Genomic DNA, 56,588 nt, shown 5'->3' with positions numbered 1-56,588 from the left:
GCGGACCGCGGCCCACCACGCCCCGGCGGCCTCGTGCCGCAGCATACCGCCTGCCTGGGACACCGAGCCGGCGAGGTTCATGCGGGAGGCCAGCCAGAAGAAGCCCTTCGAGCGGATCACGCCATCCCAGCGGCCGTTCAGCAGTGCGTAAAGGCGCATCGGATTGAACGGACGCCGTGCCTTGTAGACGAAGCTCCAGAACCCGTAGGTCTCGCTCTCGGGCGTGTGGATGCCCTGCAGTTCCTTCATCCAGCCGGGCGCCTGGCTTGCCTTCTCGTAACTGAACAGCCCCGTGTCGAGTATGGCCCCGGGGGCCACGCGTCCGTGCTCCGTGGTGACGATGCGGGCCGTGGCGTTCAGGCGGCGCAACATGTTCGTCAGGAAGCCCAGTTCGTCGGCCGTCACCAGATCCGCCTTGTTGACGACGATCACGTCGGCGAATTCGACCTGCTCGACCAGCAGATCGACGACGGTCCTCGTGTCCTCCGGCTGGGCGGTCTGGCCGCGCTGCTGCAGGAAATCGGCCGAACTGAAATCCTCGAGGAACGCCTTTGCATCGACCACGGTCGCCATCGTATCGAGTCGCGCGACGTTCGCGAGACTCTCGCCGGCTTCGTCCTCGAACTCGAAGGTGGCGGCCACCGGCATCGGCTCGGAAATTCCAGTCGATTCGATCAGCAGGTAGTCGAAGCGACCTTCAGCGGCCAGCCGCTTCACTTCGTGCAGGAGATCCTCGCGCAGGGTGCAGCAGATGCACCCATTCGACATCTCGACCAGCTTCTCCTCGCTGCGGCTCAGTTCGGCGCCGCCCTGTCGCACGAGGGCGGCGTCGATGTTGATCTCGCTCATGTCGTTCACGATCACCGCGACCTTGCGGCCCTCGCGATTGTTCAGGACATGGTTGAGCAGCGTCGTCTTGCCTGCCCCCAGATATCCCGAGAGCACGGTCACCGGCAGCCTAGTCATCGAGGGTCTCCGCATCGAGGCACAGGAAGAGGCGTGTTAGTCGATGCCGCGCGACGGGCGGCGAGCGATGGACGATCGCGTCGTTGCCCGCCTGGACCACGCCCTTGAACAGGCCCACGGAAAAGCGCGGCAGCTCGTTCAGCGGACCGCGATAGCGCCGCTGGGCGCGCAGCGCCGCCTCGGCGCGCTCGGGCGGCAACCACTGGGTTCCAGGGCCTCTGTAGGTCGTGTTGAGGCGGAGACCGACATAATCGCGATGGAAGCGCCAACAGGCATCGTGATCGATGGCTTCGAGGCGGACGTTGACCGCCGCGCAGCGCGCGATCCGGGCGAAGAGGTCGACCAGCATGGCGATGTCGTCGATCAGCCAGTCGCGCTCCGGGGAGGCGCTCAGGGCAACCGCATCGGCCAGCCGTTGCAGCGGCGCGGTCGCGTGCCCCGGAGCGGCGACGAACTGGCCCTCCGGCAGTTGGGCGGGGCGAAGGCCGTCGAGCCACTCCGCCAGGCCGGCGGGGGCGGAGCGGCGCCAGATCGCGAGCGTCGTCGTACCCGTGGCGATCCCGGCGAGGCAGTCCGCAGACGCGACCTCGAGGACGGGGGAGGGCGGCGGGACTGTCGGCCGCATCAGGACTGCGCTCGAACGGCTCATGCTGAACCATGTCTGGGTGTGATATATTATAACGTACTACTTCTAGCCTAGTCAGAGGGATCGGCAAAGCGCTGAATCAGTCTTCGGCGTGGTGCGGCGTGTCGTCGTGGCGGCTGATGTCGCTGCCGTCGTCGCGCTTCAGTTCCATGAAGACCACCGACGACAAGACGGTGATGATGCCCAGCACCAGGAAGGCCTGCTGCACGCCGTAGATCATGGTGGCTGCATGTGTATGGAGCCCCACCGGAACGAAAAGGGCGGCGATCAGGGAGGCGCCGGCCACGCCGAAGCTGATGGCGAGCTGCTGGCCGGTGGCGGCGATCGTGCTGGCGCCGCTGGTCTGCGAGCCCGAGACGTCGGCGTAAACCAGCGTGTTCATGCTGGTGTATTGCATCGAGGTGAAGAAACCGAGCACGAAGGCCTGCAGGACGATGCGCCAGATCGGCGTCTCCGCGCCCACCGTGGCGAACGACATGATGAGCAGGCCGACCACGATGGTGTTGAACACCAGCACGTTGCGGTAGCCGAGGCGCGCCAGGATCGCGGGCATGAAGGTCTTCAGGCCGATCGAGGCGATGGCCTGCGGCAGCACCAGCAGGCCCGACTGGATCGGCGAGAAGCCGAGCCCGACCTGGTAGAGCAGGGGAAACAGGAACGGAATGCCGCCCAGCCCGAGGCGTGTGAAGAACCCGCCGTTCACCGCCGCTCGGAAGGTCCTGATCCTGAACAGTGCGAGATCGAGCAACGGGAACGCCGTCAGCGAGGCCCGGATGCCATAGCCCGCGAGCAACAACGCGGACACCGCGAGCAGGCCGAGGATCTCGCCGCGCGACAGCGAATTGTCGCCGAAAACTTCCAGTACATAGGACAGGAGGGCGATCCCGCCGCCGAACAGGATGAGGCCGAGCACGTCGAGCGGATGGGTCTTGTCCTCGCGATAGTCGGGCAGGTATCGCCGGATGAAGTAGAGGCCCACGAGCCCGACCGGGATGTTTACGAAGAACACCACGCTCCAGTGCAGCCAGTGCACAATTGCGCCGCCTGCCACTGGCCCGATCATCGGCCCGATCAACGCCGGGATCGACACGAAGCTCATGGCGCGTACCAGGTCGGCCTTGCCGAAAGTGCGTGCGAGGGTCATGCGGCCGACCGGCATCATCATGGCCCCGCCGGCGCCCTGGATGACGCGGCACGCGACCAGCATCTCGAGACTGGTGGACAGGCCGCAGAGCAGCGAGCCTAAGCAGAACAGGCCGATGGCTGCGGCGAAGATGCGCCGCGTGCCGAACCGGTCGGCCATCCAGCCGCTCACCGGGATGAACACCGCAAGGCTCAGCGTGTAGCTCGCCAGCACCGACTTCACATTGAGCGGCGTCACGTCCATGGCCTCAGCGATGGCGGGCACCGCCGTGTTGAGGATGGTCGTGTCCAGCGACTGCATGAAGAACGCCACGGCGACGAGCCACGGCAACAGTCGCTTGATGTTGTCGGCGGGTGGGGCGTTCGAGGGCATACTCATCGTCCGGGATCAGTGTGAGCCCGGAGGGGCGGCGGACGCAACGCGGCATCCGCGCCAGAATCGCAACGGAGGCCGGCATGTCCCGCTTGTTCGCTTTGTTGTTCGTGTTCCTGTCGGCGGCCGGCGCAATGGCGCAGTCCTTGCCCGCGCCGCAACTCGCCAATCCCGCCTCGGTGAACTGCACGCAGCAGGGCGGTACGCTCGTCATCAAACTGCAGCCCGACGGCGGTCAGTTCGGCGTCTGCGTCTTCGTCGACAACTACCAATGCGAGGAATGGGCGCTGCTGCGCGGCGAATGCCCCAGGGGCGGCCTGCGCGTCACGGGCTACGTCACGAAGGCCGGTCGTTACTGCGCCATCACGGGCGGCCGCTACACGACCGTCTCCGCGCCGGGCGTTTCCCCGGAGCGCGGCACGTGCTCATTCCCCGGCGGCAATACATGCGATGCCGATGCCTGGTATTCGGGCGCCTGCGCCCGATAGGTCAGGCAAGGGCGCTGGACAGAGCCAATCTCAGTTCATCGAGGCTATAGGGCTTGTGGAGAACCTGCGATCCGGCGAGCTCCGGGGGCAGGATGGAGGTCCCATACCCGGTCGCGAAGAGGAAGGGCACGCCCCGGTCCTTCAGAGTCAGCGCGACCGGAAAGCTGGTCTGGCCCGACAGGTTGATATCCAAGACCGCCGCGTCGCAGGCGATCGTGCGGGCCGCTGCAACGGCCTCGTCGAGCCGTGCGCAGGACGCCGCGATCTCATGGCCCAGTTCCGCCAGCATGTCTTCGAGTTGCATGGCAACCAGAGCCTCGTCTTCGACCACTAGGATGCGTCGCCTGGCCGGGATGTCGCTCATGCGCAAATTGTAGTTCAACGGCGTCGGCACGGCGACACCGTGAAGGCTAGGCCGAACGTGTCCCGAACGCCGGAGGCGCGGCCCGCCACTGTGGGGGGCCGCGCCTCCGGCGCACGTGCTAGCGGGTCGGGGTGGTGTAGGTGGTGGTCGTGGTCGTGGCGGCGGGCGCGTACGGGTCGGTCGAGTAGGTGGTGGTGCGCTGCGTGGTGGTGGCGGCGGGAGCCTCGACGACGCGTTCGGTGCGGACCGAGCAGCCCGCGACGGCGATACCGGCGGCGGCAACCAGTACGATGGATTTGAACATGACTCTCTCCTGCTGCTGTGAATGATCGGCGGCAACGGGAGCCCCGAAGTGCGGTTGCGGGTATGCGCGAACAACCCGCTGTGCGACCGGGTCGCGTTGCAGATCGGCCACACCGCCGGATAGGCTCGCTCCATGACCACCGAAACCAGCCCCGCTTTCGACGCGATCATCATCGGCGCCGGCATGTCCGGCCTCTTCCAACTCCACCGCCTGCGCGAACTCGGCCTGAAGGTGAGGATTTTCGAGGCCGGCACGGGGGTCGGCGGGACCTGGTACTGGAACCGCTATCCCGGCGCGCGGTTCGATTCGGAGAGCTACTCGTACGGCTATTCCTTCTCGAAGGAGCTTCTGGCCGAATGGGACTGGACCGAGCATTTCTCGCCGCAGCCCGAGACGCTTCGCTATCTCAACCATGTCGCCGACAAATTCGATTTGCGCCGCGACATCCAGTTCCGCAGCAAGGTCGCGGCCGCGCACTGGCATGAGGAATCGCGGAACTGGGCGGTAACGCTCGAGGACGGGAGCACGCACACGGCGCGCTTCCTGATCACTGCCATTGGGCCGCTCTCCGCCTTTACCATGCCGCGAATCGAGGGTATCGACAGCTTCAAGGGGCAAAGCTGCCACACGGCACGATGGCCGCACGAACCGGTTAGCTTCGAAGGCAAGAGGGTCGCGGTCATCGGCACCGGCGCGACCGGCGTGCAGACCATCCAGGAAGTCGCCAAGACGGCGAAGAGCCTCACCGTGTTCCAGCGCACGCCCAACTGGTGCGCGCCACTGCACAACCGCAAGATCGAGCCCGACGAGATGGCGCGCATCCGCGCCGACTACCCCGAGATCTTCCGGCGCTGTCAGGAGACCTTCGCCTGCTTCCTGCATACCGCCGATCCGCGCGGCACGTTCGATGTGTCGCCGGAGGAGCGCGAGGCCTTCTTCGAGAAGCTATATGGCGAGCCCGGCTTCGGGATCTGGGTCGGCAACTTCAACGACATCCTGACCAACAGGGAAGCCAATGCGCTGATCTCGGACTTCGTCGCCCGCAAGATCAGGAGCCGGGTCAAGGATCCCAGGGTTGCCGAGAAGCTGATCCCGAAGAACCACGGCTTCGGCACCCGCCGCGTGCCGCTCGAGACCCGCTATTACGAGGTCTACAACCAGCCCAACGTCGAACTGGTCGATCTCACAGAGACGCCGATCGAGCGGATCACGCCGACCGGGATCCGGACCAGCGCCCGGGAATACGAATTCGACATGATCATCTACGCCACCGGCTTCGACGCGCTGACGGGCGCGTTCGACCGGATCGATATCCGCGGCGTCGATGGCCGCAGCCTCAAGGAGGAATGGGCAGGCGGCGCCGAGACCTTCGTCGGCATGTCGGTGCAGGGCTTTCCCAACATGCTCATGCTGCTCGGCCCGCATACCGCGCTGGGCAACATTCCGCGCAGCATCGAGTACAATGTCGAATGGGTGACGGACCTGTTGCGTTTCATGCGCGACCGCGGCCTGACGCGCCTCGATGCGCGGCCCGAAGGGGTCGCGGAGTGGATGAAGACGGTGCACGAGGCGTCGGTGGGCCTGCTGTCCAACGAGGTGAATTCATGGTTCACCGGCGTGAACACCAACGTCGAGGGCAAGCAGACCCGCCGTATCGCTCGCTACAGCGGCAGCGCACCGGCGTATCGCGCGCGCTGTGACGAGGTCGCCGCCCACCAGTACCGCGAAATGGACCTGCGCTGATCGACCCCCATGAAGCCCTGCGGGGTGTGTCTTCAATCGAACATTGATGTAGTATGGGGTAAGGCCCGATTCGACCGACGGCCGGCTCACGGAAGGATTGAGATCGTGAACGTTGTTCGCTCGTTGGTATTGGTGCTGTCCCTGGTCCTCGGTATCGCATTCCAGGCCGCGGCCCAGTCTTCGGTTCAGTCTCCGGCGGTGCCGCCCGCGGGTTTGAGCCAGCAGCAGTTCGACTCCCTGGTCGAGGCCATCAGCAATTCGGTTTCGGAGAAGCTCAAGGCCGAGGGAGCAGGGGCCCCCGCGAAGCCGGCGGCACCGGCACCAGCAGCGTCCGATTCCAAATCCAAGGCCAAGGCGCCGCCGCCGCCGAAGATCGTGCATGTCGAGCCGAAGTCGGGACCGGACCCCTTCGTCGCCTTCATCAACGGCACGGAGAAGGTCATCCACGCGCTCCCCGTCGTCGGAGCCCAGCTTGCCCTCATTCCCACGCTGCTCGACCAGCGGGCACAGGGCGGTCGCGGGCCTTCGACGTTCCTGCTGCTTCTCTGCGCGGTCGCCGTGGTTGCCGTTGCTGCCGAAGGGCTGCTGCGCCTGGTGCTGCATCGCCTGAGGTCCACCCTCGCGACCAATGCCGGACCGGAAGGAGGCGTGCGCTCGCTTGGCTATCTTGCCGGTCTCGCCGTTCTGGATGGTCTCGGCGTCCTGGCGGTCTGGCTGATCTGCAATGCCGCTACCGGGATCTGGTTCACCGGCTCGACGGGGCAGGACAAGCTGGCGGCGGCCGTGCTGGCCGGAATCTTCTCCTGGCGGCTCTACGTCCTGCTGTTCAGGGTCGTGCTGCAGCCTGAGTTGCCCGCGGCCCGCCTCTGCGCCGCCGGAAATCACGAGGCCAAGACGCTGTACCTGCGGATCGCTGCAGTGATGCTCGTGATCGTCCTGATGCGGATCCTGGGGCAGGTCCTCGCGGCGATTCGCACGCCGGACGATGCGATGGCGAGTTTCCAGGTGATCGGCGGCATCATCTATCTGGCGGCGTTCCGCTGGCTCGCCTTCCGGTCGCGCCTCGCTGCCGAACAGTGGTTCGGAGGACTGGGACAGCTGGCGCCGGTGATCGCCATCGTCGGCCGCAAGTGGATTCCCATCGCGCCGCTTTTCTTCATCGCGCTTGGCGCCACGCTGATCTACGGCGCCGTCTCTGGCTACAGGCATGTCGGCTCTGCGATGATCCTGACGCTCAATCTCGTCGTCGGTGTCCTGATCTTCGAGACGTTCATGCAGGCGTTCGTGCGGCGCCTCGACTCTCAGCTCGAAGGCAAGACGCCGGCAGGCAGTACGCCCAAGCTGCCCGACGTGGTGGCGCGATGCATTCGCGTCGCCGTGCTGATCGGTGTGGCGGTCGTCATCGCCGAAAGCTGGGTGGTGCAGGTGTTGGGGCTGGTGAACGAAAGCGAATGGGACCAGCTCACCAGTTCCTCGCGCACCGCCGGCGTGACGCTTTTCGTGGCCTTCGTCGCCTGGGAACTCTTCAAGTACATGACCGAGCCCTATATGGGCACGAAGACCAAGGATGCCGCGCAGGCGATCGCCGACGGCGACGCGAGCGCGGCGCCGGCGTCGCGGCTCAGCACCATGATGCCGCTGATGCGGCGCACGGCGGCGGTGCTGATCGTCCTCGTGGCCGTCATGGTCGCGCTGCAGGATTTCGGCATCAACATCACCCCGCTGATCGCCGGCGCTTCGGTCTTCGGCATCGCGATCTCCTTCGGCAGCCAGACTCTGGTGAAGGACATCGTGTCGGGCCTGTTCTACCTGTCGGACGACGCCTTCCGGGTCGGCGAGTACATCGACTGCGGCAAGGCCAAGGGTACCGTCGAGGGCTTCACGCTGCGCTCGATCAAGCTGCGCCACCAGAACGGGCAGGTGCACACCATTCCGTTCGGCCAGCTCGGGCAGATCACGAACTTCAGCCGTGACTGGATCACGGTGAAGTTCAACCTCCGCTTCGCGCGCGACACGGACATCGAGAAGCTGCGCAAGGCCTCGAAGAAGATCGGCGCGGAGATGATGGAAATGCCCGCGCTCGCCGACCAGATCCTGGCCCCGTTCAAGATGCAGGGCGTCGCCGACATCGCTGGCAACGCCCTGGTGGTGCGCTTCAAGTTCACGGCCCGGCCTGGCAATCCGGCGGCCATCCAGCGCGAGGCCATGAAGCGGATGTTCAGCACCTTCCCCGCAATGGGCTTCGAGTTCGCCACGGAGGGAGCGAGCGTGGTGGTTCATACCGGTCCGGCTGCCGCCGGCGACGTCGCCGCGGAGGCGCACCCGGCGCCGACCGCTCAGGCGCCTGCCGCTCCAGCTCCGGCGGCCCCCGCAGCGCCTGCCGCGCCGCCGCCGGCGACCGTCCCGGCGGCCGCCACCTAGTCTCGAAATCGTCATTTGCAGGCGGGTTGCAACCGGCAGCCCGATTGTGCAAAAGCGCCTCCCCATCCACTTGAGGAGCCGCCTGATGAAGACCGAGCCGCATCCCGAGAGCCATCGCGATCCGCGGACCCTGCGACCGCTCCCGCGGTTCATCTTCGCGTCGCGCTGGCTGCAGCTGCCCCTGTATCTCGGGCTGATCGTGGCGCAGGCCGTCTACGTCTTCCTCTTCCTCAAGGAACTCCTGCACCTCGTGGTGGAGAGCCCCAAGGTGACCGAATTGCAGGCCATGCTGATCGTGCTGGGCCTGATCGACGTGGTGATGATTTCCAACCTGCTGATCATGGTCATCGTGGGGGGCTACGAGACCTTCGTCTCGCGCATGGAGCTCAACCGCCATCCCGACCAGCCGGAATGGCTGAGTCACGTCAATGCAAGCGTGCTGAAGATCAAGCTCGCGATGGCGATCATCGGCATTTCCTCGATCCACCTGCTCCGGACCTTCATCGAGGCGGGGACGCTCGGCAAGCCCGACGCGACCTACACCGAGGCCGCCATCATGTGGCAGTCGATCATCCATGCCCTGTTCATCCTGTCGGCCATCGGCATTGCCGTCGTCGACCGGCTGTCGCAGCCACCGCCGGGCCATCACTGATTGGGCTGCCGTTCTTCCAGCCGTTTGCGGATGAAACTTGCAACGTAGAACCGCGTTTGTGCAGTCGAATGACGGGACAGCACGCGACAACCGCAATCCCTGCCGGAGGCCGCTGAGATGCGGGATCTCCTGTTGGGCGTGTCCACGCTCGTCGTCCTGATCGTCGGCATCTTCTTCCTGGCGGCGGTCCTGCAGCGCGGCCAGTACCAGCCCCCGTCCCAGGGATCGTATCTCCCCGATTGCGCCCGGGGAGATGTCAAGGCCGATCCCCGCGACTGCGATCCTCAGAGATAGGCCCCAGCGATAGCCCTGAGCGACGGGCGGGCAAGCCGATCACCGCGGTGGTGCGTCGTATCGCTCGGCAAGCTGCGGGATGCGCGTCGTGCCGTCGTAGCAGACGATCTGGACATCGTGCGCCATGTTGCCCTTGCCGTCCGACTTGTAGGTCGTGACGAGCCCCTTGTAGCTGTCGCGTGACAGGCCAGTCCGCACGGAGATGGGGGTGACCGCCTGACCGGCCTTGGCGAGGTCGGCGGCGATTCGGGTCACCATCTGCATCGCGTCGAAGTGGGCCATCGCAAAGGCATCCGGTTCCGCCTTGAAGGCCTTGCGATAGGCTTCCGCGAACTCCTTCATCGGTCCTTCCGTGGCGGACGCTGGAGACGCTGCCGTCTCGGCGCAGACGCCTTTGAGCTCGGCAGGCTCCAGCAGGGCGGCAGTCGACGGCTGGTGCATCGCGATGCTCGCCACGATCGGCACGCCAGGCAGGGCCTGACGGGCCTGGCGTACTGCCAGAACCGAGGAGGCGGCCGCGAGGTGCAGGACGATCGCGTCGGGATTGGCTGCCTTCAGGCGGACCATCAGCGCGGCAAGATCGGTGGCGTCGGACGCGATGGCCTCCTCCAGGACGGGTTTCGTCTTCAGCGCGGTGAAGGCTTTCGCCAACTCGTCCCGGGCGGCCTGACCGTCGGCCATGCCCTGATGGATCACGGCCGGGCGTCGGGCACCGAGCTTGTCCACGACATAGCGGGCCTGCGCGGCTTTCGCGACGGCGTCGCTCGGCAGGAAGCGGAAGAAGTAGGGATTCCCGGCTTCTGACAGCCTCGGATTGGTCGAAAGCGTAAGGATGGGGACCCCGAGGCTTTGCGCCAGCGGCATGACCGCAAGCATCTGGGGACCGAGCAGGGGACCCATGACGGCGGGCGGCAGCGGCCGCCGGACGGCGCGTTCCCAGACGGCAACGGCGTCTTCGTTCGAGGTCAGCGTGTCGAGCACGCGGGATTCCAGCCGCACCTCGCGGATCTGCCGCTCCGCGAGGCCGGCCCCGTTCTTCTGGCTCGCGGCCTCGATGGACACGAAGCCCGAGAGTGGGGCAAGCACCGGCAACGGCACAGAAGTCTTCTGTGCCGTTGCCGGCGTTGCGAGGAAGGCGAGGAGGACGGTCCCGATTACTGCGCTGCGCCGCCGGCCCATGGAGACATAACCTCGTTCATGCCGGTCAACTCGCCGGTCCTAGGATCGCGCACGATACAGGAGGGATTGGCGAATCCCAGCGGCGAGACGGGATTGTCGACCTCCACCATCGGCAGCTTCGCCGCGATCGCTTTCTTCACCTCGTCGGGCAGGTCGCGGTTCACCCGGATCGGGCCGACGCCCGAGATATCGACCCTCGGCTGATGGAAGGCGGCTTCCACATCCATTCCGCGGTCGATCATCATCAACGAAAGCTGCGAGACGGCCGGAACGATGCGCCGTCCGCCCGAGGCTCCGATACAGAACCACGGCTTACCGTCCTTCACGACCACGACCGGGCAGATGTTGCAAAGCGGCTTCTTGCCCGGGGCGATAGAGTTGGGACGGTTGGGCTCGGGATCGAACCACAGCATGCCGTTGTTCATGGTAATGCCGGTCTTGGGCAGCATCACGCAGGAGCCGAACAGGCTCATCAGGGTCTGGGTCAGCGCCACCATGTTGCCTTCGGAATCGGCGGCGCAGAAATGCGTGGTGCAGGTGTCGGTGGGCTTGTCGCCCAGCGTCTTCAGCCGCTCGTCGTAGGCCTTGTGCATGCCCTCGGCGATGGCAGCGAAGAAGTCGGCGCCGGGAGCGCCCTTGCCCCGGGTCGCGGCGCCCGCCAGTTCGATGGCGCGGCGCAGGGTCGGGCCGGCGGTGAGGCCGCCCGCAACGTTGATGGTGACGCCGTTGTGCTCGAAGGCGAGGGGATCGACGATCTTCGCCTCGTAGCCCGCGAGATCGTCATAGGTGATTGCCGAGCCGCCAGCCTGCAGATCGGCGGCGATATCGCGCGCCAGGCTGCCTTCGTAGTATTCACGCGGACCGCCCTCGGCCAGGCGCCGCATCGTCTCGCCGAGATTGCCGAGCTTGATGTAGCGGCGGGTGCCGGCCCAGTCGCTGGCGGGGACGCGGCCGTCGTCGCAGAGATAGCTGGCCTTCGAGGCGGGGAACTTCTCGAGGTGCTTGGCGCCATTGGCGATCATCACCTGCATGTACCAGTCGAGCTCCATGCCGCGCTGGGCCAACTCGACACCGGGCTGCAGTACGTCCTTCCACTTCAGCGAGCCGAAGCGGTCCAGCGCCTTGGCAAGGCCCGCGACCATGCCGGGCACGGCGATCGAGTGGTAGCCGACCTCGTTGCGCTGTTCCTTGATGTCGGGCCAGGCGAACGGGTTGGCAGGTCCGGGGCCGACGATCTCGTAGACCGAGGGGTCCAGCTTCTTCGCCGAGACCGGACCGTAGTCGACGGTCCAGGCGCGGCCTTCCTTGGCGCTCCAGATGGTCATGAAGCCGACACCGCCGATACCGCTCATCCACGGTTCGAGGGCGCCGATGGCCATGCCTGTCGCGACCGCCGCATCGATGGCATTGCCGCCCTTGCGCAGGATTTCGGCGCCGACTTCGGCGGCCTTCACGTTCTGCGCGACGACGACACCCTTGCCGCGGACCGCATGCTTGGTGAATTTCAGTTGCCGTGTCAGCGACTCGCTCATCTTTGCTCCTCAATTGGAGGCGAGACTGTAGCGGGGCCTCATTTGGCCACAAAGCCTGTTAGACTGCAGGGCGGATTGGCAGAGAGATCGCAGGCTTGGCTGAATTGAACCAGATCGACCTGCGGGCACTGGCCGGGGGCGATAAACGCACATGGGATGCGTTCGTGATCGCCGCCGCGCCGTTGATCAATGCCGTGGTGCGCCGCACCCTGGGCCCCTATCGACTGAGCGAAGAAGACGTCATGGACGCCGCGCAGGACGTCTTCGTCCGGCTTTGCGCCCAGGATTTCAGGCTGCTGAAAACCTACGACCCGGCGCGGGCCGGACTGCCCACCTGGCTGTCCGTCGTGTCCCGGTCCTGCGCCATCGATCATCTGCGCCGCCGCCGGCAGGCCACCGAGCCGATCGATGACGTGCCGGAGGCCGCTTTAGGGGTCGAGGACCGCCATGTGGAGAAACTGAAGATCCCCGCAGGCCTGCTCACGGCGCGGCAGACTCTGGTTCTCAGCTACCTTTACGATGAGGAGCGCGATGTCACCGAAGTGGCGAAACTGCTGTCCGTGGATGCCCAGACCATCCGCAGCACGCATCACAAGGCCCTGCTGCGGCTAAGGGCGTATTTCCGCGAGGACGAGCCGTCCGGCGGGGGATGAATCGCGATGTTTTGGCGTATCATTGGCAGGAGCGATCCATGACCATCGAGCGAACCCCGAGGAGCGACAAGGAGCTGTGGCGGAGCCTCGCCAGCCGGCCCGCCGTCGTGCCGGCAGCGGTGAGCGAGATGGATCTGGCCGCCTGGCTGGAAGGCCGCCTGTCCGAGGAGGCGGCTGCGCCGGTGGAGGCGGCCGTCGCGGCCGACCCCGGCCTGCGCCGCGCGGCGTTCGATCTGGCGGACATTCTCGGGAAACCTTTGCCGGCCGCACCCGAGCGGATGGTGGTTCGTGCCCGGGCGCTGGTCGGCTTCGAGGCTGCGCGCACGGCGCCGGCCGGCGGCCTGCTGGGACGCTGGTTGAAGGGCGGAAGGCTCTTTGCGGGCCAGGGCTACGCGCTGCAGCAGGGCTTGATGGCCGTCGCTGCCCTCGTCGTGGCGACCGGAGGATTTGTGGTGGGTGGCGGATTGAGCGAATCGCTTGCCCAGCAGCGGGAGGGTTATGCCCGGACGGAAACCGCCAGCACGATGACGGCCACGACCTCGAACGAGGTCAGCGAGTTCTTCGCCGGCGACGGTATCTGAGATGTCCTCGCGTGTGATCCAGGCGCTCCTCGGCCTCTCGCTTTTGATGAACGCCTTCATCCTGGCGGGCTTCGTCTATCGCAGCTGGATCGATCCGCCGTCCGAGTGGCAAGGTTTGCCGCCACCGCCGCCGCCCCGGGGCGCGCCGGGCCACCCGGGGCAGCCCGGCGGGCCGCGGCTCAATCCGGTCGAGATGGTGGCTCAGGATCTCGATCTCGACGGCGAGCAGCGAAAACTCATGCAGACGCTGTTCGACCAGTACGCCAAGGCGCGCCGCGACCGGCTCCAGGACATCCAGCGTTTCCGCGAGCAAATGAGCGCCGAGCTGCGCAAGACATCCCTCGACATGGCGAAGGTGGATGCGCTGATCGACCAGGTGAGCCGTCTGCGTGCCGAGCAGCAGAAGGAAACGCTGCGGACGCTGACGCAGCTCGATCCCGCCCTGCGGCCCGATCAGCGCGAACGGCTGCAGCGGCTGCTGGTGGAGCGCATCGTTCCCCCGCCGCCGCCACCGCCTCGCCCGCCGGCCGAGGGGCCGCCCCGCCCGCCACGTTAGGAGGCCTGTCATGAGCACACGCCTTGGTCGCCGCGGCTTCATGGAGGCGGCTGCCGCGTTCAGCGCGGGCATGTCAGCCAATCTGTGGATGGCGCCGCCGGCCCGCGCCGCATCGGCGATGGGCTTCGACGATGCGCGGCACCTGCTGGCGCGCACGTCCTTCGGCGTCACCCCGGCTGAGATCCGTGCCCTCGAATCGATCGACTACCCTGTCGCCGTGGATCGCCTGCTCGACTCTCCCCGTCGCGTGGCCATTTCGTCGGCACCGGCCTGGGTGGGGCAGGGACCGGCGGAACTGCGCCGGCGGGAGCGGGCGGCCGAGGCGCAGCGCAAGCAGGCTGCCGACGGCAAGCAGTCCGATGCGGTGCGCCCGGTGCAGGAGCAGGGGCGCGAACTGAAGAACTGGTGGGTCGCGGAGATGATCGCGACCGACCAGCCCCTGGTCGAGCGAATGACCCTGTTCTGGCACGGTCACTTCACCTCCTCGCTGATGAAGGTGCGCTATCCGGCGTCGCTGTTCCGGCAGAACGCGTTGTTCCGCCGGGAGGCGCTGGGCAACTATGCGACGCTGCTCAAGTCGGTCGCGCGCGACCCAGCGATGCTCATCTATCTTGACGGCATGCGGTCGGTCGCGCGCCAGCCCAACGAGAACTTCGCCCGCGAGCTGCTTGAGCTCTTCACCCTGGGCGAAGGCCATTACAGCGAGGCGGACGTGAGGGCGGCCGCGCGATCCTTCACCGGCTGGAGCGTCGATCGGGAATCCGGACAGTTCATGGAACGGGCCGGTCAGCACGATGACGGCGAGAAGACCTTCCTGGGAAAGACCGGGCGCTTCAACGGCGACGACATCCTCGAGATCCTGCTCTCCCATCCCCGGACGGCCGAGACGATCGTCGAGAAACTGTGGCGGGAGTTCGTGTCGCTCAAGGCCGACCCTGCCGAGGTCGCTCGGCTTGCCGCCCTGTTCCGCGAAAGCGGCTACGAGATGAAGCCGCTTATGCGCGCGCTGTTGCTCTCGCCGGCCTTCCGCGATCCCGCCAATCGCGGCACCCTCATCAAGTCGCCGGTCGACCTGATCGTGGGCACCGTGCATGTGCTGGGATTGCCCGTTCCCGAGAAGACCGGCCTGGTCCGCATGCTGCAGGGGCTGGGGCAGACTCCCTTCGATCCGCCGAACGTCAAGGGCTGGGCGGGCGGCGTGAACTGGATTTCGACCTACACTCTGCTGCTACGCCAGCAGTTCCTGCGCCGCATGATCGAGGCGACGACCGTGGCGCCGATGGAGGGGGGGATGCAGATGGCCAGCCGCCCGAACCGGCGCGCCGACCGTCGAGAGCAGCTTCCGCCGGTCGATGGCGGCGGCATGCAGATGATGGAACCGCCCCGGCCTGTAGAAGGGCGCAGCCTGCGAAACGCCGGGGAGGAGGTACGCCTCGGCTCGACGCTGGCCGGTGCCGACGGGAACTTGCTGTTGCGGACGCTGCTGCCGCGTCAACCGATCGACGGCGTCAATGCGAACGGGACGGCGGGCGCCATCGTCGCATCCGCCCTGCTCGACACGACCTATCAATTGAAGTGAGGAGAAGGCGATGGGCCGGACTCTCCTGCTGGTCGAACTCAAGGGCGGCAACGACGGGCTGAACACGCTCGTGCCTTATGCCGATCCGAAGTATCGCGAACTGCGGCCCGCCATTGGTGTGCCGCGCGAACGGGTGGTCCAGCTCGATGAGAGAGTCGGCCTGCACGAAAAACTCCTGCCGTTGATGGAGTCGTGGAAGGCGGGCGATCTGGCGATCCTGCAGGGCGTTGGATATCCCTATCCCAACCGCTCGCATTTCCGGTCGATCGAGATCTGGGACACGGCGTCGGCGGCGTCGCAGACGCTGAGCGAGGGATGGGTCGCCCAGGCCTTCAACGGAACCCCGCGCGCCAAGGGCATCGGGGTCGACTGCGTCGTGGCCGACACCAATGCGCTGCCCTCGACCGGCCCGTCGCTGCGCACCATCGTGATGCAGGATGCCGAGAATTTCCTGGATCAGGCCGGCGCGATCGGCGCAGGGTCCGGGATGAGCGACGACGGCAATCCGGCACTCGCTCACCTTCTTGCGGTCCGAAACGAGATCAATGCCGCGGCCGCCGGCCTTCGCGACCGGCTGCGGGCCGCACCGGCGCCGGCCGAGGCCTACGGCCAGGAGTTCCTGCTGGGCCGGCAACTGGATCTCGCCACCCGGTTGCTGGCCGCGAAGGTGCCGGTGGTCGCCATCAAGGTGGCGCTGGGCGGCTTCGACACGCATGCAAACCAGGCGCCCACGCACGAGCGGCTGCTGTCGTTTCTTGCCACGAACCTCGCGATCCTGCGCCGGAACCTGATCGCCGCCGGCCGCTGGCAGGAGGTCGTCGTGGCGACCTATTCCGAGTTCGGCCGGCGCGCCCGCCAGAATGCCAGCGCCGGGACGGATCATGGCACCTCGGCCCCTCACTTCGTGCTGGGCGGCCGCGTGAAGGGCGGCCTGCACGGCGTGTATCCGTCGCTCACCGACCTGCAGGACAGCGACCTGCTCCACACGGTCGACTTCCGCAGCGTCTTCGCCACGCTGGCCCGGGGTTGCTGGGGCCAGTCGTGCGATTTCGGGCTGCGCCAGCCGCAACGACTAGACTTACTCGTCTAGCCGAGCGTAGCAGTCCGCCGTCCGAGGAGTTCATCGCGTACCGAGCCGCGATCGGCCTCGATGCGGATGTACCAGATGAGCAGCGCCGCGATGATCTTGATGACCACCGGGATGGCGATATAGACGAAGATCAGCGCCCCGGCGCTGTACTGCCCGATCGAGGGGTTGAAACCCAGGAGCGCGGCGACCGGCAACGAGCCGGCCGCACCAATTGCCGTCGCGAGCTTGGTCGAGAGCGCCCACAGGCCGAAGTAGGCGCCGGTGTCGCCCTTGGTGTCCTTGCCTTCGTCGGAGTTGATGATGTCCGCCAGCACCGACGGCGGCAGGCCGTAGTCGGCGCCGATGCCGAGACCCGTGATGATGGCGATCGGCATGAACCAGATGAAGTCGCCGGCGCCGAGCACGACCCCGAACGACATCGACACGGCCGTCAGGACCATGGCGATGAACCAGGCGGCCGTCTTGCTGAAGCGCCGCGACAGCATCATCCAGAGAGGCACGCTGGCGGCGGCGGCGCCGAAATAGACCAGCAGGATGATCCCGGCCTGCAGCTTGTTCCCCTTCAGCACGTGCTCAACGTAAAAGAGCATCACCGAGACCGCGACGCCCAGCGCGGCGCCGTTGACGATGAACACAAGCAGCAGGCGACGAAAAAGCCTGTTCTTCAGCGGCGCGAAGAACGGAATCAGCGTCTTGATCGTGGTGCTGCGTTCCATGTTGCGGGTCGGCCGGCCAAGCCACGGCGCCAGGCCGATCAACCAGTCGCGGAAGTACCGCACATGGATCTCCGGATTCTCGCGGACGACCGGTGGATGCACGGAGGGCGGCGACCAGAGGAGGGTCGGCAGGGAGAACAGCACGGCGATGGGGATGAAGATCAGCCCCATGTAGACGTAGCCGGCATGCTCGCCCATCTGGGCGGTGAAGTAGGTGGGAAGCACCACCGCGAGGGTCATGCCGATCAGGCCGAAGACCTCGCGGCCGACCGTGACGCGCGTTCGCTCGTTGTAGTCGTCGGTCAGTTCGGCGCCATGGGCGTGATAGCTGATCGACACGCCGGCATAGCCGAGGTGAACGACGAACAGGGCGACGAAAAGCCAGGTCGCCAGCAGGCCGGGTTGCGTGAACAGCGACTGCGGCGGATGGAACAGCATGTAGAAGCCGCCGATCAACAGCGGCAGCATCAGGGCGACGAAGGTGAGACGCCCGCGCGGCCCGCGGTGGGTGAACTTGTCACTGATCAGGCCGATGACCGGATCCTGCACTGCGTCGATCACGCGCGTGGTGATGAAGATCAGGCCCATGATGCCGAGCGGCACCTTGAGGATCTCGCCATAGAAATGGCTGACGTTCAGGACGACCGGCAGGGCCGCCATGTTCAATGGCAGCTGATTGGTCGAATAGGCGACCAGACGATCGAATCTCAGGCGTATGGACGAGGTCGAACCGCCCCCGGACTTTGGCGCATGCACGCTGATTTTGCCTTCCTGTTTGGCTCACCTTGAAGCGGCGGCCTTTATTTCCGACCGTTATATATGCCTGAAGTGCGCCTGCAAAACGTCCGTGCGGCGCGCCGAGAAGCCTGCGGCACAGTAGGCGAGATAGTAGCGCCACATCCGCTGGAAACGCTCGTCGAACCCCATCTTTCCGACCTGTTCGGAGACCTTGTCGAAGCGGCCGAGCCAGGTTTCGAGGGTGCGGGCATAGTCCAGTCCAAAACTGTAGAGTTCGGCGACCTTGAGTCCAGCCTGGCGGCACTGCTCGCGCAGGCTCGTCGGCGAGAGCAGCATTCCGCCGGGGAAGACGTAGGTCTGGATGAAGTCGGGGTGCTTGCGGTAGCGGTCGAAGAAGTCATCGGCGATCACGATGGCCTGCACGAGGGCCGAGCCGCCGGGCACTACGTGTCGTTTCAGGGCAGCGAAATAGTCGGGCCAGAACCGCTCGCCGACCGCCTCGATCATCTCGATCGAGACGATGTAATCATAGCGGCCCTCGATGTCGCGATAGTCGCGGAACTGCAGGTCGACGCGGTCGGCCAGCCCGGCCCGCTCCAGCCGCGCACGCGCGTATTCGAGCTGCTCCCTGGAGATCGTCACGCCGGTCACCCGCATGCCGCGACGCGCCGCGACCTCGGCGAAGCCACCCCAGCCGCAGCCGATCTCCAGGATGCTGTCGCCCTGACGGGCGCCCAGCTGGGTGAGGATGCGCTCGTACTTCGCGATCTGGGCTGCTTCGAGGGGCTTGCTCTCCTCTCCCTCGTAGAGCGCCGACGAGTAGGTCATCGAAGGATCGAGCCACAGGCCATAGAAGTCGTTACCCAGGTCGTAGTGGGCATGGATGTTCTTCTTCGATCCCTCTCGCGTATTCTCGTGCCGGCGGTGGAGGAACTTCAGGATGAGGTCATGGAAGACATTCGTCCGAGCGATCTTCCCGAGCTCCTTTTCGTTCGCAAGAAGCAGGTGAATCAGCGCCGGCAGGTCCGGCGAATCGCAGAAACCTTCCATGTAGCCTTCGGCGAACCCCATATCGCCGTCGAGCAGCACCTTGCGGAAGAGGCGCCAGTCCCTGACCTCGATCTCCGCGCGGGGTGTCGCATCGGCATTGCCGAACACACGCACCTTCCCATCGGGGAGCTTCACCGTCAGCCTGCCGACGGACAGGCGTTCGAGGGATTTCAGGACATACCGGGCGGCGAGAGACATGCGGTCCGTTGCAGAAGTCAGCGGGTCACGAGCTCCGGTGGCGGTGCTGGCTTGCGATAAAATCTCGCGCGCTTCCGCCACAGATGCAAGGCCTGCCAGTGGATCCGGAAGACCACCGCCAGGGTCATGGTCGGGTTGCCGATGAAGCGCCGCAGTACCGAGCGGTCGCCCAGCGCCTCGTGCCGTCCGCCGACCGAGGTTGCGAGCATCAGCCCGTGTCCGTCATGGTAGTTGACGTCGACATGGGCCCGCTCGGCGTCGAGGCGGAAGCGGAAACGATAGCCGCCCTCGATCGGAAGGAACGGCGACACATGGAAGACCTTGCGTCCCTCCAGCCAGGCCTCCGGATTGATCGGCGCGCGGTCGTCGTGATGGACGAGATAGCAATGGCTCTCGCCGAAGGTGTTGTTGACCTCGCAGAGGACGGCCCGCAGGGCACCGGCCCGGTCACGGCAGAACCAGAAACTCACCGGATTGAACACGTAGCCGAGCATGCGTGGCATGGTCATCAGCATGACCTCGCCGTCGCAGAGCTCGGCAAGGCCGTGCTCGTGCAGGATGGCCCGGAGCCACGTCCTGAGGTCCGAACCGTCGCGAGCTCCATGATCGGCCCGCCGGAAGGAGACGAGCCCCCTGCGGTCGAGCTTGAGCCAGCGGCCCGCCGCGCCTTCCAGGGCATCGAGGTTGAGACACAGGTACCCGACCTTGTAGCGGAAGGCATTCTCGCGCGGTCGCAGCCGGCGGTGCACGACCGTGGCATCGACGATCGAATGGGCGGAGAGCCCCGTCACGTCGCCTCCGGCGCCACACGCGCCGCGACCGGGATCGGCAGCGGCGGGATGGTCGGCCGCTCGGCCACGACCCGCGGCGGATCGCCGATCCGGCGATGCTCGTCGGGGCGCGCCCAGGGCCGCTGGACGCCGAGCTGCTCGGCCACGTCGAGGCCGGCGGAGAGCGCATCCTCGTGGAAGCCGTAGCCGCAGTAGCTGCCGCAGAAGAAGGTGTCGCGGACGCCCTGCAGGAGATGAAGGTCGCGTTGTGCCCGGATGGCGGCGGCATCGTACATGGGATGCTCGAAAGAGAAGCGGGCATGCGCCGTAGCTGGTGCCGGGGCACGGCCGGGATTGACCGAAACGAAGAGCGGTGTGCTGTCGGGCAGGTTCTGCAGCCGGTTCATCCAGTAGGTGACGCTCACGTTGCTGTCCCGCGCGCGGCTGTCGGCGACATAGTTCCAGCTCGCCCAGGCACCGCGCCGCCGCGGCATCAGGCTTTCGTCGCCATGCAGCCAGACCTCGTTCTTGGAGTAGGCGAAGCGGCCGAGCAGGCTGCGCTCCCGGTCGTCGGCGTCGGTGAGCAGGCCAAGTGCCTGGTCTGCGTGGCAGGCCAGCACGACCCGGTCGAAACGGTCCCAGTGGCCTGCCGCATCCCGTACTTCGACGCCCTCGGGCGTGCGGCGAACGGCACTGGCGGGCGTGGAAAGGCGCGCCCGGGCGCGCAGCGGGGTCACGATGCGCTCGACATAGGAGCGGCTGCCGCCGCTGACCGTGCGCCACTGGAGCTGGGGTCCTACGGTCAGCAGCCCGTGATTGTTGAAGAAGCGCACGAAGGTCTGCGCCGGGTAGTCGAGCATCTGCCCCAGCGGCGTCGACCAGATGCACGACGCCATCGGCAGCAGGTAGCGATCCCGGAACGCGGTGCCGAAGCCGGCTTCGGCGACGAAATCCCCGATCGTAAAGTCGAGATCCTCGCTCCGGTCCAGCAGCGTCGGCGCCAGGCGGTTGAAGCGCAGGATGTCGTGCGTCATGCGCAGGAACGACGGGCGTGCGATGTTGCGGCGTTGCGCGAAGTAGCCGGCAAAGGAGCTGCCGTACTCGAACCCGCCCTCGTCGAGGCTGACCGCGAAGGACATGTCGGAATCTTCGGTCGGCACGCCGAGGTGATCGAACAGCGCGACGAGGTTTGGATAGTTGCGATCGTTGAAGACGATGAAGCCCACGTCGACCGGACGGGGCCCCTCGGGCATCGGCGCCTCGACAGTGCAGGAATGGCCGCCGAAACGGTTCTCGCGCTCGTAGACGACCACGTCGTGGCTGCGACTGAGGAGCCAGGCGGCTCCGAGGCCGGATACGCCGGCGCCGATGACGGCGATTTTCATTGTACGAAGACTCCCCTCGGTACTTCTACGCTGATTTCTTGACGGTTTGGAAGGCGGCCAGTGCGCGGTCCCGTGCCGCGCCATGCTCGACGACGCGTCCGGGGTAGACGGAAGCGGGCAGCGGCTTGGGGGCGGTCCAGGGGCTGTGGACGACCGCGTCGGGCAGGTCGGCAAGTTCGGGCACCCAACGCCGCACATATTCGCCCTTGGGATCGAACTTCGCGCCCTGCAGAACCGGATTGAAAACGCGGAAGTAGGGCGCGGCGTCCGCGCCGCATCCTGCGACCCATTGCCAGCCTGTGGCGTTGTTCGCCGGATCGGCGTCGACCAGCGTGTCCCAGAACCAGCGCTCTCCCGCGCGCCAGTCGATCAGCAGGTCCTTGGTGAGGAAGGACGCGGCGATCATGCGCACGCGATTGTGCATCCAGCCGGTCGCCCATAGTTCGCGCATGCCCGCGTCGACGATCGGATATCCGGTCAGGCCCTTCTGCCAGGCCACAACTGTCTCTCCCGGATCGGCCCAGGGAAACGTATCGAACTCCGGCCTGAAGTTGCGTTCGGCCAGGTTTCCGTTGTGGAACAGCAGGCTGTAGGCAAACTCCCGCCAGCCCATTTCCGACAGGAACTTGTCCACGGCGGCGGACGCGCCGCGGTTGGTGGCGGCTCGCCAGACCTGCCGGGGACTGATCTCCCCGAAGGCGAGGTGCGGGGAAAGGCGGGACGTCCCCTCGACGGCCGGCAGATCGCGGGCGTCGCGATAGGCGTCGAGCGCTATGTCGAGAAAACGGGAGAGGCGGGCCAGCGCGCCGGCCTCACCGGGTGTCCAGGCGGCGCGCAGTCCGCCCGCCCAGTCGGGCGTGGTCGGCAGAAGGCGCCAGTCTGCGAGCAGATCGGTCGCAGGCCAGGTCTTCGGTACCGGCAGGCTCTTCGGTGCGGGGAGCGGTTCGTCGGGTGGGGGAAGTGCCCGGCAGGCACGCCAGAACGGCGTGAAGACCTTGAAGGGATCGCCGCTCTGGTTCTTCACTTCCCACGGCTCGAACAGAAGGCTCGCCTTGAAGCTTTCGGCCCTCAGGCCGCGCTCGGCGAGTGACTTCTTCAGGTGCGCGTCTCGATGGCGCGAACCCTCGTCATAGGCCCGGTTCCAGAAAACTGATGTGGCCGCGCACTCCGTCACGAGGTCGGACAGCACACGCCCTGCGGGCCCGCGGCGCAGCGTCAGGCGCGACCCGAGCTTGCGAAGCGATTCGTCGAGCGAATGCAGGCTGTAGTGGAGCCACCAGCGTGAGGCGCTACCGAGCGGGCGACGTCCGACGGTCTCGTCGTCGAGAATGAAGACGGGCAGCACGGGCTGGCCGGTGCGCAGCGCCTCGACCAACGCCGGATTGTCCGAGACGCGGAGGTCGTTGCGCAGCCATACGATCGAAACCGACATACCGGGCATACGCAGGGCGGGGCCGGCCGGATGATCGGTCAGGACCTCGGGCAGTTGGGGGCCGGTCGCATTTCGAGGGTCTGCAAGTCGGCCGTCACGGTCACGAGGCCGGTATCGACCGTCAGGCGATCGAGAACGCCATTCTCGAAGACCTGGGCCGTCACGGAAAACATGGGTCTCTGTGCCTGCTGGCGGCCACGGGTGAAGCTCATGACCAGAGGCCACGACTTTCCCTTTGGGAGCGCGACCGGCTTGTCGGACGGCCGGGCCGGACGGAGCCTGTCGTTGCCGAGCTGCGTCACGTCGACCAGAAAGACGTCGCCCACCACCTCCGGATCGAAGGTCAGCGCCGGAAAGGCGGTGGCGTTGGCGCGCAGCCTCTCGATCAGGTGATCGATGGCGGCAACGGGCAGGAGCGTGGCGTTCGGCAGGGAAAACTGGAAGGGTGGGACGCCGGGCTGGACGATCTCGGTTCGCAATTCGCCGCCGTCTTTCTGGACGCGGCCCTTGGTCTCTCGCGTATTGCCGTTCTGAACCTGCACGGTTCGATAGCGAAGGTTGTTGCCGCTGCGGGTTTCCTCGGCATCAAGCTTGGAAGACAACGCCATCTTCCAGGAGGCCGTGAGCGCGATCTCGGAAGCGATATCGCGCTTCAGGTGCCAGCCCGCGCAATCCTGGGAAATGTCCTGCACCGCCGTGCCGATCCGCGGCGCATTGGCGGCATTGCCCAGTCTCAACACATACTCCGCCCGGTGGGGCTGCATCTGCGCGTAGGCAAGTTGCGGCCCGCACAGAAGCGCGGCGACGGCGAGACACACGAAACGATGCATCGAGTCACCTTGCGCACCGGCCCGCACCCGGTCAATCGTGCTTCGCATGAAATTGCGCGAGATCGTGGCCGGATTCGGGCGGGACCCGTTGGATGGGGATGGCCTGCGGGTGCGCGTGCACATGCCATGAACAGGCTCGCGTTCATGTGTGCCGGCGAGCCGCTCGAAGCGCTGCCGATGGGCGCTCTCTACTGGCCCGCGGAACGGTTGCTGGCGGTCGCCGACCTCCATCTCGAGAAAGGTTCTTCCTACGCCGTCAACGCGCGCAAGCTGTTGCCGCGCTACGACACGCGCCAGACGCTGGGCGCGCTCGCGGCCCTGATCGACGCCGTCCGACCACGCACCCTTGTCTGCCTGGGCGATTCGTTCCACGACCGGGCCGCGATCGAGCGCATGCCCGAGACCGAGAGGATGGCGATTGCGCGCCTCACGTCGCGGACCCGCTTTGTCTGGATCGCCGGCAATCACGATCCCGCGCCGCCGCCGGAGGGATGGGGCGAGGTGGCGGGGGAGATTGCGGCCGGGCCCCTGGTGTTCCGGCACGAGGCACTGTTCGGGCCGGCCGAGGGCGAGGTGTCGGGTCACTATCATCCCGTGGCCGCGCTCACGGTGCGCGGACGAGGCCTGCGGCGGCGCTGCTTCCTGACTGATGGAAGGCGCATCATCCTGCCGGCCTTTGGCGCCTATGCGGGCGGTCTCAACGCCCTCGATCCGGCGATCGCCCAGCTCTTTCCTGGGGACTACGACGCGCTGGTGGTCGGCCGGGAGTTTGTTCGGCGATTGTCGTGGCGGCAATTGAGGCCGGATGCCTCGCTGGCCGTCATGAAATGGGAAAGACGCGCCACCGATCGGTGACGGGGCGTCCCCGCGATTGAGGGGCCGCCGCCGGCGCTCTGACGACCATGGCGTGAAACCGACGAAACAAACCGGCCTCCTTCGGCAATCCGCCGGAAACCAGGGCCCATGACACTGGTGCCATCCAAGGTGGCACGAGGATCTCCCATGAGCTTCGCCTCGCTCGCCGCCGGGATCGGTCCAGCCGGTCACAGCACGTGAGGGGAAGTGTCATGGCAGCCATCAGAGGCACTATTTTCGACGACGAACTGTTCGGCACGAGCACAGCGGATTTCCTGTACGGTTTCGCGGGCTCCGACTCGCTGTTCGGCGGATTGGCCAACGACGTTCTCGTCGGTGGGGCCGGTGCCGATACGATGGCCGGCGGGGAAGGCAACGACACGTACTTCGTCGACCAGGTCGGCGACGTGGTGATCGAAATGGCAGGCGAGGGCACCGACACGGTGATTTCGACGGTGTCCTACGTGCTCTCGGCAGAGGTCGAGAACCTGACCCTGCGCGGCAGCGCGAACCTCGGCGGGACGGGTAACGGGCTGGACAACGTGCTGGTCGGCAACAGCGGCGCCAACGTGCTGACCGGCGGGGCCGGCAACGACAGGCTGAACGGCCAAGGCGGCGCCGACATGCTGATCGGTGGGGAAGGCAACGATGTCTACTTCGTCGACCGCACGGGCGACTTGGTGGTCGAGGCCGCGGGCGAAGGCATCGACGGGGTCCTCTCGACGGTGTCCTACGTGCTCTCGGCGGACGTAGAGAACCTGACCCTGCGCGGCAGTGCGAACCTCGACGGAACGGGTAACGGGCTGGACAACGTGCTGGTCGGCAACAGCGGCGCCAACGTGCTGACCGGCGGGGCCGGCAACGACAGGCTGAACGGCCAAGGCGGCGCCGACACGCTGATCGGTGGCGCGGGCAACGACACTTACGTCGTCGACCGCACGGGCGACGTGGTGGTCGAGGCCGCGGGCGAGGGGATCGACAAGGTGATCTCGACCGTGACCTACGCCCTGTCTGCCCACGTCGAGAACCTGACCCTGCGGGGCGGCGCGAACCTCGCGGGGACGGGCAACGACCTCGACAATGTGATGCTCGGCAACAGCGGGTCCAACGTACTCCACGGCGGGATGGGCAACGACACGCTCAACGGCCGTGCAGGAGCCGATACGCTGATCGGTGGCGCGGGCGACGACATCTACGTCGTGGACCAGCCAGACGACGTGGTGGTCGAGTTGGCTGACGAAGGCACTGACCGGGTGATCTCGGTCGTGAGCTACGTGCTGGCGGCGGAGGTGGAAAACCTCACGCTGGGCGGGACGGACGCGATTGCAGGTACCGGCAACGGACTGGAGAACAGCCTGGTCGGTAATGGCGGAGACAATCTCCTGGATGGCGGTGCCGGGAACGACTTCCTGTACGGCGGTCTGGGCGCCGACAGGCTGATCGGCGGCGAAGGCGACGACTATCTGCAGGCCGAAGCCGGGGCGAATACGCTGATCGGAGGATCCGGGGACGACCTCTACGTCGTGGAGGACGGCGACGATGTCGTGATCGAGAACGCGGGCGAGGGATTCGATACGGTCGTCTCGTGGGTGTCCTTCGCGCTGGAGGCGGAGGACGAGATCGAGGCTCTCACTCTCGTCGGAGAGGGCGACAACTACGCCACCGGCAATGCGTTCGCCAACACACTATCGGGCAATGTCGGGCGCAATGTGCTGGATGGCGGCTTGGGTGCGGACACGATGGCCGGCGGTGCCGGCGACGATACATACCATGTCGACAATGTCGGGGACCTCGTCGTCGAGGAGGTCGATGGCGGGCGGGATACGGTACTGGCGTCGGTGAACTATACTCTGGGTGCAAATATCGAGAACCTGACTCTCACCGGCAACGATCTCCTTAAAGGCTTCGGCAACAGCCTCGACAACATCCTGACGGGAAACGGCCGCAGCAATGTGCTCGATGGCGGCGCGGGCGCCGACACGATGATCGGAGGCATCGGCCAGGACATCTACTATGTCGACGAAGCCGGCGACGTGGTGGTCGAAGCGCTTTCGGAAGGTGTGGACGACGTGATCAGCACGGTCAGCTACGCCCTTGCGGCCAACGTCGAGAACCTCGAATTGATCGGTGTCGACGATCTCAATGCCACCGGCAACTCGCTTCGCAATGAACTGTTCGGCAACAGTGGGGCCAACGTTCTCGACGGCGGCGGGGACAACGACATCCTGAACGGCCGGGCGGGTGCCGATACCATGATCGGCGGCGGCGGCGACGACAAATACTTCGTCGATGACGCGGGCGACCTGGTGGTGGAACTGGCCGCGGGCGGCACCGATACGGTCACGAGCACGATCAGCTACACTTTGGGCGGCCATGTCGAGAAGCTGACGCTTGCAGGAAGCGCCAATATCGACGCCACCGGAAACGGTCTCGCCAATGTGCTCACAGGCAACGCGGGCGACAATGTGCTGGACGGTGGCGCTGGCGCGGACTCGATGGCGGGCGGCACCGGCAATGACACCTACTACGTGGACAGCGCATTGGATGTCGCGACGGAAGCGGCCGCCAGCGGCACCGATGCGGTGGTGTCGTCCTTGACCTGGAGACTGGGCGCCAACCTGGAGCTCCTTACGCTGATCGGCAGCGGCAACATCGACGGGACAGGCAACGAGCTGGACAACGCCCTGTTCGGGAATGCCGGCGATAATGTTCTGGATGGCGGTGCGGGAGCCGACGCGCTGACGGGCGGAGCGGGCAACGACACTTATGTCGTCGACAACGCGTCCGACACGGTGGCGGAGTCGGCCGTTGGCGGTACCGACACCGTCATTGCCTCCGTGTCCTGGACGTTGGGCGCCAATGTCGAGAACCTGACGCTGGGCGGCAGCGCGAACATCGACGGCACGGGCAATGAGCTGGCCAACATCCTCCTCGGCAACGCCGGAGACAATATCCTGGACGGCGGTGGCGGAGTCGACACGCTCGCCGGCGGCGCTGGCAACGACACCTACTTCGTCGGCAGCACGTCGGATTCGGTCACCGAGGAAGCCGACGCCGGCATCGACACGGTCGTATCGTCGGTGTCGCGTACGTTGGGTGCCAACATCGAGAACCTGACCTTGACCGGAAGCGGCAACTACGCGATCACCGGCAACGGCCTCGACAACGTTCTGATCGGCAACAGCGGGCACAACGCGCTGGATGGCGGGGCGGGCGCCGACACGATGGCGGGCGGGGCCGGCAACGACAGCTACTACGTCGACAATGCGGGCGACGTCGTCACGGAGGCCGAAGGTGCGGGCAGCGACTGGGTCCGGGCGGCGGTGAGCTGGACGCTGGGCGCCAACTTCGAATACCTGACGCTGGAAGGTGCAGCGAACATCGATGGCACTGGCAACGCGGAGGCCAACTTCCTAAACGGAAACTCTGGAGCGAACCGGCTCGAGGGCGGCGCCGGGGCCGACGAGATCGACGGCAAGGCGGGCGCCGACACGATGGTCGGCGGCACCGGCGACGATTTCTACTATGTCGACAACATCCTGGACACGATCGTCGAGGCCACGAGCGAGGGCCTCGACAGGGTCAACTCGTTCGTGACCTTTACCCTGGGAGACAACGTGGAGTGGCTCACACTGTCCGGAAGTGCGGCGATCAACGGCACCGGAAACGCGCTCGACAATAACCTGTTCGGGAATCTGGCTGCCAACACGCTCGTGGGCGGCGCGGGTGACGATACGCTGAACGGTGCCACCGGTGCCGATGTCCTGGTGGGCGGGACGGGCAACGACAGCTATGCCGTGGACAACGTGCTCGACGCGGTGACGGAACTGGCCGGGGAAGGCACGGATATCGTCTATTCCACAGTGAGCTTCGCGTTGAGCGACAACGTCGAGAATCTCACGCTCAACGCCGGCACAACGGGCACCGGCAATGCTCTCGCCAACATCATCCGGGGCTCCAGCGTGGACAATGTCCTGAGCGGGGGCGGCGGCGACGACTATCTCGACGGACTGGCGGGTGTCGATACGCTCAACGGCGAGGCCGGCGCGGACACGTTGCTCGGCGGCAACGGCGCCGACACCTTGAATGGAGGCGCAGACAACGACAGCCTCAACGGCGGTCTCGGAACGGACACGCTCACAGGTGGGACCGGCGCCGACAGCTTCCTGTTCAACACCACTTTGGGCGGAAGCAATTCCGACACGATCACGGACTTCAGCTCGGTCGACGACACGATCGTCCTCGACAACGCGATGTTCACCGGCCTGTCGGACGGTGCCCTTGCCGCGGGTGCCTTCCGGATCGGGTCTGCGGCGCTCGATGCGGACGACAGGATCGTATTCAATGCGACGACCGGCGCCCTGTTCTACGATGCCGATGGCACGGGAGCGGGGACTGCCGTCCAGTTCGCCACGGTGACGGCGCCGGTCGGCGGTCTCTCGGCTGCCGACTTTCTCGTCGTCTGACCGAGCGGCAAGGCCGCGAAATCTAATCTGCGATGTAGAGGATCCGCAGGTCCTCTTTCGGGACATAGTTCCGCACCGTCGCCTCGAAGCGTTGGGGGCCCGTCCGCCGAAGCGGTAGCTCGGTGCAGAGCGTCGTTATGCGCACATTGCCCACCGTGTTGCCCTCGACGACGATCGGACCGCCTTCCAGAGTGAGGTTGAACGTCCCGATGGTGCCGCCGCGCCAATTGCGCGCCGTCTGGAGAATGTAGCCCAGCGTATAGCCCGTCAGCAGCGGCGCGTCGGCGCCTGCGGGGCGCCTGGCCTCCTTCACCCGGCGGTCGGCGGCGCGGATCGACTGATCGGTGGCGGCATCGATGCAGAAGGCACGCAACGGATCCTCGCCGCCCGAGCCGCCGATCTTGCCGTTGTCCTCGATCACGATGAACCGGCTGCCGATCACGGGCTTGTAGCTGTGCTCGACCACGGTGACGCCCGGCGCGAAGGTTTGCATCCAGTGGAAGGTGATGCGGACGGACCAAGGCAGCCGGAAACCGTCGCCGCCCTCCAGCGGCTCGAGGGCGCCCAGTGCCTGCAGCTTCTGGCGCGCAACGGGGGCGAGCGGTTTGTCTTCGGCCGATGGAAAAATGCCCGGCTGAAGCACCAGCGACGGACCGCCGATCTCCTGCAGCGCCGCGGCAATGTCGCGCCCGTCAGGTAGCAGTGCCTTGATCTCGACCTCCGGCTTGATCTCGCGGCCGTCCGCCCAGACCCGGAAGCGCAGGAAATCGGGATCGGTCGGCGGGCGCATCGCCACGTTGTGGGCGCCGCTCTTCGTCGTCATTCCGGCCGGCGTGTCGCTCGGCACCTCGGGCATCGGAAAGGCCACGCGCAGCGTCACAGGCTGGCCGGTGTCGTTGCGCATTTCGTAGCGCACGCGGACCTCCGACGGGGACAGGGTGAGGTCCTCCCGCTGCATGGAGATCGCCTCGGTCTTGACCAGCACCAGTCCCCCGGCGGCGAGTTCCGAGGACGAATCGTTGGCGCCAGCCGGGCCGACGAAGGCGAGCGCCGTCGCCAGGGAGAGGGTGGCGCGGGAGCGAAGCAGCATCGCCCCTACTTCGGCAGTTCGTATTTCAGCGTGACCTCGCCCAGGCCCTCGATCCTGCCGACGGCGGTGCTGCCGGGCGGGACGAACTGGCAGGCGACCATGCTGCCGGTCGAGACGATCATGCCCTTCTTCAGGCGCTTGCCGTGGTCGCCGAGCTTGTTGGCCAGCCACGCGAGCGCATTGTAGCAATGGCCCAGTACGTCACCGGAATGGCCCTCGCGCACCACCTTGCCGTCGAAGGAGACGGAGCCGTTCAGATTGCCGAGATCGAGCTTGGCCCAGTCCTTGTTGGGCTTCGCCAGCAGCGAGCCGCCGTTCCAGCCGGCATCCATGATCAGCGGGTTGACGGCGAGGCGGCTGTAGTCGGCGCCGCGATCCTCGATCAGCTCGAAGCCGGCGCGCGCCTCGCCGACATACCGCGCGATCGAGTCCCGGTCGTAGGGCTTGTCCTTCGGCGCGGGAACGTCGGCGTTCACGATCAGGATGATCTCGAGTTCGGCGCCCAGCCGCGTCCAGCGATCGGCGCGCACGGTCGCCTTGTGCTCGAACACGCGCTTCTTGCGGATCGGACCATAGGCCGGGCCCTTGAGGCCGGTCTGCGCGAGGATCTGCGGCGAGGTCAGCGCGATCTTGTAGCCGACCAGCGGTCCCTGCTTGACGACCTGCTTCTTCAGGAAGGCGTCCTGGACCTTGTAGGCAAGCCGCTCATCGTCGGTGGCGAACTGTTCCGGCCACCAGCCAACGACGGCCCGCGCCTTGTCCACCTGGTGCAGCCATGTCGCCGCCTTGGCGATGCTGAATGCCATCTGTTCCTCCCCCTTGCTTGATCGCGTCGTCCCCGCATAGTGCCATCATGGCGGCAAAAGCGTTGCAGAATTTAGGACCCGTCCGCAGCGGCGCGGTGGTGGGTGTCATCCTGGCGGGCGGCGAGGGGCGACGCATGGGGCCGGGCCCGCTGAAGCCGCTGCGACCGCTGGCCGGCAAGCCGATGATCGCCCATGTGGTCGAGCGGCTGCGACCGCAGGTGATGGATCTGGTGATCGTGGCCAACGACCCGGACCCAGCCTTCGAGGCGCTTCAGGTCCCGGTCGTCGCCGACGCGCCCGACATCCAGGCTGCCGCCCAACTTGAGGGGCGGCGGCTCGGGCCTCTGGCCGGCATTCTGGCCGGCATGGAATGGTCGCTGAAGCATCATCCCCATGCCGGCTGGATCCTGACCGCGCCCGCCGATGTTCCCTTCCTGCCGCTCGACCTCACGGTCCGGCTTTGCGGTCTGATGCATGTGCCCGAGCCCGACGTGCTGATGGTGCGCCACGGCAAGCGGCGCGAGCACACGCTGGCCATATGGTCGGTGAAACTCGCCGCCGACCTGCGCCGGGCGATCCTCGAGGAGGGGATGCGCCGGGTCGAGACCTTCGCGCAGCGCTATGTCTTCGAGGAACTGGTCTGGCCGGGCAATGCGGCACCGTTCCTCAACGTCAACACGCCGACCGAACTCAGCGAGGCGATGCGTCGTCTGGAGCGAGCTCGATCACGTTCCCGTCGATGACGACCTTGCCGGCATTCTCGAAATTGACGGTAATGCGGTGACCGATCATCGACTGGATCTGGCCCAGGCCCCAGTCGGGCCGGCCAGGATGGCGCACGAAGTCGCCGGGGCTCAGCAGGCCGTTACCGGGCTTATCGAACAAGTTTCCGTTACTCCCGTTGGCGGGTACGATGGAGCGCGCGTGACGCCTTGCCGCCTCAATCCGGAGTATAGAGTAGGCGTCGTCATGTCATGGAGGACACAATGAACAACACCCGTATCGCCATCGCCTCGGCTCTCGCCGCCGCGCTCGTGCTGCCGGCTGGCACCAGCCAGGCGCAGGGCAACATGGAGAAGTGCTACGGCATCGCGAAGGCTGGCAAGAACGACTGCCAGACCGCCAAATCGTCCTGCGCCGGCACCTCGAAGAAGGACGCGCAGCCGGACGCCTGGGTTTCCGTGCCGAAGGGCGCGTGCGAAAAGATCATCGGCGGCAAGCTCACGCCGAGCTGAGGATGCTCCCGGCCGCCGGCATCGGGCTGCGCTCGCCGCATTTCGCGGAGATCGCGCGTGACCGGCCGGCGACCGGCTTCCTCGAAATCCACGCCGAGAATTATCTGGGCGCTTCCCCGGCGCGTGATGGCCTCGACGAACTCCGCCGGGACTACGCCATTTCGGTCCATGCGGTGGGCCTGTCGCTCGGGTCGGTCGACGGTGTGGACGAGAGGCACCTCGACCGGGTCGCTGCGCTGGTGGAGCATCTGCAGCCCGCTCTCGTTTCGGATCATCTCGCGTGGAGCGTGGCCGGCGGCCGGTACTTCAACGATCTTCTGCCGCTACCCTACACCCAGGAAGCGCTCGAGGTCGTGGTGCGCAACGTCGACCGGGTGCAGGAACGTCTTGGCCGGCAAATCCTCGTGGAGAACCCCTCCTGCTATCTGGCCTTCGCGCATTCGACCCTGTCCGAGCCGGAGTTCCTCGCCGAGCTTGCCCGGCGCAGCGGATGCGGCCTGTTGCTGGACGTGAACAACATCGTCGTGACGGCGCACAATCTCGGGCTCGATCCAATCGATTGGCTGCGGGGACTGCCGGCGCCCGTCATCGGCGAGTATCACTTGGCCGGGCACACCGTGAACGATGCCGACGGGGAACCGATCCTGATCGACGATCACGGCAGCCGGGTGGGCGAGGGTGTCTGGACGCTGTTCGGGGAGGTCGTGCGCCGCTTCGGGGCGAAGCCCGCACTGGTCGAATGGGACACAGACCTGCCGGCCGTGGATGTCCTCCTCGCCGAGGCGGACCGGGCGCGCGACTGTCTTAACGCGCAGGAGGGCGCCGATGCCCGGGCTGCGTGACCTGCAGACGGCCTTCGCTGCCCATCTCGGCGGCGAGGATCGCGCCGACCTGGTGGATGCCGTCATCGGGGATGGGATTGCGGCCGCTTCGCGCCTGCGCGTCCATCGCCATCACGTCCGGCGGAGCCTCGAAGGTGCCCTGGCGAGTACCTTCCCAACGGTGCATGCGCTCGTCGGGGAAGATTTTTTCCGCGGTATGGCGCAGGCCTTCACCCTCCGCGAACTGCCGAGGCAGCCCGTTCTGGCAGAGTACGGCGAGGGCTTTCCGGCGCATGTCGCGGACTACGGCCCGGCCGCCTCCTTGCCCTACCTCGCGGACATGGCGCGGCTGGACTGGGCCCTCAATCTCGCCTTTCACGCGCCGGGCGCGGGCCGGCTGAGGGCGGAGGACCTGGCCGGCGTCGCGCCGGACCGGCTGGTCGGATCGAGGCTGCCGCTGGCAGCGGGGGCGACGGTGATCCAATCGCCCTATCCGATCGACCGGATCTGGCGGGCAACCCGGCCGGGGGCGCTGCCGGAACCGGTGAGCCTGGAGGAGGGGCCTTCGGCGCTGCTCGTCCTGCGCCGGGCCGACGACGCGGGCTTCCTGGCGCTGAGCCCGGCCGAGGTCAGCTTCGTTCTAGCGCTGGACGGCGAGGCCCGGGTCGAGGAAGCGGCGGTGGCCGCATTTTCCCTCGACCAGCGGTTCGACCTCTCCGCAACCTTCGCGAGGCTCGTCGCGGCAGAGGCGTTTGCTGCGTTGCAGCAAAAATCCCCCGGGTGGTGACGGAAATTGCTACAATTTCGTGAATAACGGCTGCGCAGGGTTTTTGCTGCACTGCATGGCTGAATCGTCCTCCGGCCTCTAAACGTTCTTGCAGCCGGAGGGCCCGTCCCTATACTCCGCGCGCTTTTGAGACAGGTCCATCGCCCCTTGGTGGACCGCATATGCTGCGAGTGGAGTTGCCGACGATGTCGATTACGTTGCCGCAGAACTATCGGCCGACAGAGCGTGAAGCGTTCATGAATCCGATGCAGCAGGAGTACTTCCGGCAGAAGCTGCTGAAGTGGAAGGGCGAGCTGATCGAGGAGTCCAACCAGACCCTGCAGAACATGCAGGAAGAGAGCCTCGCGCAGCCCGATCTTGCCGATCGCGCGACTGCCGAGACCGACCGCTCCCTGGAACTCAGGACCCGAGACCGCTTTCGCAAGCTCATCTCCAAGATCGACCAGGCGATGAAGTCGATCGAGGAGGGCACCTACGGATACTGCGAGGAGACGGGCGAGCCGATCTCCCTGAAGCGCCTCGAAGCACGCCCCATTGCGACCCTCTCGGTGGAAGCCCAGGAGAGGCACGAGCGCATGGAGCGCACGCGCCGCGACGAAGGCGCCGACTGAGCTAAACAAAAAGGCCCGCATCGAGCGGGCCTTTTCTTTGGGATGTGCGCTGCGGGCGGATCAGGCCCTGGCTTCGGCCTGCATCTCCTGACGCTTGAGCGCGCGGCCGGCCTGGCCGTCGCCTTGCTTGCCGTCGCGCCAGACAACGGCGCCGTTGCAGAGCACCGTGTCGATGCCCTTGGCCGGCGAGATCGGCTTCTCGAACGTCGCCGTGTCGATCACGGTAGCCGGATCGAAGATGCAAATGTCGGCGTAGAAGCCGGGCTTCACCTCGCCGCGCTTGGTGAGATGGAAGCGCTGCGCCGAATAGGACGTCATGCGGCGCACCGCGTCTTCCAGCGGGAAGAGCTTGAGGTCGCGCGAATAGTGGCCCAGGACGCGCGGGAAGGTGCCCCACAGGCGCGGATGCGGATGGGCGTCGAAGGGGATTCCGTCCGAGCCGATCATGGCGCCGGGATGGGACATCGCCGCCTGCACGTCCTTCTCGTCCATCATGAAGTAGATGGCGCCGGCCGGCTGGATGCGGTCGGCGGCTTCCTTCATCGAGCAGCCCATCTCCTCGGCGATTTCCTTGAGGTCGCGGCCGCTCAGGCCCGGCACCTTGTCGGACCAGGTGATCAGCACCTTGTCGGCGCGCTCCAGCATGTCGGAGCGCAGGATCGTCGAGCCGGCGACGTAGGGGTAAACGTCGAAGGCGATCTGCTGCTTCTTCATCGCCTCGTTGAACAGCGGCAATGTCTCCTTCATGCGGCCGAAGTTGGAGCGGCCGGAGCATTTGTGGTGCGAGACGATGATCTCGGCGCCGACGCGGCGGCCGATCTCGAAGGTCTCGTCCATCGCCTTCAGGATGTGGTCCCCCTCGTCGCGCATGTGGGCGGTGTAGACGCCGCCCCACTTGCCGAGCGGCGTGGCGACTTCCACGACCTCGTCGGTCGAGGCGTGGCTCGACACCGCATAGAATAGTCCGCTGGACATGCCGATGGCGCCCTGTTCGAGGCTCTGGTCGAGCAGCTCGCGCATCTGCCTGATCTCGCCCGTCGTCGCGACCCGGTTGAGATCGTCGCCCATCGAGTTGATGCGCAGCGTGCCGTGGCCGATCAGGAAGGCGCCGTTGATGGCGGGCTTCGCAGCGTCGACCTTGTCGGCGAATGCCGCAAAGCTCGCCGAGAGATTTTCCTTCTTCTTGATGATCAGCGACATCCAGTGGCCGACATCGGGTCGGACATAGGGCGCGGCCGACACGCCGCAATTGCCGCAGACCACCGTCGTGACGCCCTGGCTGGCCTTCATGGCCATGCCCGGATTGTCGATCAGGGCGGTATCGTCGTGCGTGTGCACGTCGATGAAGCCTGGCGCCACCACCTTGCCCGCGGCGTCGATCTCATTGTCGCCGCGCAGTGTGCCCGGCGCCTCGACCGCGGCAATGCGATCGCCCTTCAGGGCGACGTCGGCGGCGAACAGCTTCCTGCCCGTGCCGTCGGCGACCTGGCCGTTGCGGATGACGATGTCGTAGTTGGCCATGGGAGCTCCTAGGCTTCGTTGCGGCCGAGCCGCATGTCGAGGTCGAAGGGGTAGAGCGGACGCTTGACCCGCTCGTACTTGAACAGCTTTAGGTCCGACGCGGTGCAGCCGTCGCCGTCGCACATCACGATGTGCTTGGCGATCGGCTCGAAGCCGGCGCGAAAATGCTGGCGCGACTTGATCAGCACGTACTTCTTGCGCCGCGGATCGATGCCGCAATGGGTGAAGACGCCGAGATCGTAGGGCTCCGCGCGCTTCTCCGAGACGACGATCTGCATCTTGCCGGTGTCGAGCACGGCCGTGCGGCCCATGCGGACAGTGGTGCCGGTGGCCATCGGGCCGGTCACGACGAACTGGCCGTCGGTGATGGCCTTCACCTTGCCGGTGACCTTGAGCGGCTTGCCCTTGAGGCCCATGGCCGGCATGTCGATCTTGCCGCCGAGTTCGAGGGTCACTTCGGCGCCGACACCGGCCTTGATCATCTGCTCGACGCAGGCGGGATCGCAGATCGGGCCGGCGCAGGCATCCTCGAGTTCCTGCTTCATGGCTTCCTCGATGACGCTCATCACGTCCTGGGTGCCGCCCGAGGCCGTGTTGTCGCCGTGGTCGGCCATGACGACGGGATAGTCGGTGTAGCCCTTGGCACGACCGACCTGGACCGACAGGGGCTCGGGGTGGAACAGGAAGCCCTCGCGCTTCTCCCAGGCTGTGTCGAGGATGCGATTGAGCAGGATCTCGCCCTCGGCCGTGCGCTTGTCGCAAACGATGACAGAGGAAAGGGCGAGGTGGGGGATGTCGGCTTGCGGAAAGCCGCCGAACACCGAGGCGTTCAGCACCTCGCCGGTATCCTCGGCCTGGTTGGCCATGCCCATCAGTGTCTTCATCGGCTCGCGCGAGGGCGTGTGGACCAGCGAGCTGCTCATGATCGGGCGGTTGCCCCAGATCATCTTCGGTTCGACTTCGCCGGCCAGGGTCCGGATCAGGGTGCGGCCGGCGCGGCGGGCCGTGTCGGCCATGTCGATGTGGGGGTAGGTGCGGTAGCCCGTCATGATGGTGGCGCCGTTCACCATCGCGTCGGTCATCTGGGTGTGGAAATCGAGCGCCACGGCGATCGGCACGTCGGGGGCGATCTTGCGAATGCGGTTCAGCAACTCGCCTTCGCCGTCGTCGTAGTGCTCGGCCACCATGGCGCCGTGCAGGGCCAGCAGGACGGCGTCGCAGCCCTTCTTCACCTCGTCGACGATGGCGGTCGTCATCTGCTCGTATGCCGCTTTCGTGACCAGGCCCGACGGATGGGCAGACGCGGCCATCGGAACCGTGAATTCGGCGCCTGCCTTGCGGGCGATCTCAATGAAGCCGCCTAGGGAGGTGTTGGTGCCCTCGGCTTCCTTGATGGCCTCGGGCCCGTTCAGGGCGCCGAGGCCGCCGCCGCGGGCGAAGGATTCGATCGGCGTGGGCAGGGGCGAGAACGTATTGGTCTCGTGCATCATCATCGCGACTACGAACTTCTTGGCCAACGACCCCTCCAATCCGGGCTTTAAGTCTCTGAACACATTACAAAAATGCACCCCTCGCGCGTTTGCTGAAGCAATGCAGTTATTGCAACGCTGCATCGCGCTATTCTTGTGCGTTGCAAAAACAACACACCCGGTGCTGGACATCAACGAACGCTAAATATGTGAATTCAGGGCTCTTTTTCGCTCTTGCATTCTCTTCGCAGGTGCACCATTCTTAGGGGGCAGCAAACGCTACCTCGGTAGCCTCTTTGTTTGCTGTATGCCCGTCTTGGGCGTTTCCTCCCTAAACTCGGGCCGTGCTTGTCACGGCCCTTTTTTTTGCCTGAGCGGATTTGTGGGCGGCGCAGCGGCCTTCCTATTCAGCGGCGAGGGGCCGGGGCAAAAGGGTTTCCAGCGCCTGCCGGCCCATCTCTTCCAGCAGCCCGGTGATCAGTTGGGCGAAAACACCGGCCACCGGCAGCCGCTCGTGCCGGGCCTCGTCCATGTAGAGGGCCCGGTTGATCTCGATCTGCAGCGTGTGGCGCGCAAGGGCGGGGCGGCCATAGCGTTGCGTCGTGAAACCGCCGGCGTAAGGCTGGTTGCGCACGACGCGCAGCCCTCGTGCACGAAACCAGCGCTCGGCCGTGGCCACGAGCTCGGAGGCGCAGGCCTCCCCGTGATTGTCGCCCAGCACGATATCGACCCGCTGCTCGCGGTCGCGCGAGCCGAACCCGGAGACGGAAGAGGGCATCGAATGGGCGTCGATCAGCAGCGCGCCGCCGAACGAGCTGTAGGTATTCTCCACCAGCTGCGACAGCGTCTGGTGATAGGGACGCCAGCAGCTTTCGAGGCGATATTCGATCGTTTCCGCCGGTACGCGCCCGCGATAGATCGCCTCGCCGCTCGCGGCGACGCGCGGGATCATGCCAAGGCCGGCGGCGACGCGGGTCGTGCGGTGATTGAGGGGGCGCGGCAGCGGCCCCTCGAACATGCCGGGGTCGAGTTCGTAGGGCTCGCGGTTGGCATCGACGTAGGAGCGCGGAAAGCGCGCCGCCAGGAAGGGCATCCCGAGGGCGGGTGCGGCGGCGAAAAGTTCGTCGACGAAGGCATCCTCGGCGCGGCGAAGGGCGGAAAGGGGAACGATGGCCTGCTCGAGGAAGTCCGCCGGATAGAGCGAACCGCTGTGCGGCGAGGCGACGACCACCGGGACCGTCTGGCGGGCTGGCAGCCGGCAGTCCAAGGCTTCGTGGTCGGGCAGGACCGGTAGAAAATCCATTTCATGGTCATAGCCGCTCGAACCGGGCACGTCACGCTTCACGCTCTTGCCAATCTGTTTCCCGCGATGTAGACGACCGCTCTTCCGCGCTACCGGGCAGTTCGAAACCCCGGCGGCATCCGGCGATGGGCGCGTAGCTCAGCGGTAGAGCACTGTCTTGACATGGCAGTGGCCACAGGTTCGATCCCTGTCGCGCCCACCATCGCCTCCGACTACGGTCGGTTCGAAAAAGCCCGCTACGGCAGAAAAATTCGTACTCTCAGCACTAGCCCTGAGGTCCCGGTCACGAGCCTGATCAGGCAGGGCCGGATGAGTACCTGTCGAACCACGCGACGCCCGACTGTGACCGTCTTTGCCTTGGGGCCCGCATGGATTCCGAGGCGGAGCCGCATGGCTAGGCTGCAGCCTCATGATGCATGAGACAAAGTCGTACGGCAGCGAGTCTTGCCATGGCAACCTAGTTCAGGGCGATGCGGTCGCAGCGAGTGCAGACGTGCCTGAATTGCTTGAGTTTTCCGATGCATCGTTCGATTAGGTTACGCTTCTTTTATGTCCGCTTCGAGTAAGGGACCGGCTCAGTGCTGTTGACCTTGGGCGGGATACAGGCCTTGCACTCCTAGTCCTCCATGACCTCGCGGATCCAGTCGGCGTCATAGGCACGATCGGCGAGCGCGACAGCCCTCCATCTTTCTCAATGTGCAAGTTCAGCTAGGTACGGCAAATGCTCTTCAGCGCGGATGGGTTACCTATACTGATTATCCACTCACTCGAATTGCCATTGGAGAGAGCGCACGAGTGGCCGCTTATGGGCAGGTCTTTGGTTGCGTATTGCGCCATCAAGCGAGTTCCACAGGTAGAAATCCGACTGTGCGTCACCTCAGGCCCAGAACGCCGACACGCGCTCGATGACCCAGAACATCGCCACCGTACCTATGGCATATGGGGGCAAGTATGAAACCCAGGCAGGCCGGCGCGCGATCGCCAGATCGAGCAGGCGGCGCAGAAGCAGGACCGCAACGACAAAGATCAACTGCCCCGCCTCGACGCCAACGTTGAACATTAGCAGCGCCAGCGGGATCGCGGTTTGTGGCAGGCCCACCTCCGCGAGCGCACCGGCGAAGCCAAAGCCGTGCAGCAAGCCGAAACCGAATGCTACGACCCACGGCGCGCGCGCCGTCAGCCCCGGGCGGCCGCGAAGCCCATGCACTACCTCGGCGGCCACAAAGACGATGCTCAGCGCAATGGTCGCCTCCAACGGGGGACCGGGCACATGCACCCACCCGAGTGTGGCGGCCATTAGCGTCAGGCTATGCGCCAGCGTGAAGGCCGTGATGGTCAAGAAGATTCGCCGCCCGCCGTGCACGATGAGCAGCAGAGCCAACACGAAAAGCAGGTGGTCGATCCCGCTTAGGATGTGCTCCACCCCCAACACCAGATACGACCACGCCACCTCGCCGGCGACGGTCGGCCCCTTGACGGTGAAGCTCGGGCTTTGTGGGAGCAGTCGTTCGACCTGGGCGGTGCCGTCGGCGCGTTCGACGCGCACGATGACGTCGGTGACGCCGGCGCTCAGGCCCTCGATGCGGATCGTCTGGCCAGCCAGCCCACCGTGACGCTGTATCCGCCACCGCTCGACGAAGGCCCCGTCGGTGAGCAATGCCAGCGGCGGCGTCAGCTGGGTCGTATCAGCCGGCCAGACCACATCCACCGCGAGCCGCGCAGTGCCCCGCGCCGGCACCTTCCACAGCACGTCGTAGCGACCTTCGCCTCTTTCGTTCAACTCGAGGTAGGCTGGGCGAAAGACGTCGGCGCAGGCTGCCCACGAAAGACTGCACAGCAGCATTGTGAGCGTCCAGCGTAGCATCCGCTTTGTCACCGTCTCATCCCGCGGGCTTCGGCTTCTTTTCGCCGGCTTCCGTGCGTATGGTGTAGCCGGCACGTAGCTTCCTGTAGAAGCTCTCCTTCGCCTGCGTCGCGCGATCGCGCAGAAGATCGCGCACGACCGTGTCGCGAACCTCAGGCAATGTCGCGGCACGGCCATCCACGCGGTGCTCGACCTTCACGAGATGCAGTCCAAACCCCGAGCGCACCGGGCCCGCCCATTCACCTGTCGGCAGGCCCTTCAGACTTGCGGCGAACTCCGCGCCGAATACGCGCGCCACCTCGCGCCCCGGGGCCGAGTCAAGCACTGCGGGCAGCATCGTCGAATCACCATCAACCATGCGGCCTCCGGCCAGCGCGGCCCGTGCCGCGTCGATGTCGGCCTCTAGGCGTGCGCCGCGCTGCGCCGGATTGAGGTAGACTTGCCGCAGAGTATAGCGCGGCTCGATCGCATACTTGTCCTGATTCGCTGCAAGCCAGGCTTCAAGAGTTGTATCGTCGGGCACTTCCGGCGTGACGCCTTCGGCGATAAATTCCATCTTCTGCGCGACGAGCCGCCGCACGACCGGATCGTCGAGATCCAGCCCTCGTGCCCGGCCCTCGCGGTACAGAATCTCTTCGCGCACCCATTGGTCGACCAACCCTCTCAGTTCGTCAGCCGAAGGAGGGCGCTGCCAGACGCGCTCGAATTTTGCTTGCAGGCTGTCAAGCTGCCCCTGGGAAACGACGATTTCGCGAGGTGCACTTGATGCGTCGCCGTTGACCCAACCGTAGACCGCGAACAGCACCACGCCCATCAAGGCGAAGTGCAGCAGCGGCTCGCGCAACAGTTTGCCCACTTCAGTGAGTTGGGTCTAGGAGGCTGGCTTGTACCAGATCGGGGAAGTATAGGCCCTCTCTTGGATCGCAGCCGGAACGTCGGTTGGGACAGGACGACCGAAATACTTCGCGTCATAAGTGGTCCAGCGCGGCGTCGGGATTTCGAGAACGCGGCCGTAGTAGAACGCGCTCTGCTTTGGATCGAATTCGGGATCCGTCCAGACGGCGATCAACTCTGGGCTGCCGATGGTGTTGGTCCAGTTGGCATTCGCCACATCCACGGTGTTGCCAACTGAAGGTACCTTCCCGCCTGCGCCTGGCTTCCGGTCACCGGACCACACCACATCGTAGACTTTCTCGTGGGCTACGCCCTTCTCGTCAATCCAGCCCTTGACGATCTGGTAGCGATCAAGATTGGCACCAATTGGATCCTTTAATGCGGCCAAAAGGAATGTGGGAGCCTTGCCTGCAGGCGGGGCACCGAGATCCCCGCCCATGGGGACGCCCTTCCCATAGCCTGCGATGGCAGGATTGCGGCTCTTGGCATCTGCTTCTGTGAACTCATAGCCGCCAAACAGACGGACGACCATGCGGGTACCCGTCGTCGCATAAACCTCTCGGCGTTCCATTGCCTCAAAAATGGACTGTCGAGAATTCTCCGTTGCCCAAACCCCAGCATAGCCTGCCGAGACAACATCTCTGTCATTGACGGTAATGCCGGTCTTACTGTTGTTGACGAATGTGTTCGTCAGCCGTTCGGGGCTAGGCTCCATTGGCGCAACCTTGCCCCAGAAGTTGTCTTCCTCGACCGCAGGCAGCCCTGTATGCGCATCTGTCGATCCAATCATTCCAAACTTGAAGGGATTGACGCCAAATTGCTTTTCCATTTTGAGTCCGAGCTTCAGCCCGGACCGGGCATACTCATGCTCCAGCATCTCCGGCTTCTTCGCCTCGCTCATGTCGAGATTGCCTTTGTCCCATTTCTCAAAGTTGGCAAACTCGTCATTGGGTGACAGCCAAGGATGGGCCTCACCGTCGCCCTTCATCTGAGTCACTTCATAGATTGGTTCCCACCGATTCCGCGCTTCCGCATACTCCTGATCGACCGGCTTGTTCGTAAACGGCTGGATGAACGGAAACATCAGGCCATTGCTAACATTGCCATTGTGGGCGATGGCAAGCACATCGCCACCCGTCTTCGACTCGTACTCGGCCATCCACTTCCAGAGGTCCGTTTCCCGCGGGCTCCCCAAAGGCGCAACTGTCGTGAAGGGAAGCACCTGGCGTGCAAGATCACCACCATCCTTGAAGATGACGTTGCGATGAATGTTGAATGACCCTTGGGCTGTCCATTCGTATCCGATGAAGGCTGTGAAGCGGCCAGGATCGTTGTGCTCCTCCGCAGCTTTAATCGTTTCCAGCCAAGTGGACTTGAATGCCGCCGTGTTCGGCGCATAGACGAGTGCTTTGGGGAAATTGCCATTGGAGAATGCAGCAATGACCTGAAGAGCGGCTTCCTGTCCCCGGCCCTCCTTCATCATATCATACCACTTGCGTCCCTGCGGATCCGCAATGATGTTGGGCTTGCCCGCTACGAGGTCCGGGAATAAGCCCATGTTGTCGGAATGATCGGCCACCACCAGAAAATCGAGCGGACGCGACAGCTTAGCTTGCTGGCCTGTGCTCGTTGTAACCTGTTCCCCCTTGGCAAAGCGATAGGCCTCCCGCGGAGACAGGCGAGCCCCAAAAATCCCCGCGTCGAAGGAGACAGCTGTATGTAAATGGGTGTCCCCGAACAGCGGCCGCGTTGGGAAATTACGATCAACATACGGTGAGTATGGCCGCTTGTCCGGAAAGAACTTCTCGATCCTCTCCTTCGTGATCTGGCCGACATCACCGTCGGCCTGGGCCGCAAACGATGAGCCAAGTATCGTGGCTGCGAGCAGCGCTGCCTTGAGTGTGGCGTACTTCATGGTTGCTCTCCTACGATACGGTGCTGGAGGTGCGGCAAGCGCAAGGATTTATGCCACCAGCAATGATCTGTTCATTCAGGCTGTCCGGGTTCAGTTTAGCAATGGCGCATTCCATGGCAAAATCTACAGGTACCGACCGTCAACGCACCTATTGAATGCTAACTCTCCCTTGTCGGCAAATCGTGCAGTTACGCGTGAGCCTGTTTGCCAAGCCTCAAAGGTAGGCCACGAAGGCCTTCATCCAAAGAATGATGCTCGCCAGGGTGCCAATGGCGCCCGCGCCCTCCGGAACGACGGTGGCCGTGCCGACCACGCCGGGCAGCACAAAGGCCGGGTCCACGTCTCCGGGAATGTTGATGAGGGCCGGGTAGGTCGTGCTGTTGCCAACCGCCTCAGCCGTGAACAAGGATCCGGACACAGCCACCTGCCCCTGCCTGATGCCCTGTGCCGCAGTACCCATGCGAGAGTGGAACACCTTGCCGGGCAGATTTGCGAATACGAGATGGACAGGCGCGCCTGGACGGATGCTGGCGTAGCCGGCCTGGTCGAACACGCCGACGATCGAGATGTCTCCGGCGACGATGAAGGACATCACCGCCTTTAGGGGCACCGCCCGGGCGCCGATACTGAGGGACATGCCGCTGACGTATCCGTCACTCGGCGCCTTTACCGTGGTCTGTTCGAGTTCCCACGTAGCGTTCTCCAACTGAGCCTGCAACTGCGCGACCGTTGTATTCTGTCCCTCGATCTCAGAACCCAGCACAAGCCGCGCATTGGCCTCACGGGCCCTAGCGGCCTGTAGCTGGGCATTGAGAAGGGCGACCTGTGCGACTGCATCCTGAAAACGAAACTCGCTAGACGCGGATGTGCGGGCAAGCTTCTCGATGTCGTCGCGCCGCTTCTCTGCATATGCTAGCTGTGCAGTGAGCCCGGCAACATCTGCAACTGCGAGATCGACCTGCGCTTTGTACTGGTTGACCTTCTGCTCAGCCTCGGCGACTGCAGCCTTAAGCTGTTTGACCTTGAAATGGTAGGGTGCCGGATCAATCCTGAACAGGATGGACCCTGCCTTCATGAGAACGTTCGGCTCGGCCTCGATGGCGACGACAGTGCCCGACACGGTGGGTGTAACCTCGACGACCCGGCTGACAACGACGATTCGGCCGGACGGCGTCATAGTGTTGAATAGCGCCATGAACACGCTGAGGATGGCGGCGCCGACCAGCACGGTCAGGATTCGCCACGGCCAGTTCCAGGGTAGCAGCTTGAATCGAAAGAACACGGTCCAGGTGAAAGCGAAATAGGCGACTGCTACGATGACCAAAGTGGCTAGTCCTCCGCGCGAAGATCAACCGCCATGTATCGGATGACCCGCTTGTTGCAGCCGAATTTGTTGGAACGGATAAGCCATTGCAAGGCGGACTGCCTTCCAAGAGTTCCACCTCGCACGATTTCCGGTGCCACGGGGATTTCGCGCCCAGAGAAACGAAATGACTTTCGTAAAGGCTAGCTTGTGTTCGGCCAGGGCAGTCAGGAAGCGGGCAGCAGGCCAACCCTCTTTGTCGGCACGTGCGTCAAGAGTGGCCCACATCTCAAATTGGTGGCGGAGAGCCTCATGGCGTAGGTCGTGGAAGTTGCAGTCAAGCACCTTGGCCCTCCGGCAGGACCCGATCTCACGACTGACGCAGGGCCTTTGCTGTCAGGAGGAAAACTGGCCCGCTGCCTTGCCACCGATGTCGTTAAGGACGCCAATAGCGGCGGTGCTGAGGGGAATTGTTCGGGGGTGACCATTCTTGGTCTCTGGAATGAGACCGGTCCTACGAGCGCCAACGTGCTCCCAGCGTAGCGTCAGCAGCTATCCCGGCGTATGGCCGTTTCCAGAGCAAATCGCACCACCGCCGGGACCAGCCGGTTCTTGACCTTTGCAAAGGCCTCCCGCAGCTGCGAGGCTTCCTCGTCGGTGAGAGCCGGCAGTTCCGGGACAGGCCCTGAGGCGGGGCCTTCAGCTCGGCCAATGGATTCGCAGAAAGGGTTCCATCGGTGTTACTCAATCCGGAGGGCATCTTGAAACAGAGCCATTTCCTTGCGGACTGGAGCTGGGGCCACCTCGGTCAGCCGCTGAGCGCGGTACTCGGCAAACTTGTCGGGGGTCGCTGCAGCTAGGGACATTCTGGCCACCGCGCTCCGGCGCATGCGGCTAATCCGAGCCGCCTCAGGGGCTCGTCCTCGCTTGGTGATGGTGATTGTCCGGACGTACCTCTCCAAGAGATCGTCCACGGTGGAGCTGCGGAGTGCCCGGTTATCCACAGCGGTGAAGCCACGCTCCTGCTTGGCCTCAATATCCCTAGCCCACGCTATGGCATCCTTTCGATAGGAGAAAGTGCGCGGTAGGGCGGGTTGACCCTCCCGCCTGACCTGAACCTGCCACTTTCGACGATGCTTCGAAACGTAGCCATTCTCTTGATCCCGCTGTGACACCGGCGTGACCGGGGGAGCTTCTGAGGGGGGCAAAGGTTCGGAAGGTGGGCGTTTTTTGCGCGGAGCTCAGCGGTAGAGCACTGTCTTGACATGGCAGTGGCCACAGGTTCGATCCCTGTCGCGCCCACCATCGCCCCTTCTTTCCAGCAGCCCTTGATCGGAAGTCCCCGCCGGGGCACCAGTAGGCCATGGCTGGAGTTCCGATGTTCGATTTCTACTCTCTCTATTCCCATGAATTCGTGCGCGTGGCCTGCTGCGTGCCGCGGACCCGCGTGGCTGATGCGGCCTACAACCTCGCGGAGACGCTCAAGCTCGCGGCGCAGGGCGACAAGACGCGTGCGGCCGTCATGGTCTTCCCCGAACTCGGCCTGTCATCCTACGCCATCGAGGACCTGTTGCTGCAGGACGCGCTGCTCGACGAGGTCGAGCGGTCGATCGCCAAGGTGGTCGAGGCGTCGCGCAAGCTTTTCCCGGTGCTGATCGTCGGTGCGCCGCTGCGCGTCTCGGGCCGACTCTACAACACCGCCATCGTCGTGCATCGCGGCAAGGTGCTGGGTGTGGTCCCGAAGACCTACCTGCCGAACTATCGCGAGTTCTACGAGAAGCGGCACTTCATCTCCGGCGCCAACACGATCACCCGCGAGGTCGAACTGCTGGGCGAGACAGTGCCGTTCGGCACCGATCTCCTCTTCAAGGCGGCCGGCATCGACCTCACCTTCCATGTCGAGATCTGCGAGGACGTGTGGGTGGCGATCCCGCCGTCCAGCCACGCGGCCCTCGCCGGCGCCGAACTGCTGGTGAACCTGTCGGCCAGCAACATCACGATCGGCAAGGCCGAGGCGCGGCGCCTGCTGTGCGGCAGCCAGTCGATGCGTGCGGTGGCCGCCTACGCCTACTCGGCGGCCGGCCCCGGCGAATCGACGACCGATCTCGCCTGGGACGGTCATGCCGCGATCTACGAACTGGGCGACCCGCTGATCGAGTCTTCTCGATTCGAGAAGGACTCGACCATGATCCAGGCCGACATCGACGTCGGCCGCATTCGCCAGGAACGCCTGCGCTATAACGGCTTCGCCGATTGCGCCCTGCAGGAGAAGGAACGGGTCGAGCGTTTCCGGACGCTGCCGTTCGCCTTCGATCCGCCGGCGGACAGCGTGGCACTCGATCGCGCCATCGAGCGCTTCCCCTATGTGCCGTCGGATCCGGCCAAGCTGCGGGACAACTGCTACGAGGCCTACAACATCCAGGTCCAGGGCTTGGCGCAGCGGCTGCAGTCGAACCGCACCGAAAATGCCGTCATCGGCGTGTCGGGCGGCCTCGATTCAACCCATGCTCTTATCGTTGCCTGTCGCGCGATGGATCGCCTGGGCCTCAGCCGCAAGAACGTCTTCGCCTACACGATGCCGGGCTTCGGCACCTCCGACCAGACCTACCGGAACGCGTGGCGTCTCATGAAAGCCCTGGGCGTTACCGCAGCGGAGATCGACATCAAGCCGGCCGCGACGCAGATGCTGGCCGATATCGGCCATCCGTTCGGCAAGGGCGAGAAGGTCTACGACATCACCTTCGAGAACGTGCAGGCGGGCCTGCGCACCGACTATCTGTTCCGTCTGGCCAACCAGCAGCGCGGGATGGTGGTGGGCACTGGCGATCTGTCCGAACTGGGCCTTGGCTGGTGCACCTACGGCGTGGGCGATCACATGTCCCACTACAATCCCAATGGCTCGGTCTCGAAGACACTGATCCAGCACCTGATCCGCTTCGTCGCCGCGTCGGGCGACGTCAGCCGCGAGACGGCCGACATCCTGCACGACATCCTGAACACCGAGATCTCGCCCGAACTCATCCCCGCGGGCGAGAAGGGCGTGGTGCAGGCGACCGAGAGCTTCGTTGGTCCCTATGCACTGCAGGACTTCAATCTCTTCTACCTGACGCGTCTCGGCTATCGCCCCTCGAAGATCGCCTTCATGGCGTGGAACGCCTGGCACGATATCGAGAAGGGCGCCTGGCCCGCCAACCTGCCGGAAGGAACGCGTCGCGCCTACACGCTCGAGGAAATCCGCAAGTGGCTCGCGTTGTTCCTGCGGCGCTTCTTCACCAACCAGTTCAAGCGCTCCGCGGTGCCGAACGGGCCGAAGATTTCGTCCGGCGGATCGCTGTCGCCGCGCGGCGACTGGCGCGCGCCGTCCGATGGCAGCCCGGACATCTGGCTCGAGGAGATGAAGGCCATTCCGGAGGCTAAGGGCGAGTCCAAAGCCACTCGGAAACCGAAGACCAGATCGAAGTGAGCCAGCGGTTTTTTCCCTAGGCGCTCGCCGTCGTTTGCCTGTTCGGGCCAAAATGCTACCAAGGCCGAAGATGCAGCGTAGGGAGGGTTCGATGCCGCTCGAGATCAAGAAGACGGTCCAGCAGATGGTCGACGAGGCCAACAGCCAGATCGAGACACTGTCGCTTGCCGAAGCGATGAAGATCCACGGTCAGCCCGGAGTCACCTTCATCGACATCCGCGATCCGCGCGAATTGTGGCGCGACGGCACGATCCCCGGCGCGATCAACGTGACGCGCGGCATGCTGGAGATGTGGATCGATCCGAAGAGCCCCTACGCCAAGGACTACTTCCAGACCGGCAACAAGTTCGTGTTCTTCTGCGCCGGCGCCTGGCGCTCGGCGCTGTCTACCAAGACCGCGCAGGACATGGGCCTCACGCCGGTGGCTCATTTCGAAGGCGGCTTCGGCGCCTGGAAGAAGGCCGGCGGGCCGGTCGAGACGGTCGAGCCCAAGAAGTAGGCCGGGGCGCCGTGAGCCCCGACGAGCCCGTCGTTCCGCAACCGGTCATCGACGACATTCCTGATTTCACGTCGATCCCGGCCCTGGTCGCCCGGCACGCGCGCAGCCATCCGGACAAGCCGGCGGTGAAGTGCGACGGGGTCGTGCGGAACTGGAGTGCCTTCGACGGGCGCATCAACCGGATCGCCCGTCGTTTGTCGGAGATGGGGCTGGGGCGGGGCGACAAAATCGCCATCCTCGCCACGAACTCGATCGAATACCTCGAGACCTTCATGGGTGGCCTGCGGGCCGGCGCCTGCGTCGTGCCGCTGTCGACCATGGCGGCCGCCGATGCGCTCGAGAAGATGCTGGACGATTGTGATGCCAAGGTGCTGTTCCTGTCGGAGCAGTACCGAACGCTGGTCCAGCCCTACGAGTCGCGGCTGGGGAAGCTCGTCGAGGGCGGCCGCATCGCCTACGACTTCGCGGCGCCCGGCTGGCAGGATTTCGAGGGCTGGCTCGCGCCGGCGAGCGACGCGCCTTTCGAAACGGCGATCCAGCCGCTCGACGACTTCAACATCATCTACAGTTCCGGCACGACCGGCCTGCCCAAGGGCATCCTGCACTCGCACGCCCTTCGCAGCCAGCTTCCCGTCCGGTTCCCGGCCTTCGACTACGGCCCCGACACGATCTCGCTGGTGTCGACTCCGATCTATTCCAACACCACGCTGGTTGCGCTGCTGGCGACTGTCGGTGTCGGCGGCACGTCGATCCTGATGCGCAAGTCCGACGTCGTGAAGTTCCTGGAACTGGCCCAGGCTGAGCGCGTCACGCATGCGATGCTGGTGCCGGTGCAATACCAGCGCATCCTGGCGCATCCGGATTTCGACAGGTACGACCTCAGCGCCTTCAAGACCAAGCTGTCGACCAGCGCCCCTTTGCGTGCCCAGGTGAAGGCCGACTGCGTCAAGCGCTGGCCGGGACGCTTGATCGAGATCTACGGCCTGACCGAGGGCGGCGGGAGCTGCATGCTCGAAGCCAACCTGTATCCGGACAAGCTTCACACGGTTGGAACGCCAGGCTTCGGCGTCGAACTCAGGATTCTCGACGAGCAGGGCCGCGAACTGCCGCAAGGCGAGGTCGGCGAGATCGCCGGCCGCGCCGAGATGATGATGAAGGGCTACTACAAGCAGGACGAAAAGACCCGCGAGCTTTTCTGGCACGACGAGAAGGGGCGCCTTTTCTTCAAGTCCGGCGACATGGGCCGGATCGACGAGGACGGCTTCCTGATCCTGCTCGATCGCAAGAAGGACATGATCATTTCCGGCGGGTTCAACGTCTATGCCGCCGACATCGAGGTCCTTCTCCTGAAGCATCCCGACGTGATCGACGTCGCGGTGATCGGCGTGCCGAGCGAACAGTGGGGCGAATCGCCGATGGCACTGTGCGTGCGCCGCGACGGTGCCGACGTAAGCGAGGACGCCGTACGTGATTGGGCGAACGGCCAGCTGAGCAAGACGCAGCGTATTGTCGCCGTCGAGTTCCGCGACTCGCTTCCGCGCAGCACCATCGGCAAGATCATGAAGCGCGAGCTGCGGGCGCCCTATTGGGAAGGCCGGACGGCCAAGATTTGAGGAACAGCATGACCGAACCCACCCTGCGTTCAGCCCATCTCTTCACGCTGACCCTCCAGGTCGATCCGAACTTCACCGATGTCGGGGAGACGCCCTACGGCCGCCGCCGCATCGCGACGGTCACGGGCGGCACCTTCGAGGGCGAGGAACTGCGCGGCACGGTGCTGCCGGCGCCGGCTGGCGACTGGCTGCTGCAGCGCCGCGACGGCATACTGCAGCTTGACGTGCGGCTGACGCTCAAGACCGACGACGGGCATCTCGTCTACATGAGCTATCGCGGCATGCGGCACGGGCCGGCTTGGGTGATCGAGCAGCTCAACAAGGGCGAGAAGGTCGATCCCAGCCAGTACTACTTCCGCGCCACGCCGTGGTTCGAGACGGCCTCGGAGAAGTACCGCTTCCTCAATCGCATCGTCTGCGTCTCGACCGGCCGCCGCGAGCCGGCCGGCCCGGTCTACGAGGTCTTCCAGATCCTCTGATGGTCGACCTCTCGACCCTGGCCCTGTTCGCCGTGGCGGCGCTCGCGCTCACTCTGACGCCGGGCCCCGACATGCTGCTGATCGCCTCGCGCAGCGCGAGCCAGGGCAGGGCGGCGGGCTTCGCCACCCTGGCCGGCATCCAGGCCGGCACCTACTGTCACGCTCTTGCGGCAGCTTTCGGCCTGTCGCAGCTCTTTCTGATCGTGCCGGTTGCCTACGACGCGGTGCGCTATGCCGGTGCGGCCTATCTTCTCTATCTCGCGTGGGCGACCGTGCGGTCCGGCGTCGTGACGGCGGCACCCGAGGCCGGTGCGACGCGTCCTGCTGCCGGCACGATGTTCCGGCAGGGACTGCTCACCAACCTGCTCAATCCGAAGATGGCGCTGTTCGTGCTCGCGCTGTTTCCGCAGTTCGTGCAGCCGGAAGCGGGCTCCGTGGCGGTGCAGGTTCTGGTTCTGGCGACCGTGCTGAATGCGATCGGCGTGATTGTGAACGGCGCGGTGATCCTAGGGGCTAGTCGCCTCGGCCGTCTGTTCGCGGGACAGGGCCGCTTCCGCCGCCTGTCGCAGTATTTCCTCGGCGCGATCTTCGCAGGTCTGGCGACTCGGCTGGCGTTCGACGGCAGGACGTAAGGATTCTCTATCGTCCTGAGCCCGTCGCGATCTTCTCCAGCACCGGCAGGATGTATTCACTGAACTTCGCCGGATTCTCGCTCATCGGGAAATGGCCGAGTTCCTTCATCACCTGGACCTGGGCACCCGGGATCTGCGCTGCGGTTCGCAGCGTATCCTCGGCCGTGCAGGAGAAGTCGTACTCGCCAGTCAGCAGGTAGAGCGGGCAGATGCCGGTGTCGATCGTCTTGACCTTCTCCCGCAGGTCGCCGTCGACGCGATAGAAGTAGAGATCGCCCTTGAAGATGCCGGGGCCGCCCTGCATGTACATCCAGAGCGTCTCGTGGCGGCTCACCGGCGGGCTCTGCGGCGCGATCAGCCCCGAGATGAGCGCGGCGCAGACCTCGCCACCATGGACGTCGGGGCGATGCAGCCACGACGTGTCGTACCAGGGCTGCTGGAAGTCGGCCGCCTCAAGCGCCACCAAGGCACGGAACTCGGCGGCATGGGCGATGGCGAGATTGAGCACGATGCGGCCGCCGATCGAGCAGCCCATCACCACCGGCTTTTCCAACTCCATGGCCTGACAGAAAGCCCGGATGGCGGCGGTGTAGGAAGCCGTGGTCAGCCGGTACTCGGTCTTCTCCCAGCCATCGGGCGGCGTCGACTTGCCGTGCCAAGGCAGGTCGAAGGCCAGCACGCGATAGCGGCTCGTGATCTCGGGGTCGGCCAGCAGATGGCGGAACTGGCGATTGTCGGCGCCGGCCGTGTGCAGGCAGACGAGGGGAATGCCCTGTCCGGCTTCCTCGAAGTAAATACGATGCGGCGTGCCGTCGATGTCGAGCCGCACGTAGCGGCCGATCATGGGATCGAGAACGGGCGCCATCAGTTGGTCTCCGGCAGACGGCGGGGCAGGGCCAGCAGGTCCTTGAAAAACTGTAGGTTCTGCAGAAGGGGGCGCAGGTCGCCTTCCATCGAGGCGGCGCCGCGCTTGGTGAGGGCGAACAGGTCGTGCCACCCCGGTTCGGGCATGCGACGCCAGTGCCTGCGCCAAGCCTCATCGGTGCCGCGAACGGTGAAGGACGTCGATTTCATCAGCCGTGGACCCCGCTCCAGCGCGGCAAGCGCGCCCTGGCGAAGGCTGAGGTGGAATGGCTCAGACCCGATCTCGATACGGCACTCCACGTCGAGCCAGCGGCCGCGTCTCACAAGGTCGGCATCGCCGGCGAGGAGTTCGGGAAGTCTTGCGAAACAATCTGCAGGGATCATTCCTGCAGTATGTACTCGATCGTCGATCCGTCGGAAGCCTTGAAAGCGGACTTCACCCAGCGGCCGCGGTCGTCGAACCACTGATCCATCTGGACGTCCCCGGTGTAGGTGTACCGGGTGGCTTCCAGCGTGCCGTTCGCTGTCTTGATCGTCTCGCGTCCCCGCGGGGTGATCTGGACCTTGGCCAAGGTGCCGTTCTGCGAGTTGAGCATCGCGGACTGCTTGACCTGGTTAAGGTTCCAGTGCGTCGAGGGAAGGGTGGTCGGCGGCAGCGTCGCCTGGTTCGGCGTTCCCTGCTGGAAGCCGACGTCGCTCGCCGTCAGCTTGGGCAGGCTGCCTTCGCGCACGACCGCCACGCCCGTCCCGTCCTTGCGCGCCTTGAGCGTGTACTTGGTGCCATTGTCGTCGGTCTGGGTGGCGATCGATTCGAAGGTATTGCCGTTCCAGACCTCCTGGCCGCGATGCATGTAGCGATACATCGTGAGGCCGAGCGCCTTGACCGCGAAATCGATCGAGGTCGTGACCGTACGCTTGTCGCCGTTCTGCTGGAAGGTGAGCGTGTGCGTGCCGATACGCTCGCCATTTCGGAATGCGGCGAAAACATGGCTCTGGCCATAGGGGAAGTCGGCGGTGGCCTGGGCGGCGGCCGAGCCGCAGCCCATGAGCATCAATGCAAGGATCAGTCGGCGTTTCATCGGGTGACTCCTGGTCCTTATACGCACGGCGCGGCCGACGGATGCCCTGTCAGACGACCCGATCGGCCTTAAGCTTGGCGATAACGGCCTTATCGTACCCCAGTTCCTGCAAGATTTGTTCCGTGTGCTCGCCGAGCTGGGGCGCCCGGCGGCGGATGGTCAGGGGCGTGCGGGAGAGCTTAACCGGCTCCTGTAGCACGGGGACGGCCATTTTGGCGCCCGGATACTCCATCGGATGGAAGAACTTCGCTTCCTGGACGTGCTTGTCGTCCAGCGTCTGCTGCGGGGTGTAGACCGGGCCGGCCGGAATGCGGTTGGCCTCCAGCGCGGCCAGCGCCTCGGCGACCGTGCGCGTGTCGCACCACTTCTGCATGATGGCCGACAGCGCCTCACCGTTGTCCCCGCGGGCCAGATCGTCCTTGAAGCGCGGATCGGCCGCCAGCGTCTCGTCGCCCATCAGCTTACACCAGCGCACGAACAGCGGCTGGCCAATGGTCATGGCGTAGATCCAGCCGTCCTTGCACTTGAAGGTGTCGGACGGGCCCGCGGTGAAGCCCCTGTTGAGGGTGGCGATGCGGTTCAGGTCGAGCATCGCCTGCTCGATCAGATGGCCGTTGGTGATGTTGATGGCCGTGCGCAGCAGGGCGGTCTCGACCTTCTGGCCCTTGCCACTCTTCGCCCGATCCATCAGGGCCGCGAGCACGCCCACTGTGTTGAGGAGGGCCGTTCCGAAGTCGACGAAGGGCGCGTTCATGCGCGTCGGCGTCTCGCCGTCGCCTGAGAGGTACATCGCGCCGGACATCGCCTGGCCGATCGTGTCGAAGCCGACGCGGGTTTTGTATGGACCCTCCGAACCGAAGGTCGAGGTCGTCGCCAGGATGATGCGCGGATTGATGGCCGAGATGGTCTCGTAGTCGATGCCCATCTTCTGCAGGTCTTCGTAGGGAAGGTTGGCGATCACCACGTCCGCCGTGGCGACCAGCTTCTTCACGATCTCCCGGCCCTCGGGCTTCATCGGGTTGAGGGTGAGGCCGAGCTTGTTGCGGCCCATCTGGAGGAACATCGCGCCTTCGCCACCCTCGACGACCGGGGTCACCCAGCGATCCTCGCTGCCCTCGAGCTTCTCGACGCGGATCACCTCGGCGCCCAGGTCGGCCAGCATGGTGCCGCAGAACGGACCTGCGATGTAGCGGCCGAAATCGAGTACGCGGATGCCTTCGAGAACGCCTGACATGTGACCCTATCCTCCCTCGCGCCGGCCATGAACGGGCCGGCTGCGACGGAGCATTAGCAGAGGTCGCCGGGCGGTTCTATTCGTGTCGGCCGCCGGGAAAGCCGGCGGTCCGCACTCAGTCGAAGAAGGTGTTGGGCTTCAGGAAGACCGCCAGCATCAGGCAGCCCTCGTCGGTCCAGGCCTCATGGCGACTGCCCGCTCGTCGCCAGACATAGTTGCCGGCGCGGCAGACGCCCGCGTGATCGGCGAAGGACCCTTCGAGCACGTAGGTCTGCTCGATCGCCACGTGCTCGTGCTGCGGCAGGCGGGCGCCGGGTGCCCAGCGCATCAGAACCGTCGAGAGCCCGGTCTCCTTCTGCTCCATCAGGATCTTCCACTCGATTCCCGGGAAGCGCGTCGGCTGCCACGGCACATCCCTGACGTCGACATAGGTCGAGTCGGGGACCGTGCCCGCCAGCGTCTCGGCGTTCATGCGGCGACCTTGCGTCGGGCGGCATTCAGCGTGCCGCCGCGCATGAGATGGCCGGGCAGGGGACGGCCGACGATTTCCTCGGCGAGCTTCGCGACGTCGATCAGGCGCTCGATATCGAGGCCGGTCTCGACACCCATTTCCTCGCACATGAAGGCGAAGTCCTCGGTGCAGATGTTGCCGGCCGCGCCGTCGGTCGCGGCAAAGGGGCAGCCTCCCAGCCCGGCAACTGAGGCGTCGAATTTGGTCACGCCCATGCGCAGGCCGGCATAGGCCGCCGCGGCGCCAGTGCCACGCGTGTCGTGGAGATGGAGCGAGATCTCGAGATCGGGCCACTTCGAGCGCACGGCGCCGATCAGCCGCTCGACGGAGGCGGGCGTGGCCCAGCCCATCGCGTCGGTGAGCTTGATGCCCTTGAGCTTGAAGCCCGCCAGTTCGGCCTCGTCGAGCGCGAGTTGCACGCGCTGCAGGATGAGGTCCGTGGAGAGCTCACCTTCGTAGTTGCAGCCGAACGCGCCCAGGATGGTGCCCCACTCAACGGGCATGCCGCGATCCTTGAAGGTCTTGAGCGACATGCGCTGCTCGACCATGGCGTCGGCGACCGACTTGCCGATGTTCTTGCGGGAGAAGGTGTCGGAGGCGGTGACGCGGACGCCGCCGTCGACATGCAGAGGGCCCCGGAGCGCGCGCTCGAGGCCCTGCTGGTTCAGCCACAGCGCGCTGTATTGCACGCCGGGTTTGAGGTTGATTTTCGCCGCGACTTCCTCGGCGTCGGCCATCGTCGGCACGCGCTTCGGATTGACGTACGAGACGCAAGCGATGTGCTTCAACCCGGTGTCCGCAAGCGCCTCGATGAGGCGGACCTTGTCGGCCACCGGGATCATCTTCTTCTCGGACTGGAAGCCCTCGCGAGGACCCTCCTCGTTGATCGTCACTCGCTTGGGCAGGTCCGACATGGTCTTCCTCCGGATTCTTGGAGGAGGGCGTCAGCCCTCACTCTTCCACGAATGCTTCCTTGCGCGCCTTTTTGAAGCTGGGCAAGGCCATCAGGAGGAGCAGGAGCGCCGTCGTGACGAGCAGTCCAAGGCTGATCGGCCGCTGCAGGAACACCATGGGATCGCCGCGCGAGAGCAGCATGGCGCGCCGGAAGTATTCTTCCATCTGCGGTCCGAGAACCAGACCCAGCAGGAACGGCGCACCCTCGCAACCCAGCTTCACGAAGACGTAGCCCAGGATGCCGAAGACCGCGACCTGCATAACGTGGAAGGTACTGTTCTGCAGGCTGTAGGCGCCGATGCAGCAGAAGAGCAGGATGGCCGGCGCCAGGAAGCGGTATGGCACCGTCAACAGCTTCACCCAGATGCCGATCATCGGCAGGTTGATGATGACCAGCATGGCATTGCCGATCCACATCGAGGCGATCATGCCCCAGAACAGGTCCGGCTTTTTGGTCATGACCTCGGGCCCCGGCTGGATGCCCTGGATGATCATGGCGCCGACCATCAGCGCCATGACGGCGTTGGACGGAATGCCCAGCGTCAGCATCGGGATGAACGAGGTCTGGGCGGCGGCATTGTTGGCCGCCTCGGGCGCGGCGACGCCTTCGACCGCACCTTTGCCGAACTGGCCGGGG

General features: G+C 65.3%; 52 protein-coding genes and 1 tRNA gene (2 of these 53 only partly in view). 23 read left to right on the top strand and 30 right to left on the bottom strand.

What is annotated here, in order from left to right:
* From zigA to LJ725_RS23130, 3 genes are all read right to left on the bottom strand, one after another.
* Positions 1-966, bottom strand: the 5' portion of a protein-coding gene (zigA, locus tag LJ725_RS23140) for a zinc metallochaperone GTPase ZigA (RefSeq protein ID WP_230553311.1). 240 nt of this gene lie to the left of the window's left edge; only the first 966 of its 1,206 coding nucleotides appear in the window; it begins with the start codon at positions 964-966; its stop codon lies beyond the left edge, outside the window.
* A complete protein-coding gene (locus tag LJ725_RS23135) occupies positions 959-1,591 on the bottom strand; it encodes a DUF1826 domain-containing protein (protein WP_230553310.1) in 633 nt (210 codons plus the stop codon). Before LJ725_RS23135 ends, zigA begins: the two co-directional genes overlap by 8 nt.
* A gap of 100 nt (positions 1,592-1,691) precedes the next feature.
* The gene (locus LJ725_RS23130; RefSeq protein WP_230553309.1) at positions 1,692-3,128 is read right to left on the bottom strand and encodes a DHA2 family efflux MFS transporter permease subunit; all 1,437 of its coding nucleotides are present in this window, start codon (positions 3,126-3,128) and stop codon (positions 1,692-1,694) included.
* Between the two features lie 83 nt (positions 3,129-3,211).
* Here LJ725_RS23130 and LJ725_RS23125 point away from each other — a divergent pair, with 83 nt between their 5' ends.
* A complete protein-coding gene (locus LJ725_RS23125) occupies positions 3,212-3,616 on the top strand; it encodes a DUF333 domain-containing protein (RefSeq protein ID WP_230553308.1) in 405 nt (134 codons plus the stop codon).
* Position 3,617: 1 nt separating this feature from the next.
* Here LJ725_RS23125 and LJ725_RS23120 read toward each other — a convergent pair whose 3' ends face one another.
* Together LJ725_RS23120 and LJ725_RS23115 are read right to left on the bottom strand one after the other, a co-directional pair.
* On the bottom strand, positions 3,618-3,980 hold the full coding sequence (locus tag LJ725_RS23120; protein WP_230553307.1) for a response regulator: 363 nt from the start codon (positions 3,978-3,980) through the stop codon (positions 3,618-3,620).
* Positions 3,981-4,098: 118 nt separating this feature from the next.
* Complete coding sequence (locus LJ725_RS23115; protein WP_230553306.1) at positions 4,099-4,284, bottom strand: hypothetical protein; 186 nt, start codon at positions 4,282-4,284, stop codon at positions 4,099-4,101.
* 132 nt (positions 4,285-4,416) lie between these two features.
* On the opposite strand from LJ725_RS23115, the gene LJ725_RS23110 reads away from it, so the two are divergent.
* The 4 genes from LJ725_RS23110 (at position 4,417) to LJ725_RS23095 (ending at position 9,394) form a co-directional block, all read left to right on the top strand.
* Entirely contained in the window at positions 4,417-6,027 is a 1,611-nt protein-coding gene (locus tag LJ725_RS23110) for a flavin-containing monooxygenase (RefSeq protein ID WP_230553305.1), read from the top strand.
* A gap of 105 nt (positions 6,028-6,132) precedes the next feature.
* Complete coding sequence (locus LJ725_RS29245; protein WP_230553304.1) at positions 6,133-8,448, top strand: mechanosensitive ion channel family protein; 2,316 nt, start codon at positions 6,133-6,135, stop codon at positions 8,446-8,448.
* Between the two features lie 85 nt (positions 8,449-8,533).
* Positions 8,534-9,100 carry a TIGR00645 family protein gene (locus tag LJ725_RS23100; RefSeq protein ID WP_230553303.1) on the top strand — a complete coding sequence of 189 codons (567 nt, stop codon included), beginning with the start codon at positions 8,534-8,536 and terminating at the stop codon, positions 9,098-9,100.
* A 117-nt stretch (positions 9,101-9,217) separates the two neighbouring features.
* Positions 9,218-9,394, top strand: coding sequence for a hypothetical protein (locus LJ725_RS23095; RefSeq protein ID WP_230553302.1), 177 nt, complete (start codon positions 9,218-9,220; stop codon positions 9,392-9,394).
* 39 nt (positions 9,395-9,433) lie between these two features.
* Here the strand turns inward: LJ725_RS23095 and LJ725_RS23090 are convergent, their stop codons facing one another.
* On the bottom strand, positions 9,434-10,492 hold the full coding sequence (locus LJ725_RS23090) for an ABC transporter substrate-binding protein (protein WP_230553301.1): 1,059 nt from the start codon (positions 10,490-10,492) through the stop codon (positions 9,434-9,436).
* 56 nt (positions 10,493-10,548) lie between these two features.
* Positions 10,549-12,105, bottom strand: a complete 1,557-nt coding sequence (locus LJ725_RS23085) for a gamma-glutamyltransferase family protein (RefSeq protein WP_230553300.1) — start codon at positions 12,103-12,105, stop codon at positions 10,549-10,551.
* 104 nt (positions 12,106-12,209) lie between these two features.
* On the opposite strand from LJ725_RS23085, the gene LJ725_RS23080 reads away from it, so the two are divergent.
* From LJ725_RS23080 to LJ725_RS23060, 5 genes are read left to right on the top strand one after another with little or no spacing between them, the layout of a single operon-like run.
* Positions 12,210-12,758 (top strand): RNA polymerase sigma factor, encoded by a 549-nt coding sequence (locus tag LJ725_RS23080; RefSeq protein ID WP_230553299.1) that lies wholly within the window; start codon positions 12,210-12,212, stop codon positions 12,756-12,758.
* Between the two features lie 38 nt (positions 12,759-12,796).
* On the top strand, positions 12,797-13,339 hold the full coding sequence (locus tag LJ725_RS23075) for a hypothetical protein (RefSeq protein WP_230553298.1): 543 nt from the start codon (positions 12,797-12,799) through the stop codon (positions 13,337-13,339).
* 13 nt (positions 13,340-13,352) lie between these two features.
* Complete coding sequence (locus LJ725_RS23070) at positions 13,353-13,895, top strand: Spy/CpxP family protein refolding chaperone (protein ID WP_230553297.1); 543 nt, start codon at positions 13,353-13,355, stop codon at positions 13,893-13,895.
* A 10-nt stretch (positions 13,896-13,905) separates the two neighbouring features.
* Positions 13,906-15,474, top strand: coding sequence for a DUF1800 domain-containing protein (locus LJ725_RS23065; protein ID WP_230553296.1), 1,569 nt, complete (start codon positions 13,906-13,908; stop codon positions 15,472-15,474).
* Between the two features lie 10 nt (positions 15,475-15,484).
* The gene (locus LJ725_RS23060) at positions 15,485-16,564 is read left to right on the top strand and encodes a DUF1501 domain-containing protein (protein WP_230553295.1); all 1,080 of its coding nucleotides are present in this window, start codon (positions 15,485-15,487) and stop codon (positions 16,562-16,564) included.
* Here the strand turns inward: LJ725_RS23060 and LJ725_RS23055 are convergent.
* Genes LJ725_RS23055 through LJ725_RS23030 form a run of 6 tightly spaced genes read right to left on the bottom strand, consistent with a single transcriptional unit; the run spans position 16,561 to position 23,683 of the window.
* Complete coding sequence (locus LJ725_RS23055) at positions 16,561-18,036, bottom strand: MFS transporter (protein ID WP_230553294.1); 1,476 nt, start codon at positions 18,034-18,036, stop codon at positions 16,561-16,563. The genes LJ725_RS23060 and LJ725_RS23055 overlap by 4 nt on opposite strands.
* A 57-nt stretch (positions 18,037-18,093) precedes the next feature.
* A complete protein-coding gene (locus LJ725_RS23050; protein WP_230553293.1) occupies positions 18,094-19,266 on the bottom strand; it encodes an SAM-dependent methyltransferase in 1,173 nt (390 codons plus the stop codon).
* A gap of 17 nt (positions 19,267-19,283) precedes the next feature.
* The gene (locus tag LJ725_RS23045; RefSeq protein WP_230553292.1) at positions 19,284-20,057 is read right to left on the bottom strand and encodes a DUF1365 domain-containing protein; all 774 of its coding nucleotides are present in this window, start codon (positions 20,055-20,057) and stop codon (positions 19,284-19,286) included.
* Positions 20,054-21,421 carry an NAD(P)/FAD-dependent oxidoreductase gene (locus LJ725_RS23040; RefSeq protein WP_230553291.1) on the bottom strand — a complete coding sequence of 456 codons (1,368 nt, stop codon included), beginning with the start codon at positions 21,419-21,421 and terminating at the stop codon, positions 20,054-20,056. The genes LJ725_RS23045 and LJ725_RS23040 overlap by 4 nt, the downstream gene beginning before the upstream one ends.
* A 25-nt stretch (positions 21,422-21,446) precedes the next feature.
* Positions 21,447-22,853 (bottom strand): cryptochrome/photolyase family protein, encoded by a 1,407-nt coding sequence (locus LJ725_RS23035; RefSeq protein WP_230553290.1) that lies wholly within the window; start codon positions 22,851-22,853, stop codon positions 21,447-21,449.
* A 38-nt stretch (positions 22,854-22,891) separates the two neighbouring features.
* Positions 22,892-23,683, bottom strand: a complete 792-nt coding sequence (locus tag LJ725_RS23030; RefSeq protein WP_230553289.1) for an EipB family protein — start codon at positions 23,681-23,683, stop codon at positions 22,892-22,894.
* A gap of 126 nt (positions 23,684-23,809) precedes the next feature.
* On the opposite strand from LJ725_RS23030, the gene pdeM reads away from it, so the two are divergent.
* Together pdeM and LJ725_RS23000 are read left to right on the top strand one after the other, a co-directional pair.
* Positions 23,810-24,538 carry a ligase-associated DNA damage response endonuclease PdeM gene (pdeM, locus tag LJ725_RS23025; protein ID WP_230553288.1) on the top strand — a complete coding sequence of 243 codons (729 nt, stop codon included), beginning with the start codon at positions 23,810-23,812 and terminating at the stop codon, positions 24,536-24,538.
* Positions 24,539-24,750: 212 nt separating this feature from the next.
* Positions 24,751-29,004 carry a beta strand repeat-containing protein gene (locus LJ725_RS23000; protein ID WP_329958386.1) on the top strand — a complete coding sequence of 1,418 codons (4,254 nt, stop codon included), beginning with the start codon at positions 24,751-24,753 and terminating at the stop codon, positions 29,002-29,004.
* Positions 29,005-29,026: 22 nt separating this feature from the next.
* Here the strand turns inward: LJ725_RS23000 and LJ725_RS22995 are convergent, their stop codons facing one another.
* Together LJ725_RS22995 and LJ725_RS22990 are read right to left on the bottom strand one after the other, a co-directional pair.
* Complete coding sequence (locus LJ725_RS22995; protein ID WP_230553287.1) at positions 29,027-30,094, bottom strand: DUF4424 family protein; 1,068 nt, start codon at positions 30,092-30,094, stop codon at positions 29,027-29,029.
* Between the two features lie 5 nt (positions 30,095-30,099).
* Complete coding sequence (locus LJ725_RS22990; protein ID WP_230553286.1) at positions 30,100-30,900, bottom strand: 2-keto-4-pentenoate hydratase; 801 nt, start codon at positions 30,898-30,900, stop codon at positions 30,100-30,102.
* Between the two features lie 47 nt (positions 30,901-30,947).
* Between LJ725_RS22990 and mobA the strand changes: the two genes are divergently transcribed.
* Positions 30,948-31,643 (top strand): molybdenum cofactor guanylyltransferase MobA, encoded by a 696-nt coding sequence (mobA, locus tag LJ725_RS22985; protein ID WP_230553285.1) that lies wholly within the window; start codon positions 30,948-30,950, stop codon positions 31,641-31,643.
* Here the strand turns inward: mobA and LJ725_RS22980 are convergent.
* Positions 31,591-31,785 (bottom strand): DUF3553 domain-containing protein, encoded by a 195-nt coding sequence (locus LJ725_RS22980; RefSeq protein WP_230553284.1) that lies wholly within the window; start codon positions 31,783-31,785, stop codon positions 31,591-31,593. The genes mobA and LJ725_RS22980 overlap by 53 nt on opposite strands.
* Positions 31,786-31,886: 101 nt before the next feature.
* Here LJ725_RS22980 and LJ725_RS22975 point away from each other — a divergent pair, with 101 nt between their 5' ends.
* The 4 genes from LJ725_RS22975 to dksA all read left to right on the top strand — a co-directional run bounded on the left by LJ725_RS22975 (position 31,887) and on the right by dksA (position 34,354).
* Entirely contained in the window at positions 31,887-32,135 is a 249-nt protein-coding gene (locus LJ725_RS22975) for a BufA1 family periplasmic bufferin-type metallophore (RefSeq protein ID WP_230553283.1), read from the top strand.
* Positions 32,136-32,137: 2 nt separating this feature from the next.
* Complete coding sequence (gene bufB, locus LJ725_RS22970; RefSeq protein WP_230553282.1) at positions 32,138-32,977, top strand: MNIO family bufferin maturase; 840 nt, start codon at positions 32,138-32,140, stop codon at positions 32,975-32,977.
* Positions 32,961-33,743, top strand: a complete 783-nt coding sequence (locus LJ725_RS22965; protein WP_230553281.1) for an HvfC/BufC family peptide modification chaperone — start codon at positions 32,961-32,963, stop codon at positions 33,741-33,743. Before bufB ends, LJ725_RS22965 begins: the two co-directional genes overlap by 17 nt.
* 185 nt (positions 33,744-33,928) lie before the next feature.
* The gene (gene dksA, locus LJ725_RS22960) at positions 33,929-34,354 is read left to right on the top strand and encodes an RNA polymerase-binding protein DksA (RefSeq protein WP_230553280.1); all 426 of its coding nucleotides are present in this window, start codon (positions 33,929-33,931) and stop codon (positions 34,352-34,354) included.
* Positions 34,355-34,414: 60 nt separating this feature from the next.
* Here dksA and LJ725_RS22955 read toward each other — a convergent pair whose 3' ends face one another.
* The 3 genes from LJ725_RS22955 to LJ725_RS22945 form a co-directional block, all read right to left on the bottom strand.
* Positions 34,415-35,875 (bottom strand): N-acyl-D-amino-acid deacylase family protein, encoded by a 1,461-nt coding sequence (locus tag LJ725_RS22955; RefSeq protein ID WP_230553279.1) that lies wholly within the window; start codon positions 35,873-35,875, stop codon positions 34,415-34,417.
* An 8-nt stretch (positions 35,876-35,883) separates the two neighbouring features.
* Positions 35,884-37,392: a M81 family metallopeptidase gene (locus LJ725_RS22950; protein WP_230553278.1), complete on the bottom strand. Its 1,509-nt coding sequence runs from the start codon at positions 37,390-37,392 to the stop codon at positions 35,884-35,886.
* A 355-nt stretch (positions 37,393-37,747) separates the two neighbouring features.
* Positions 37,748-38,647 (bottom strand): N-formylglutamate amidohydrolase, encoded by a 900-nt coding sequence (locus LJ725_RS22945; protein WP_230553277.1) that lies wholly within the window; start codon positions 38,645-38,647, stop codon positions 37,748-37,750.
* A gap of 127 nt (positions 38,648-38,774) precedes the next feature.
* Between LJ725_RS22945 and LJ725_RS22940 the strand changes: the two genes are divergently transcribed.
* Positions 38,775-38,849, top strand: a tRNA-Val gene (locus LJ725_RS22940).
* Between the two features lie 675 nt (positions 38,850-39,524).
* Here the strand turns inward: LJ725_RS22940 and LJ725_RS22935 are convergent.
* The 4 genes from LJ725_RS22935 to LJ725_RS22920 form a co-directional block, all read right to left on the bottom strand.
* A complete protein-coding gene (locus tag LJ725_RS22935; protein ID WP_230553276.1) occupies positions 39,525-40,490 on the bottom strand; it encodes a HupE/UreJ family protein in 966 nt (321 codons plus the stop codon).
* Positions 40,491-40,527: 37 nt separating this feature from the next.
* Positions 40,528-41,355, bottom strand: coding sequence for a peptidyl-prolyl cis-trans isomerase (locus LJ725_RS22930; protein ID WP_230553275.1), 828 nt, complete (start codon positions 41,353-41,355; stop codon positions 40,528-40,530).
* Positions 41,356-41,382: 27 nt separating this feature from the next.
* Positions 41,383-43,320 (bottom strand): DUF3604 domain-containing protein, encoded by a 1,938-nt coding sequence (locus tag LJ725_RS22925; RefSeq protein ID WP_230553274.1) that lies wholly within the window; start codon positions 43,318-43,320, stop codon positions 41,383-41,385.
* 214 nt (positions 43,321-43,534) lie between these two features.
* Positions 43,535-44,644 (bottom strand): HlyD family secretion protein, encoded by a 1,110-nt coding sequence (locus tag LJ725_RS22920; RefSeq protein ID WP_230553273.1) that lies wholly within the window; start codon positions 44,642-44,644, stop codon positions 43,535-43,537.
* 1,357 nt (positions 44,645-46,001) lie between these two features.
* Between LJ725_RS22920 and LJ725_RS22915 the strand changes: the two genes are divergently transcribed.
* The 5 genes from LJ725_RS22915 to LJ725_RS22895 all read left to right on the top strand — a co-directional run bounded on the left by LJ725_RS22915 (position 46,002) and on the right by LJ725_RS22895 (position 51,309).
* A complete protein-coding gene (locus tag LJ725_RS22915) occupies positions 46,002-48,086 on the top strand; it encodes an NAD(+) synthase (protein ID WP_230553272.1) in 2,085 nt (694 codons plus the stop codon).
* Positions 48,087-48,177: 91 nt separating this feature from the next.
* A complete protein-coding gene (locus LJ725_RS22910) occupies positions 48,178-48,585 on the top strand; it encodes a rhodanese-like domain-containing protein (protein ID WP_230553271.1) in 408 nt (135 codons plus the stop codon).
* Between the two features lie 11 nt (positions 48,586-48,596).
* Positions 48,597-50,198, top strand: a complete 1,602-nt coding sequence (locus tag LJ725_RS22905; protein ID WP_230553270.1) for a class I adenylate-forming enzyme family protein — start codon at positions 48,597-48,599, stop codon at positions 50,196-50,198.
* Positions 50,199-50,206: 8 nt separating this feature from the next.
* On the top strand, positions 50,207-50,677 hold the full coding sequence (locus LJ725_RS22900; protein ID WP_230553269.1) for a DUF3237 domain-containing protein: 471 nt from the start codon (positions 50,207-50,209) through the stop codon (positions 50,675-50,677).
* Positions 50,677-51,309 (top strand): LysE family translocator, encoded by a 633-nt coding sequence (locus tag LJ725_RS22895; protein WP_230553268.1) that lies wholly within the window; start codon positions 50,677-50,679, stop codon positions 51,307-51,309. Before LJ725_RS22900 ends, LJ725_RS22895 begins: the two co-directional genes overlap by 1 nt.
* A 7-nt stretch (positions 51,310-51,316) precedes the next feature.
* On the opposite strand, the gene LJ725_RS22890 is transcribed toward LJ725_RS22895, so the two are convergent.
* From LJ725_RS22890 to LJ725_RS22860, 7 genes are all read right to left on the bottom strand, one after another.
* Entirely contained in the window at positions 51,317-52,174 is an 858-nt protein-coding gene (locus LJ725_RS22890; protein ID WP_230553267.1) for an alpha/beta fold hydrolase, read from the bottom strand.
* Positions 52,174-52,383, bottom strand: coding sequence for a hypothetical protein (locus tag LJ725_RS22885; protein ID WP_230553266.1), 210 nt, complete (start codon positions 52,381-52,383; stop codon positions 52,174-52,176). Before LJ725_RS22885 ends, LJ725_RS22890 begins: the two co-directional genes overlap by 1 nt.
* A gap of 170 nt (positions 52,384-52,553) precedes the next feature.
* A complete protein-coding gene (locus LJ725_RS22880; RefSeq protein WP_230553265.1) occupies positions 52,554-53,252 on the bottom strand; it encodes a DUF6134 family protein in 699 nt (232 codons plus the stop codon).
* A gap of 49 nt (positions 53,253-53,301) precedes the next feature.
* Positions 53,302-54,486, bottom strand: coding sequence for a CaiB/BaiF CoA transferase family protein (locus LJ725_RS22875; protein ID WP_230553264.1), 1,185 nt, complete (start codon positions 54,484-54,486; stop codon positions 53,302-53,304).
* Between the two features lie 115 nt (positions 54,487-54,601).
* Positions 54,602-54,958, bottom strand: coding sequence for a cupin domain-containing protein (locus LJ725_RS22870; protein WP_230553263.1), 357 nt, complete (start codon positions 54,956-54,958; stop codon positions 54,602-54,604).
* Positions 54,955-55,911: a hydroxymethylglutaryl-CoA lyase gene (locus LJ725_RS22865; RefSeq protein WP_230553262.1), complete on the bottom strand. Its 957-nt coding sequence runs from the start codon at positions 55,909-55,911 to the stop codon at positions 54,955-54,957. Before LJ725_RS22865 ends, LJ725_RS22870 begins: the two co-directional genes overlap by 4 nt.
* 37 nt (positions 55,912-55,948) lie before the next feature.
* On the bottom strand, positions 55,949-56,588 hold the final stretch of the coding sequence (locus LJ725_RS22860; RefSeq protein ID WP_230553261.1) for a tripartite tricarboxylate transporter permease. Its footprint extends 863 nt past the window's final position; only the last 640 of its 1,503 coding nucleotides appear in the window; its start codon lies off the right edge, out of view; the stop codon is at positions 55,949-55,951.

The sequence above is a fragment of the Reyranella aquatilis genome (assembly GCF_020880995.1).
GTDB classification, from domain to species: domain Bacteria; phylum Pseudomonadota; class Alphaproteobacteria; order Reyranellales; family Reyranellaceae; genus Reyranella; species Reyranella aquatilis.
The sequence above is the reverse complement of the archived record's forward strand: the minus strand, read 5'-3'. Positions and strand labels throughout refer to the sequence as shown.

Coding starts and splice junctions, on each gene's coding strand:
- LJ725_RS22935 (WP_230553276.1), bottom strand. CDS start 40,490: ATGCTGCTGTGCAGTCTTTCGTGGGCAGCCTGCGCCGACGTCTTTCGC.
- LJ725_RS23110 (WP_230553305.1), top strand. CDS start 4,417: ATGACCACCGAAACCAGCCCCGCTTTCGACGCGATCATCATCGGCGCC.
- LJ725_RS23030 (WP_230553289.1), bottom strand. CDS start 23,683: ATGCATCGTTTCGTGTGTCTCGCCGTCGCCGCGCTTCTGTGCGGGCCG.
- LJ725_RS23135 (WP_230553310.1), bottom strand. CDS start 1,591: ATGCGGCCGACAGTCCCGCCGCCCTCCCCCGTCCTCGAGGTCGCGTCT.
- LJ725_RS23050 (WP_230553293.1), bottom strand. CDS start 19,266: ATGTCTCTCGCCGCCCGGTATGTCCTGAAATCCCTCGAACGCCTGTCC.
- LJ725_RS23125 (WP_230553308.1), top strand. CDS start 3,212: ATGTCCCGCTTGTTCGCTTTGTTGTTCGTGTTCCTGTCGGCGGCCGGC.
- LJ725_RS22895 (WP_230553268.1), top strand. CDS start 50,677: ATGGTCGACCTCTCGACCCTGGCCCTGTTCGCCGTGGCGGCGCTCGCG.
- pdeM (WP_230553288.1), top strand. CDS start 23,810: ATGAACAGGCTCGCGTTCATGTGTGCCGGCGAGCCGCTCGAAGCGCTG.
- LJ725_RS22910 (WP_230553271.1), top strand. CDS start 48,178: ATGCCGCTCGAGATCAAGAAGACGGTCCAGCAGATGGTCGACGAGGCC.
- LJ725_RS23000 (WP_329958386.1), top strand. CDS start 24,751: ATGGCAGCCATCAGAGGCACTATTTTCGACGACGAACTGTTCGGCACG.
- LJ725_RS23065 (WP_230553296.1), top strand. CDS start 13,906: ATGAGCACACGCCTTGGTCGCCGCGGCTTCATGGAGGCGGCTGCCGCG.
- LJ725_RS23085 (WP_230553300.1), bottom strand. CDS start 12,105: ATGAGCGAGTCGCTGACACGGCAACTGAAATTCACCAAGCATGCGGTC.
- LJ725_RS23120 (WP_230553307.1), bottom strand. CDS start 3,980: ATGAGCGACATCCCGGCCAGGCGACGCATCCTAGTGGTCGAAGACGAG.
- LJ725_RS23100 (WP_230553303.1), top strand. CDS start 8,534: ATGAAGACCGAGCCGCATCCCGAGAGCCATCGCGATCCGCGGACCCTG.
- LJ725_RS22945 (WP_230553277.1), bottom strand. CDS start 38,647: ATGGATTTTCTACCGGTCCTGCCCGACCACGAAGCCTTGGACTGCCGG.
- LJ725_RS22885 (WP_230553266.1), bottom strand. CDS start 52,383: ATGAAATCGACGTCCTTCACCGTTCGCGGCACCGATGAGGCTTGGCGC.
- LJ725_RS22965 (WP_230553281.1), top strand. CDS start 32,961: ATGCCCGGGCTGCGTGACCTGCAGACGGCCTTCGCTGCCCATCTCGGC.
- LJ725_RS22990 (WP_230553286.1), bottom strand. CDS start 30,900: ATGGCATTCAGCATCGCCAAGGCGGCGACATGGCTGCACCAGGTGGAC.
- LJ725_RS22955 (WP_230553279.1), bottom strand. CDS start 35,875: ATGGCCAACTACGACATCGTCATCCGCAACGGCCAGGTCGCCGACGGC.
- LJ725_RS23115 (WP_230553306.1), bottom strand. CDS start 4,284: ATGTTCAAATCCATCGTACTGGTTGCCGCCGCCGGTATCGCCGTCGCG.
- LJ725_RS22890 (WP_230553267.1), bottom strand. CDS start 52,174: ATGGCGCCCGTTCTCGATCCCATGATCGGCCGCTACGTGCGGCTCGAC.
- LJ725_RS22925 (WP_230553274.1), bottom strand. CDS start 43,320: ATGAAGTACGCCACACTCAAGGCAGCGCTGCTCGCAGCCACGATACTT.
- LJ725_RS23130 (WP_230553309.1), bottom strand. CDS start 3,128: ATGCCCTCGAACGCCCCACCCGCCGACAACATCAAGCGACTGTTGCCG.
- LJ725_RS23060 (WP_230553295.1), top strand. CDS start 15,485: ATGGGCCGGACTCTCCTGCTGGTCGAACTCAAGGGCGGCAACGACGGG.
- bufB (WP_230553282.1), top strand. CDS start 32,138: ATGCTCCCGGCCGCCGGCATCGGGCTGCGCTCGCCGCATTTCGCGGAG.
- LJ725_RS22915 (WP_230553272.1), top strand. CDS start 46,002: ATGTTCGATTTCTACTCTCTCTATTCCCATGAATTCGTGCGCGTGGCC.
- LJ725_RS22880 (WP_230553265.1), bottom strand. CDS start 53,252: ATGAAACGCCGACTGATCCTTGCATTGATGCTCATGGGCTGCGGCTCG.
- dksA (WP_230553280.1), top strand. CDS start 33,929: ATGTCGATTACGTTGCCGCAGAACTATCGGCCGACAGAGCGTGAAGCG.
- LJ725_RS23040 (WP_230553291.1), bottom strand. CDS start 21,421: ATGAAAATCGCCGTCATCGGCGCCGGCGTATCCGGCCTCGGAGCCGCC.
- LJ725_RS23035 (WP_230553290.1), bottom strand. CDS start 22,853: ATGTCGGTTTCGATCGTATGGCTGCGCAACGACCTCCGCGTCTCGGAC.
- mobA (WP_230553285.1), top strand. CDS start 30,948: ATGGCGGCAAAAGCGTTGCAGAATTTAGGACCCGTCCGCAGCGGCGCG.
- LJ725_RS22995 (WP_230553287.1), bottom strand. CDS start 30,094: ATGCTGCTTCGCTCCCGCGCCACCCTCTCCCTGGCGACGGCGCTCGCC.
- LJ725_RS22975 (WP_230553283.1), top strand. CDS start 31,887: ATGAACAACACCCGTATCGCCATCGCCTCGGCTCTCGCCGCCGCGCTC.
- LJ725_RS22865 (WP_230553262.1), bottom strand. CDS start 55,911: ATGTCGGACCTGCCCAAGCGAGTGACGATCAACGAGGAGGGTCCTCGC.
- LJ725_RS22875 (WP_230553264.1), bottom strand. CDS start 54,486: ATGTCAGGCGTTCTCGAAGGCATCCGCGTACTCGATTTCGGCCGCTAC.
- LJ725_RS22870 (WP_230553263.1), bottom strand. CDS start 54,958: ATGAACGCCGAGACGCTGGCGGGCACGGTCCCCGACTCGACCTATGTC.
- LJ725_RS23075 (WP_230553298.1), top strand. CDS start 12,797: ATGACCATCGAGCGAACCCCGAGGAGCGACAAGGAGCTGTGGCGGAGC.
- LJ725_RS23095 (WP_230553302.1), top strand. CDS start 9,218: ATGCGGGATCTCCTGTTGGGCGTGTCCACGCTCGTCGTCCTGATCGTC.
- LJ725_RS22900 (WP_230553269.1), top strand. CDS start 50,207: ATGACCGAACCCACCCTGCGTTCAGCCCATCTCTTCACGCTGACCCTC.